Below are 57,671 nucleotides of genomic sequence, written 5' to 3' on the forward strand. Positions count from 1 at the left end.
GGGCGCCTGGTGGCGCGCCCAGGTCGAAGAGGGAATCACCGCTGACGGCGAATATGGGCCCCAGACGCGAGACGCTCTCGCCTGGCACGTCGGCTCGACCACCGGATCAGGTCAGCCTCTGTTCCTGCTGAGGCGCAGAGTCAGGCTCAGCCGAGGGCCGAAGCCTTCTGCACTGCCTCGTCCCAGGCCTTGTCGGCGTCCTGCGACTTCGTGACGTCGACACGGTTGAGCGCGTTGGTGACCTCGTCACGGATGGCGAAGTAGTTCCCACCCTTGAAGGGGGCGCTGTCGATCGTCTGGGCACGGGTGGAGAAGATCTCGCCCACCGGTGCGTCGTTGAAGAACGGGTTGGTGGCGGACTGGACGGCCTCCGAGTCCTGCGCCTCGAGCTGCGACGGGAAGGTGCCCGCCGACTCGAAGAACCTGGTCTGCTGCTCAGGAGCGGTGAGCCATGCGGCCAGCTCCTTCGCCGCCTCGGTGTTCGCGCCCGAGGCGGGGACGGTCAGGAACGAGCCGCCCCAGTTGCCGCCGCCACCGGGGAAGACGTTGGCGACGTCCCAGCCCTCGACACCGCCGGCGCGCTCCTCGATCGCACCGGTCATCCAGCCGGGGCAGATCATCGTGGCGAAGGCGTTCTTCTGGAATCCTGCGTCCCAGTCACCCTCCCACTGCACGAGACCGGCCGACAGCCCGTCCTCGACGGTGCCCGTGATCTCGTCGTAGATGTCCTTGACCTCGGTGTTGTCCGCCAGGTCCTTGGGCTCGCCCGTCTCCGGGTCCTCGAAGGCGGCCGGGAGCTGGTTGACCATGCCCTGGAAGGTGCCGCCCACGCTGTCGTACCAGGCCGCGTCGGACTTCTTCACGAACTCGCGGCCCGCGGCGAAGTAGTCCTCCCACGTCGCGTCCTCGCCACCGAGCAGCTCGGCGACCTCTTCGCGGTCGGTCGGCAGGCCGGCCTTCTCGAACAGGTCGGAGCGGTAGCAGATGGCCTCGGGGCCGATGTCGGTGCCGTAGCCGATGACCTTGCCCTCGGGCGTCGTGGCCTGCTGGACCTTCCAGTCCACCCAGCGGCCGTCGAGCTCAGGGTCCGCGAGGTCCGTGAACAGGTCGGGGTACTGCGTGAGCTCCGGAAGCCAGTCGACCTCGATGGCCTCGATGTCCGCCAGCCCTTCGCCACCGGCGGCGAGCTTGGTGGTCAGGTTGTTGCGAGCGTCGTCGCTCGTGGCCGCCGTGACGTGCTCGACGGTGACGTTCGGGTGCTCCTTCGTGTACTCGGCGAGCACCTCGTCGGTGTAGCCGAAGTCGTTGAAGGTCGCGACCTTGAGCGTGACGGGGCCGTCGTCGGCGGATCCGCCTTCGGGCTCCTCGGACCCACCGCAGGCGGTGAGGGCGAGGGCGACGACGGCGGCACCGGCGGTCGCCTGGAGGGTGCGCGCGGCGGCGCGCCGGGTGGGTCGGGTACTGCTCAGCACTGGGGACTCCCTTGTCGTGCGGTCTGGGGCTTGCGGTAGTGCTCGTTGCGGTCGCGTGACGTGCGGGCACGTCTGCGTACCGGCGCTGGAAGCGCTCCCACAAGTAGGTGTGGTAGCGCTCCCACGGGCACTGATCGTCGCGCCGTCCACCGGGCCGTGTCAAGACTGGTAGCGGGCGAAGACTGTCTGTCTCACTCCTGGACCCGGAAGTCCCCGACGGTCTGCACTGCCTGGTTCCAGGCGATCTCCGGACCGCTGCTACCGGTATCGACCGCGGTCAGAGCGTTGTTCACCTCGTCGCGGATCGCGAAGTAGTACGGGCCCTTGTACGGGGCATCGTCGATGGACTGCGCCCGGGCCGTGAAGATCTTGCCCACCGGGGCGTTGTTGAAGAACTTGTTGGTGTAGCCCTGGACGGTCTCGGAACCCTGCGCCTCGATCTGCGACGGGAACGCACCGGCGGCCGTGAAGGCCTGCGTCTGCTGCTCGGGCGCGGTGAGCCATGCGGCGAGCTCCTTCGCCTCCTTGGTGTACGCGCCCGCGGACGGCACCGCCAGGAACGAGCCGCCCCAGTTGCCGCCGCCGCCGGGGAAGACGTTGGCGACGTCCCAGCCCTGCACACCTGCGGAGTAGGACTCGATCGGGCCCATCATCCAGCCAGGGCACAGCATGGTCGCGAAGGTGTTCTGCTGGAAGCCCGCCGCCCACTCGGGTGACCACTGCACGAGGCCGGCCGATAGTCCGTCGTCGATCGCCGCGGTGATCTGGTCGTAGACCGAGCGGACCTCGTTGTTGGTCGAGAGGTCGGTGGGCAGCTGCGTCGCCGGGTCCTCGAACGCGGCGGGAAGCTGGTTGACCATGCCCTGGAACGTGCCGGTGGCGCCGTCGAACCAGGCGACGTCGGACTGCCCGGCGAACTGGCGGCCGACCTCGAAGTAGCGCTCCCAGGTAGCGTCCTTGCCGCCGAGCAGGTTGGCGACCTCTTCGCGGTCTGTCGGCAGGCCGGCCTCCTCGAACAGGTCCGCGCGATAGCAGATGGCCTCGGGGCCGATGTCGGTCCCGTAGCCGAGGAGCTTGCCGTCCGGCGTGGTGGCCTGGGCCACCTTCCAGTCCACCCAGCGCTTGGTGACGGCGGGGTCGGTCAGGTCCTCGAAGAGCTCGGAGTGCTGCATCAGCTCCGGCATCCAGTCGACCTCGGCAGCCACGATGTCCGCGAGCTCGGCGCCGTCACCAGTGGTGAACGCCTTGAGCATCTGCAGACGTGCCTCGTCCGACGTGGGGGCCACGATGTGCTCGACCGTGACGTTCGGGTGCTCCTTCGTGTACTGCGCGAGCAGCTCGTCGGTGTACCCGAAGTTGTTGAACGTCGACACGGTGAGGGTGATCGGTGCGTCCTCGTCGCCTCCGTCGCCCGCCGGGCTCTGCCCCAGGAGCGAGCCGCAGGCGGTGAGGGGCAGGACGAAGGCCGTGAGCGCGGCGAGGGCCACACGTCGGGGGGCGACGGTCCGGCTTCGGACCGGTCCGTTTTTGCTGGGCACTGGGACTCCTCGTGATCGTGACTCGTGTGTGTCGGGGCTTGAAAGCGATATCAGAGCACAAAGCTGCCCACATCCGACACGAATGTTCGCTCAGGTTCTAGCACTCGCCGCCCGAAAAGGGCAGGGGTTGAAGCCATACTGCAGCATTGGGGTGTTCGCGATGGCGGGCTGCGCCACGACCGGATGCGGCTTGGCAAGGGGAGCGGGACGGCTCAGGCCGGGCCCGTGCGCTTGCCGGCGAGCCAGTCACGGCCGGCCTCCGCCTCGGTCTCGAGGGTCGTGCGCACTGCGCTGACCGCGGCCTCCTCGATCACCGAGCCGAAGAGCGGCACCGTCGCCCGCACGTCGCCCGCATAGACGAGACGTGTCCCGCCGTCGGGCAGCGCGGTGAGGGTCGCCGTCGCGGTGACCCGAACCGGCGCGCCCATGATCTCGACGGCCACGGTGCCGGTGCGCCGGCCCTCGGAAGCCGCCTCCCAGGCCTCGGCCTGACGGATCTCGAGGTGGGCGCCCACGAACGGGCGTGCCTGCACGGGGATGATGTCGGTCGGCAGGGTGCGACGTACCACCACGGTGAAGCCGGTTTCCGCCGTGCCCGTGACGTCGGCCTGCTCGACCACACCGTTCACGGATCCGGTGGAACGCTGGGCACGCCATCGCACGAACGACTCGTCGGCGAGCATCGTGGAGACGTCGTCGATGTCCGCGGGGAACGTCAGGTCCACTGTCAGGTGCACGGGCTTTTCCTCCTCGCGACGACGGGGCATGCCGGTGGTGGAACTCTAACCCGACACGTTGCGTGTGTTCGATACGCACCGGTGACCCCGCGGCCGGAGGTGCGCACGACGCCCGCAACGGGCTGCGCACGACGCCCGCAACGGGCTGCGCACGGTTCCGGCATAGGCTGGGCGCGTGTCCGCGATGAGTGACCTGATCCTTGAGCATGCCGATCTCGAGCCCGCCGACGTCGAGTGGCTGCATCTGCTGGTCGGCGACTGGCAGGTGGTCTCGGACCTGGCGTTCGCGGACCTGGTGCTGTGGCTGCCTACCGACGACGGGCGGTTCGTCGCGATCGCACAGTGCCGTCCTTCGACGGGCGCGACCGTGCACTATGACGACATCGTCGGCTCGTTCGCGCCGGAGGGGCAGCGACCGCAGCTCGCGAAGGCGATGGCCGAGGCCAAGGCGCAGCGGGCCAGGGAGCCGCGCTGGTTCGGCGCGTACGCGGTGCGCGAGGAGGCGGTCCCCGTAGTCCACAAGGACACGGCGATCGCGGTGATCGCTCGGCAGACCAACCTGGGCTCGGGCCGCACGCCGTCGCGCCTCGAGCTGAACTACGTCGAGGCCGCCGACGACCTCGTGGCGATGATCCCGCGGGGCGAGTTCCCGCTGCCGAACGCGGCGACCGGGTCGCGGCGCGGTGCGCCCCGCGTCGGTGACGGCCTGATCCGCCTCAACTCCGAGGGCGAGGTGCTGTACGCGAGCCCGAACGCCCTGTCGTGCTTCCACCGGCTCGGTGTCATCGGCCCGCTCGTGGGGCAGTCGCTCGTCGAGGTCACCGCCGACATGGTCGAGCAGCTGAAGCCCGTCGACGAGTCGCTGCCGCTCGTCGTGATGGGCCGCGCGCCGTGGCGCACGGACATCGAGGCGCACGGGGTGTCGCTGTCGCTGCGCGCGATGCCGCTGACGGACCGTGGCCAGCGCATCGGCGCCGTGCTGCTGTGCCGTGACGTGTCCGAGCTGCGGCGGCGCGAGCGGGAGCTCATCACCAAGGACGCGACGATCCGAGAGATCCACCACCGGGTCAAGAACAACCTGCAGACGGTGTCGGCGCTGCTCCGGCTCCAGGCCCGGCGGATGGACGTGCCGGCCGCGAAGGAGGCGCTCGAGGAGGCCATGCGGCGCGTCTCGACCATCGCCCTGGTGCACGAGAGCCTCTCGCAGACCCTGGACGAGCAGGTCGAGCTCGACGACATGGTGGGCCGGGCGCTGCGGCTCACCGCCGACGTCGCCTCGGCCGGGACCTCGGTCCGTACGGTGCGTACCGGTTCGTTCGGCATGGTGCCCGCGCAGGACGCGACGCCACTCGCGCTGGTGCTCACGGAGCTGGTCACCAACGCGGTGGAGCACGGGTTCGTCGGCCGCACGGTGGGCACCATCAACATCGGCGTGGAGCGAGAGAACTCGGCCCTGCGGGTCGTCGTGGCCGACGACGGCGTCGGGCTGCCGCAGAACGGCGGCGAGGGCGGGCGAGGCCCTGGCAGCGGCCTGGGCACCCAGATCGTGCGCACGCTGGTCACCAACGAGCTCGGGGGCACCATCGAATGGTCGACCCGCGAGGGCGGCGGCACACAGGTGGAACTGCAGCTCGTACTGCGCGTGGCCGATTCGTCGCGGTCGTGAGCCGGGCGTCCTGAGCGCCGGACCGTGGCATCCGGGTGGCGGCATCCGGACGCGCGCCATTCGAACGTGCGGCATTTTGGGCATGCGACATTCGGCGCGCAGTTCAGCGCACCTTGGTACAGCTGAAAAGAAATGACGCGAGCCGCGCCCGAGCGAAGGGGGAGTGCTCAGGCGCGGCTCGCGGAGAAGCGTGGTGCGGAGGTCAGCCCGCGCGACGAGCGCGTGCGGTGCGACGCTTGAGCGCGCGGCGCTCGTCCTCGCTCATACCGCCCCAGACGCCGGCGTCCTGGCCGGACTCGATAGCCCACTTGAGGCAGGTATCGACGACGTCGCAGCGGCGGCACACGGCCTTGGCCTCCTCGATCTGCAGCAGGGCGGGGCCCGTGTTACCGATCGGGAAAAACAGTTCGGGGTCCTCTTCGAGGCATGCTGCGCGGTGGCGCCAGTCCATGGTCACGTACTCCTTGGAAGGAACTACCCGCCGTCCGGCTCGCCAAGTGGGAGCATCGTCGTCGTGCGTCTGGGGCGCACAGGTCTGGTTGTGGATCGGATTCCGATCCCTGTGCGCCAGGCGACAACCGACGGGGGTTTGTTCGGGGTGTGGTGGCTTGCTGCGTCTAGGTTCACACGCTCGTGAACGCTCGCACAAGGGGTTACGGCGAAGTTTCTTCGTCGTGAACCCTGAGGTATCCGTCACACTATTGTGAATAAGCCGCTCACCAGTATCCTAGTCCGTCATGCCAGTACTGAAAGCCTTTTTCGCGCGTCGTGTCCCGGTGTTTCTTCGTGCCCTCGTGATCGGCGTCCTCATCGAGGTGATCGGCCTCGTTGCTTTCGCCGTGGTGTTACTTGGTGAACTCCTTACTGGCGGTTCCTCCTCACTAGGGGTGAGCCTCTTTCTGGTTTTCTTCCTCCTGGGTGTTGCCTGGGTTCTCGTTGTGTCCTGCCGGGCCCTTCTTGCGGGACGTCGTTCAGGCCGTGGACCCGTCGTGACCTGGCAGCTCTTTCAGATCGTCGGATCGGTCGCGGCGATCGGCAGCGGCACCGGGGTCTCGGTCCCGGGTGGATGGGCGGCCCTCACGATTGCCGTGGTAGTAGGCGGTCTGCTCATGACGCCCTCCGTCGTGGAAGCGACGTCGGCGACCGGCTCCGAGGACTGATCCGGGGCTCCAGCACCTGGCAGAGCACGGGTTCGCCCCGGCCGCACCAGGCCGCGCGGCCCGGTGGGCCACCCGATCCGGCGAGCGCCACGGGTGCCCCGAGCACCACGTCGGCCGCGCGGTCCGTGCCGAGCAGCACCAGCCGCGGCCCTACCCGCGCCGCGAGACCGCCCACCGACGGCCCGTCGGTGGCGAGCGCGAACGCCACCGTTGACCGCATCGCCGCTGGTGGCAGGGTGCCGCGCACGTCCTCTGCCGCGTCGACGAGCACCAGCGTGCGGTGCGGACCGGTGTGGGCGTCCGCGCCGGCGAGTGCTGCGTCGGCGAGCACGCCGGCGACAGCCGCTGCGTCGTCCGGGCGGACGGTCCCTCCGTAACCGGGGAAGTGCTCGAGGGCCGCGAGCGAGCGGGGGTCGCGTGCGATCCCTCGTACTGCCCAGCCCTGCCGCAGCGCGGCGATCGCGAGGGCGACCAGCGCCGTGGTTCGTCCGGAGCGTGCCCGTCCGACGACCGCCAGATGGCCGTCGCCGGGGTCCCACGTGACCGTCGTACGACGTTGCCGGTCCGGGTCGTCGCCGAGGGCGAGGACCAGCCCCGTCCGGTCGCGCCGGGTCGCCGGTGGCAGGTCCGAGGCGGTGGCCCGGCGGGGGAGCTGCGGCAGCCACGGCGGGGCGCCCGGGACGTGGCCCAGCTCGTCCGCGGCGCGGCGGGCCGCGTCGACCACGAGCGCTGCGGGATCCGGCCGCGCGGTGTCCAGCCGCGCGGTGTCCGGCATACCGCTCGGGGGCGTGTCCGGTGTGTCGCCGGGAGCCGCTGGCCAGGTCGGGGCGCGGCGGACCAGGGGGAGCTCCGCATCGGGTGGTGCGGTGACGTGTGCGCACTGCAGGGTCACGGGTGGTGCGGATCCCAGGCGCAGCACCGCCCGGCCCGGTGCCGCGACCGGGATGTGCGCCGCGGCGGGATCGTCGACCACGTCCCGTGACTCGAGGGGATCGGTGACGCGGAGGGCGATCCGTGCACTGACGTTGGCACGGAGGTCCGGCCCGACGGCCCCACCCGGTCGCTGCGTCGCGAGCACCAGGTGCACACCGAGCGACCGCCCCTGTGCCGCGACGCGCAGCAGGCCCGGCAGGAACGCGGGCAGGTCGTCGGCCAGTGCGCGGAACTCGTCGATCACCACGACCAGACGGAGCAGCACGCCGGGCGGCAGGGCGGCGACGTCCGGCACCCCGTGGGCCGCGAGGACGCGCTCACGGCGGCGCAGCTCCGCCCGCAGCCCGGAGAGTGCCCGCGCCGCGAGCCCTGGCTCGAGGTCGGTGACCTGACCGACGACGTGCGGCAGTCCCGAGCATGCGCCGAGGCTCGCTCCGCCCTTGAAGTCGACCAGCACGAGGGCCAGGTCGGCAGGCGAGCGGGTCAGGGCGAGCCCGAGCACGAGTGTCTGGAGCAGCTCCGACTTGCCCGAACCGGTAGTGCCGGCGACGAGCAGGTGCGGCCCGTCACGGACCAGGTCGAGGCGGACGGGGGCGCCGTCGGTGCCTGTGCCGAGTGGCACTGCCCAGCCGTCCGCACTGCCCCAGAGCGCTACGAGGGCCCGTGGTCCGGGCACCTCGGCAAGGCCGTGGGCCTTGGTCAGGGGCACGACGGCGGGCAGCCGGGCGTCTTCCGGGTGTCCGGCGGGCGCCGTGCGGCCGAGCCGGGCGGCGCCGGCGAGGAGGCGGGCCAGGTCGTCGGCCCACTCGGTGGTGACGCCGACGAGCGGCACGGTGCGGGCTGTTCCGTCGGGTCCGGTGATCCGGACGCGGCGGGCGTCGAGCACGTGTGCCACGGCACGGCAGCCGGGCGGTACGGCTCCGACGGACACCACGAGACGGTCGCCGGGGCCGACAACAGGGCCGACAACGGGGCCGGGGGTCGGCGCGGTAGCGCCGTCGTCGTCCAGGACGAGGACGAGCGGCCCGCCCTGGGGGAGCCAGCGGGCCCAGGACCAGCCACGAGTGCCGGGGCCGACCCGTACCTCGGCTCCCCGTGCGGCACGGTCGGCGACGAGCGCGCGGGCGACGGAGCGGGCCAGCTCGCGGGGTCCGAGCACGGCGACGGCGCCGTCGTGCAGCAGCCCCTCCCAGGGGTCGTCGGGCGGCGGGGGCAGGAGGCGTACGGGCGTTGCGGGGGAAGGGCCCGGGACGCCCGGCGCGCGTGCCGTGGCGTGGGCGGCCAGAGCGGCAGCCCAGGCGCCCGGCGACACGTGGTGCGCGGCGTGCGCGAAGGCCAGGAGGCGGGCCGGCCCAGGCAGCTCCTGCGACCGGTCTCGCGGCACGCCGTCGGTCATCGCCCGCTGCCGGGAGGCGCGGAGCTGCGGGAGCCCCACAACCAGGCCTACCAGCGCAAACACCGCCAGAAGCGGTTGGCGCAGCGCTATCGCGAGGCTCAGCGAAGCTGCCGCGGGGAGCAGCGTGAGCGTCCAGTGCACGCCGCTGTGCGCGGGCGTGGGTCGGGGCGCGAGCCACGCCGCCGGGCCGCGCGTCCTGCGGACCGCGAGGCGCCCGCCCCGCCGCATACGGGCCCAGGCACGAAGCGCGGCCAGGGGTCCGGTGACTCCGACCACCGTCCCGGCGTCGGGCCCGGTCACGCGGGTGACGAGCCAGGGCTGGGCCGCGGCGGACCGGAGATCGGGACCCGGTGCCGGCCCGACCCCGCGCGGGCCCGGCCGCCGCACCCCGAGGACCGCACCGGGCAGAAGGGGGCGCTCGCCGACCACCTGATCGTCGGTCAGGGGTTGGCCGTCGACGGCAAACCTCGCGTACCGCAGCTCCGGTCGCCTGACGAGCGTCGCGAGGGGCGCGCGCAGCTCGGCCAGGCGGGTGCCGGGGCGTAGGAGGAGGTCCTCGCCAGGGTGCAGGGTCACGCGCACGGCGTCGTCGGACGACGGGGGTCGGGTCATGGACCCCAGCCTCGCCGTCCACGTGTCCGGATCGGGGCGGTTGCAGGGATTCCTGTGCACGATCCCGGTTTCCACAGGTTCGCCGTAGCGCTCGCTACGGCACAACCCCTGGGTGACAGCCCTTAGCGGGGGTCGAGCGGATGTACGACCAGGGGATGACACGGTCCGGGAAGGATCAGGCCGACGCCCGATGCCCAGACCGGTCCCGGCTCCGTAGGTTCGTATCTGCCGGCCGTACCGGGGTCAGACCCGGGAAGGCCGGACCACTTCCGGGCAGCGAGCAGGGGACCTCCCCGCACACGCATCGCCCGGTGCGAGCCGCCACCGGCAGCCGTCCGCAGCACGACCCGCCCGCAGCACCAGAAGTAATGACGACTCGAGGAGAAAACTCGTGGACACCACCGTGTACGCCCCGGCGGACCAGCCGGCCCCCGCGCCGGGCAGCGCCGCCCGCGCCGTACGGGCCCGGAGCCTGACCAAGACCTATGGCAAGGGCGAGGCCACCGTGCGGGCCCTGGACGGTGTCGACGTGGACTTCGAGCAGGGCCGGTTCACGGCGATCATGGGCCCCTCGGGTTCGGGGAAGTCGACGCTGATGCACCTGCTGGCGGGTCTGGACTCCGCGACCAGTGGTCAGGCGTTCCTGGGTGACACGGAGATCACGGGCCTGAACGACAAGGCCCTGACGAGGCTGCGCCGGGACCGGGTCGGGTTCGTGTTCCAGCAGTTCAACCTGCTGCCGATGTTCACGGCGGAGCAGAACATCACGCTGCCGGTCGAGCTGGCGGGCGGGAGCGTGGACCGGGCCTGGTTCGAGACCCTGGTGGAGACCCTGGGCCTGAAGGGCCGCCTGACGCACCGCCCGGGTGAGCTCTCTGGTGGGCAGCAGCAGCGTGTCGCGATCGCGCGTGCCCTGATCGCGCAGCCGGATGTGGTGTTCGCTGACGAGCCCACCGGGAACCTGGACTCGCGTTCCGGGGCCGAGGTGCTGTCGTTCTTGCGTCGTTCGGTGCGGGAGCTGGGTCGCACGATCATCATGGTCACCCACGACCCGTCCGCGGCCGCGTATGCGGACCGGGCGGTTCTGATCGCGGACGGCCGGATCGCGGGCGATATCAGCGACCCCACGCCTGATTCCGCGATGGCGGGCCTGGACGCGCTGCGCACCCTCGAACCAGCCGTGACCACCCGTACGGGCGGCACGACCAGCGCGGCAGGTGCCTGATGGCCGGCTCCATGCCCGCAACCCGCCTCACCCTGGGGCAGATGCGTCGTAGCGCGGGCCGGCTGGCGTCGGCAGGTGTCGCCATCGCCATCGGTACCGCCTTCGTCGCCGCCACGCTGCTGGCAGGCAACATCATCACCAGCGCCACGTACGCCCAGGTCTCGGCGACCCTTGCCGACTCCGACCTCGTGGTCTTCGACGACGCCCGGTCCCTGACCGAGGCCGACGTCGAGGCCGTCCGGGGAGTCGAGGGCGTCGCCGCCGCCGACGCGCAGGAAACGTTCTACACGGAGCTCAACCACGGCGGGAAGTCGATCTTCCAGAACGTGGTCGGCGGGGCGTCCGACCCGCGGCTCACGCCGCTCGAGGTGTCCGAGGGCGAGTGGCCAACGGCCGGCGACGAGATCGCGCTGCCCGAGGACGTCGCCGAACGGCTCGGCGTCGGCCTCGGTGACGCCGTCTCGTCCTCCCGCTGGGTCGCGGACACCGAGCCCACGAAGCTCGAGGACGGTTCCGAGACCTACGAGGGTCACGAACTCGTCGACAAGCTGACGGTGGTCGGCCTCGTGGAGGACCCGTACGACGCCTACAGCGCCATGGGCGGCGCCGCCGTCGTGAGCGCACCCACGCTCACGCAGTGGCTCGACGACGAGTCGGGGCCGGCCATGCAGTCGACGGGGATGGCGTCGGCCATCGGCACGATAGTCGTCGCGCTCGACGACCCTGCCGCCGTCGAATCGGTGCGTGCCGCCCTCGCGGCCGCCGTCCCCACGGCCACGGACGTCACCACCACCGACGAGCATGCCGAGCAGCTGGTGGCCGGCATGTCCGGTGGTCAGGACCTGGTCTTCCTCGTCTTCGTCCTGACGTTCGCCGCCGTGGCGCTCGTCGTGGCCGGCCTCGTCATCGCGAACACCTTCCAGGTGCTCGTCGCACAGCGGTCCCGCACCCTGGCGCTGCTGCGCTGCGTCGGCGCCGGCACCGGTCAGCTCTACCGGAGCGTCCTCCTGGAAGCTGCGATCCTCGGCACGCTCGCCTCCCTCGTGGGCATCGTCGTGGGTACCGCGCTGGTTCAGGCCGGTCTCATGGTCGCTCCGGCCTTCGATCTCGGCGTGCCGCTCCCCGAGACGGTCGACCTCAGCGCACCAGTGTTCATCGCCCCGCTCGCGGTCGGCATCCTCGTCACGCTCGCCGCCGCCCTCGCTCCGGCGCGTGCTGCCTCGCGAGTGGCACCCCTGGCCGCACTCCGGCCCACCGACGCCCCGAGCCTGGGCAAGGGCACCGGACGGGCCCGTGCGGTGCTCGCGACGATCATGACGGTCGGCGGCTTCGCCTCGCTGGCCCTCGGGGTCGTGCTGGGCCTGCAGGGACGCATAGATGTCGGACTGCTCGCCGCCGTCGGCGGCGGGTCCGTCTCCCTGATCGGCGTGATCGTCGGCGCGGTGTTCTGGCTGCCGAAGGTCGCCGCGGGCATCGGCAGGCTCGTGGGCGCGGCGGGACCGTCGGCCCGGCTCGCGGCGGCGAACACGCTCCGCAACCCGCGCCGGACTGCGGCGACGGCCACCGCGCTGCTCATCGGCGTGACCCTCGTCGGCATGATGACGACGGGTGCCGCGAGCGCACGCACCACCCTGGACAACGAGCTCGACGCCCAGTTCCCTGTCGACGTCGACGTCGCGAGCACCATCTACGACGGCGACCAGATGGCCGCCGTGTCCGGTGCGGTCGTCGACGTGGTCGACGGCGTCGACGGGCTGCGGTCCACCGCGGCGGTCACCGAAGCGTCGGTCTCCACCGCAGGCGAGGAGCAGTGGATCCCTGCGCTCGCAGCGGCACCGGACGAGCTGCGCGACGTCGTCAACACGCCGGAGGACTTCGACGCCCTGCAGCCCGGGACGCTCCTCGTCCCGGACGGGGTGGCCAAGAACTACGGGCTCGAGGGCAAGGACGAGATCGAGCTCACCGGCCCGGGCGGGACGACGACCCTCGACATCGTCTCCGTGGACGCCCAGTACACGTACGCGTTCCTCGTACCGCAGGACCTCGCGGCAGTCCTCCCGGACCTCGAACCCAACCGGGTATGGGCGGGCATCGCCGAGGGAGAGGACCCCGCCGCCACGGTCGCCGCCGTGCAGGACGCGGTGGCCACCACCGACGAGGTGGTGGAGGTGACCGGCGCGGTGGTCCAGCGGCAGAGCTACCAGCAGGTGATCGACGTGATCCTCGGCATCGTGGTGGGGCTGCTGGCAGTGGCGGTGGTGATCGCCCTGATCGGCGTCGCCAACACCCTGTCGCTGTCCGTCATCGAGCGCACCCGGGAGAACGCAATGCTCCGGGCGATCGGGCTCTCGAAGGCACAGCTGCGGACCATGCTCGCCATCGAGGGGATGCTCATCGCCGGTGTGGGGGCAGTGCTGGGTGTCGTGCTCGGCGTCCTGTACGGCTGGGCCGGCGCCACCACCGCGCTCTCCTCCATGGGTGACGTGCCGCTCGTGATCCCGTGGGCCGACGTCGCGATGGTGCTCGGCGTGGCCCTCGTGGCCGGGCTGCTCGCCTCCGTCGTGCCGGCGCGGGCCGCCGTCCGCACCCATCCGGTGGCGGCGCTCGCGGCGGAGTAGTCCCAGCAGAGGTATCGGTCAGCACGCGGCAGCCCGAACGAAGACTCGAGGGAGAGATCTCGTGGACACCATCGTGCACGTCCCGAGGAGCCGGCAGGGCTCCGCGTGCTGACCACCGACCCCACCACGCGCCTTGCCCTGGGGCAGCTGCGCCGCGGCGTCCGCCGGCTCGCCGCGGCAGGCGTCGCCATAGTCATCAGCACCGCGTTCGTGGCCGCGACGCTGCAGGCCGGAACCATCGTCACCCGCACGACGTACGACCAGGTGGCCGCGCAGTACGCCTCCGCCGACCTCGTGGTCTTCGACCGCGACGGCACGATGACCTCCGCCGATACGGAGGCGGCACGGGACGTCGAGGGAGTGGCCGCGGCCGACGGGTTCCGCGGTGCGTACGCCGAGCTCAGCCACGGCGGCCGGACGGTCCACCAGTCGCTCGTCGCCAATCCTTCCGACCCGCGGCTGTCGCCCCTGGTCCTGGCCGACGGCGCCTGGGCCGACCGCCCCGTCCGGGCCGACCGCCCCGACCAGATAGTGCTCCCCGTGGACGCCGCGAAGCTCTTCGGCGTCTCCGTGGGCGACACCATCACGTCGACGCGCTGCCTGCGGGGCGGCGACCCCGCCGCCGACAAGAACGGCGCCGAGTGCTACGGCGGCCAGGAGGTCGCCGAGCAGCTGACGGTGTCGGGCCTCGTCGACGATCCGCTCGGCACCTACGCGGCGGGCGGCGGCGTGGCGGTCATCACCGCCGAGGCGCTGGAGAAGCGGATCGCCGACGAGGCGGGCGCCGCCGGGCCGCCCGGCATGAGGACGCTGGTCGTCGCGCTGGACCGGCCCGGCGACGCGGCAGCCCTGGAGGAGGCGGAAGACGCCCTCGCCGCGGCCGTCCCGTCCGCCACCGAGGTCACCACGCCCCAGGAGCGCGCGGAGGACGTCGTCGCGGCTATCTCCGGCGGCCAGAACATCGTCTACCTCGTGTTCGCCCTCGCCCTCGCCGCCGTCTCCCTCGTGGTCGCGGGGCTCGTCATCACGAACACGCTCCAGGTCCTCGTCGCGCGGCGGTCGCGCGACCTCGCGCTCCTGCGCTGCGTGGGCGCGAGCACCGGACAGATCTACCGTGGCGTCCTGCTCGAGGCCGCGCTCCTCGGCACGCTCGCCTCGGTCGCGGGCGTCGCCGTCGGGTCCCTGCTCGTGCAGGTGGGGCTCATGGTCGCGCCGGGCTTCGACCTCGGCGTCGCGCTGCCGACGACCATCACCCCGAGCGCTCCCGCCCTCCTGCTACCCGTCGCGGTCGGCCTGCTGGTGACCCTTGCCGCCGCGCTCGCCCCGGCCCGGGCCGCGTCCCTCGTCGCCCCTCTCGCCGCGATGCGCCCCGCCGCCGCACCCGAACCGTGCGGGCCCGCTCGTGGCAGGGCGGTGCTCGCCGTGCTCGCCACCGTCGGCGGGCTCGCGCTCCTGGCCGGGGGCGTGGCCCTCGGGATGTCCGGCAGCATCGACGTCGGACTGTTCGCGACGGTCCTCGGCGGCTCCCTGTCGCTGGTCGGCGTCATCGTCGGATCCGTCTTCTGGCTGCCCCGCGTCGCCGCCGCGTTCGGCCGGGTAGTGGGCGCCGGAGGACCGGCGGCCCGGCTGGCGTCGGCCAACACCCTGCGCAACCCCCGCCGGACGGCGGCGACGTCCACCGCGCTGCTCATCGGCGTCACCCTGGTCTCGATGATGACTACCGGTGCCGCGAGCGCCAGGGTCGCGATGGACGACGAGCTCGACACCCGCTTTCCCGTCGACCTCCAGATCACCAGCACCACGTACGACCGGACCGGTACCGCGGTGGCGGTTCCCGCGACGGTGCTCGACGCCCTGCACGGCGTCGCCGGGCTGCGTGCCGTCGCCGAGGTGACCAACGTGTGCGGCGAACGGGCGGACGGCGGCCGGCCCGTGCAGCTCGCCGCCGTCGACCCCGAGGCGCTGCGGTCCGTCGCGAACACGCCCGCGGACGCCGACCGGCTGCGGCCCGGCACCGTCGTCGTCCCGGAGAAGGCGGCCGAGCTGTACGGCCTGGAAGGCGCCGAGACCCTCGAGCTCACCGGACCGGGCGGGACGGCGACGCTCGACGTCGTGCACAGCGACTCCCAGGCGGACAGGGCCTACCTGACGCCAGCGGACCTCGCGGCCTTCGACCCGGGCCAGGCCGCCGGCGAGGTGTGGGCAAGGGTCGACGACGGCAGCGACGCCGCGGGGATCGTCACCGCCGTGCAGAAGGCGGTCTCCACCACGGGGGAGACCGTCGGCGTCGCCGGCATAGTCGTCGAGCGGTCCGCCTACCTGAAGATCATCGACACGATCCTCGCGATAGTGGTGGGGCTGCTCTCCGTCGCCGTGGTCATCGCCCTCGTCGGTGTCGCCAACACGCTGTCGCTGTCCGTCATGGACCGCACCCGCGAGAACGCCGTGCTCCGGGCCATCGGGCTCTCGAAGGCACAGCTCCGGGCCACGCTCGCCGTCGAGGGCATGGTCATCGCGGCAGTGGGTGCGGTGCTCGGGGTGGTGCTCGGCCTCCTGTACGGCTGGGCGGGCGCCACTACTGCGCTGTCCGCCCTCGGCAGGGTGCCGCTGGTCGTCCCGTGGACCGAGATCCTGGTGGTCCTCGGCGTCGCCCTGGTCGCAGGGCTGGTCGCCTCGGTGGTGCCGGCCCGGGCGGCCGTCCGCACCCACCCGCTGGCGGCGCTCGCGGCGGTGTGAGGGGCGCGTCGGATCAGGAGCCGGGGCGGACCAGGCCCGTCTCGTAGGCGGTGACCACCGCCTGTACGCGGTCGCGGGCGTCGAGCTTCGACAGGATGCGCCCCACGTGCGTCTTGACCGTCGCCTCGGCGACGAACAGGTCGGACGCGATCTCCGTGTTGGACCGCCCCCGGGCCATGAGCACGAGCACCTCGCGCTCGCGGGCCGTCAGGGCGGCCAGGGCCTCCTGCGGGCCCGCCGCCTCCTCCGGCGGCAGCGCCGTGACCAGGCGCTCCATGAGCCGCCGGGTGGACGACGGCGCGATCACCGCGTCCCCCTGGTGCACCGTCCGGATCGCCGTGAGCAGCTCCTCCGGCTGCGCGTCCTTGAGCAGGAAGCCGCTGGCCCCGGCCCGGATGGCGTCGAGCACGTACTCGTCCAGGTCGAACGTGGTCAGCACGATCACGCGGGGGTCGCCCGCCGCGGCGGCGGCGCCGTCGGCCAGGAGGAGGCGGGTGGCGGACAGGCCGTCCATCCCGGGCATGCGCACGTCCATCAGCACGACGTCGGTCGCCGTGGTCGCCAGCCGGTACAGCGCGTCGCGCCCGTCGTCGGCCTCCACGACCACCTGCAGGTCGGGCTGGGAGTCGATGACCATGCGCAGGCCCGCGCGGACCAGTGGCTGGTCGTCGACGAGCGCGACCCGCACGGGCCGGGCGGGTGGGTCGGGGGCGTAGGTCATCGTGCTCCTCGGGTGTCGTCCTGTGTGCCGTTCTGGTTCGCGCGCTCGGCACGCGGGATGGGGATGACGAACCGCACCGAGAACCCGCCGCCCCGGCGCGGTCCGGCGGAGAGCGTGCCGCCGAACATCTCGGCACGCTCGCGCATCCCGAGCAGGCCGTACCCGGCGGTGGGCGGCGGCTCGTCGGGGCCGGGGGAGCCGTCGGCAGCCAGACCGCGGCCGTCGTCGTCCACCCGCAGCTCCACCTCGTCCTCGCCCCAGCGCACCAGGACGGTGACGGCGGGTCGTGGGCCCGCGTGCTTGCGCACGTTGGTGAGCGACTCCTGGCACACCCGGAACAGGGTGAGCCCCACACCGGGCGGCAGGCGTCGCTCGATGCCCACCCGGGCGAACGAGACCCGCAGGCCGTCGTCGCGAGCCTGGTCGACCAGGCCCGCGATGTCACCGGTATCGGGCTGGGGCTGCAAGGGGGCAGCGCCGCCCGACGACGGTGTCGCCGCGGGCAGGGCGCCTCCCGGCCCGCCGGGGCCGCTCCCTGTGCCCTGAGGTGCCGTGCCGGCGGGCGTGCCGGTGCCCGGCGCGCGCCCGGGAGTGTCCGTGGCCGGCGCCATGAGGCCCAGCGGTGTGGTGGCGCTGGGCTGGTCCTGCCGCAGCACCCCGAGCAGCCGCCGCATGTCGGCCAGGGCGGCTCGGCCCGTCTCGGCGATGGTGCCGAGGGAGCGCGCGGCGGCGGCAGGGTCGGCGGCCGCGGCGTACCGCCCGCCGTCGGCCTGCGCGATGATCACCGACAGGGAGTGGGCGACGATGTCGTGCATCTCGCGGGCGATGCGCGACCGCTCGGCGGCCGTGGCGATCTGGGCCTGCTGGTCCCGCTCGATCTCGAGGCGCTCGGCGCGGTCACGCATCGCGGTGATCATCGCCCGCCGCGAACGGCGCACCAGGCCGAACGCGAACGAGCAGCCGAGCAGGGCCAGGCACAGGACGATCATCGGTATGACGGACAGCGGCGAACTGGCGCCGTTGTAGAGCCACAGCGAGGCACCGACGGTGATCGACCCGACCACTGCCATCCCGCAGGCCATCCGGTACGCCCAGCGCGGTCCGTACACCGTCACGCAGTACATCGACACGAGCACCGCCAGGTCGGCCGGGAGCAGCAGCGGGGTGCCCAGGACCGTGATCTGCAGCATGCACACCACGAACACCGCTGTGCACGAGGCCACGGGCCGGGTACGGCACCAGGGGAGCGGCGCGAGCACGGCGGCCGAGAGGAGCGCGGCCTGGCCGCCCCCGAGGCTGAACGTGCTGGGGGACGCCGCGGCGAGCGTCAGTGCGAGCAGCGCAGCCAGCAGCGTCCAGGAGAGGTCGACGAGGAACCGGTAACGCTCCGCCCACTCTGCCCACCGCTCGTACCAACCCATGCAGGTCAGAGTAGGTCGAACCGTTGCGGTGGCGCGTCATACCGTGGTAGCACTTGCGCCATGCCGCGCTCTGCCGAAAGGATTCGGTAGTACGGCCGTCCCGTGTGTGCCCGGGTAGCGCCAGAGCGTCGGTTATGCCCTACGATGGCGAAATGACTCACGTACTCCTAGCCGAGGACGACCCGGCCATTGCCGAGCCGTTGGCACGAGCGCTCTCCCGTGAGGGATACGACGTCGTCGTGCAAGGAACCGGCAAAGGTGCGATCGAGAGCTCGACCGGTGCGGACATCGTAGTTCTGGACCTGGGCCTTCCGGACATGGACGGGCTCGATGTCGCGCGCGAGATCAGGGCCAATGGCCTCACCGTGCCCGTGCTGGTGCTCACCGCCCGTGCCGACGAGGTAGACCTCGTCGTGGGCCTTGACGCCGGTGCCGACGACTACGTCACCAAGCCCTTCCGGCTTGCCGAGCTGCTGGCGCGGGTGCGGGCTCTCCTGCGCCGCTCGCACGGCGAGACCGGCGAGGAGGAAGAGCTGCACGCGCAGGACGTCCGCGTCGACGTCTCCGCGCACCGTGCCTTCCAGGGTGACCGCGAGCTGCACCTGACCACCAAGGAGTTCGACCTGCTGCGCGTCCTCGTGCAGAACGCCGGCTCCGTGGTCGTCCGGGACACGCTCATGCGCGACGTCTGGGGCTCGGACCCGGTCGGCTCGACCAAGACACTGGACATGCACGTCTCCTGGCTGCGCCGCAAGCTCGGCGACGACGCCAACGCACCGCGCTACGTCTCGACCGTGCGCGGTCTCGGTTTCCGCTTCGAGATCGGGGCGAGCTAGCCAGATGCGCGCCCGCGTGCTGCAGGCGACGATCGCCGCGGTTGCGGTCGCCGTCCTGCTCCTGGGTATCCCGCTCGCGATCTTCGGTGCCCGGTACATCTACGGCCAGGAAGTTCAGCGGGTAGAGACCCGGGTGCAGGACCTCCTGTCCTCTTCTGTCAACTCCTACGAACGCAACCGTTCGGCCGCGGACACCGGCTTCGTCGACCAGTCGGTCCTCGACCGGGCCGTGCAGCCGCAGGACACGGACATCGTCGCCTACGTGACGGTGAACCAGCCCGACGGGAAGCAGCTGGTCGCGGGCGAACCCGTCGCCGGTGCCACCATCGAGCTGGGTTCCATCTCCGATGCGCAACCGGTGATGGGTGTGCTGGTCTCCGTCTCGGCCTGGCCGGCGTACATCAAGGCGATCAACGTCGTGGTGCTCGTCGTGTTCGGCAGCGTGGGTGCGTTCGCCGCGGGCGCCGTCACGGCCGCCTGGCAGGCGAACCGGCTCGCGCAACCCTTCGTGTACCTGGCGGCCTCGGCCGAACAGCTCGGCGCGGGACAGGTGCGGCCACGGCTGGACCCGTCCGGCGTGGAGGAGATCGACCTGGTCGCGGCCGAGCTGGCGCGAAGCTCCGACCGCCTCGCGGCGCGGCTCGCCGTGGAGAGACAGTTCACGTCGGACGCCTCCCACCAGCTTCGCACGCCGCTCACGGCGCTCACCATGCGCCTGGAGGAGATCACGTTCACCTCCACCGAGCCGGACGTGCAGGAGGAAGCCCGGATCTCGCTCGAGCAGGTGGAGCGGCTGGTCGGTGTGGTCGACGATCTCCTCTCCCGCTCGCGGCGCGCCCAGGGTGGCACCACGGAGTCCGTCGACGTCCGCGTCGTCTTCCTCCAGCAGGAGGAGGAGTGGCGCGAGTCGTTCGAACGGGCCGGCCGGCACCTGAACGTCGAGGACTCCGGCGGCGCCCGCGTCCTGGCCACCCCCGGTGCGCTCGCCCAGGTGCTGTCCACGCTGCTGGAGAACTCGCTCAAGCACGGCGACGGCACCACCACCCTGCGGATCCGTGAGGGTCAGCGGGGCGCCATGGCGATCGAGGTCACGGACGAGGGCGCCGGCGTGCCCGAGGACATGCAGGGCAAGATCTTCGAGCGCGGTGTCACGCTGGGCGCCGGGACGGGCCTCGGGCTCGCGCTGGCCAAGGACCTGGTCGCCGCCGACGGCGGAAATCTTCAGCTCACCCAGCGCACCCCGCCGGTGTTCTCGGTGTTCCTGTCGGGGGTGCCCAAGACGCTCGACCCGCACCAGGTGCTGCCGGTGGGGTCGAAGATCTCCAGCTTCGGCCAGAAGAAGGGCCGCGGCCGCCGGTAGGCTTCACTCACGTGAGCGCAACACTCGATTCCCTCCCTGCCGACCGGCCCTCATCCTCTGGTGAGCCGTCCGGCGCCGCCCCGTCCCCCGCAGGACCACCAGTCGTAGCGGTGGTCGGGGGCGGGCAGCTGGCCCGGATGATGGCGCCGGCCGCCGGCGAGCTGGGCATCCACCTGCGGGTCCTGGTGGAGGAGCCCGGGTCGTCCGCGGCGCAGGTCGTGACGGACACACCGGTGGGCGCGGCCTCGGACGAGGCGGCGATCCGTTCGCTCATCGCGCCGGCCGACGGCGCGGCGGCGTCGGTGCTGACGTTCGAGCACGAGCACGTGCCGAATGACCTGCTCACCGACCTCATCGAGCACGGGACGCCCGTGCGCCCCGGCCCGCATGCGCTGGTGCAGGCGCAGGACAAGATAGTGATGCGGCAACGGCTCACGGAGCTCGGCGTGCCGTGCCCGCGGTGGGCCCCGCTCCCGGCGTCGTCGCCCGAAGAGGGGCGGGCAGCCCTTGCCGCCTTCCTGACGGAGGTGCGCGGCCAGGCAGTCGTCAAGACCTCTCGCGGCGGTTACGACGGCAAGGGGGTCCGCGTGGTCTCGTCCCCGGACGACGTCGCCGACTGGTTCGCCGCGGTGGCCGACGGCGGCCCGCCCCTGCTGGTCGAGGAGAAGGTCCCGTTCGTGCGCGAGCTGGCCGCGCTGGTGGCCCGGCGGCCGTCCGGCGAGGTGCGGGCGTGGCCCGTCGTCGAGTCCGTGCAGCGCGACGGCGTGTGCTCCGAGGTGATCGCCCCGGCGCCCGGCCTGTCCGCGGAGCTCGACGCCCGTGCGCGCGAGATCGCGACGACGGTCGCCGAGGGGCTTGACGTGACCGGCGTGCTGGCGGTCGAGATGTTCGAGGTCACCGGTGGGCCTGACGGAACGCCGACGGTCCTGGTCAACGAGCTCGCCATGCGCCCGCACAACAGCGGCCACTGGACCATCGACGGCGCCGTGACCAGCCAGTTCGAGCAGCACCTGCGCGCAGTCCTGGACCTGCCGCTGGGCGCGACCGAGCCGGTCGCGGCGTGGACGGTCATGGCGAACGTGCTCGGCTCGACGCTGGACGAGCTCACGGACGCGCTGCCGGAGCTGCTCGCGGCCTTCCCGGAGGCGCGCGTGAACCTGTACGGCAAGGGCATCCGGCCGGGCCGGAAGCTCGGCCACGTGAACGTGAGCGGTGACGACCTGGACGAGGTCCGGCGTCGGGCGATCGCGGCGGCCGCACTGCTGCGCGGCGACAACACCGAGGAAGAGGCGAACGCATGAGCACCACTCCGCAGATCGGCATACAGGTCGGCATAGTGATGGGGTCGGACTCCGACTGGCCGGTCATGGAGGCAGCCGCCGAGGCGCTGCGCGAGTTCGACGTGCCGGTAGAGGTCGACGTCGTCTCCGCGCACCGCATGCCCACCGAGATGATCGACTACGGGCGGCAGGCCGCGGGCCGCGGGCTGCGCGTGATCATCGCAGGCGCGGGCGGCGCCGCACACCTGCCGGGCATGCTCGCGTCGGTGACGCCGCTGCCCGTGATCGGGGTGCCGGTACCGCTGAAGTACCTGGACGGCATGGACTCGCTGCTGTCGATAGTGCAGATGCCCGCGGGCGTGCCCGTCGCGACGGTGTCGATCGGCGGGGCGCGCAACGCGGGCCTGCTCGCGGCGCGCATCCTCGCCTCGGGAACCGGCGACGCGGCGGCGGCCCTGCGGGAGCGCATGGAGGCGTTCCAGGTCGAGCTGAGCGAGGTCGCGCACGCCAAGGGCGCCAAGCTCCGCGCCCAGCTCCGCGCCCAGCTCTGACCCGATCCGCCGAGGTAGTCATGCAGCGAGGTAGTCACCCAGCGCAAACTGGATGACTACCTCGCTGTATGACTACTTCGCCAAGTGACTACTTCGGCATGCCGCCGACCTCTTGGCCTGCCTCGTATTCGCCGTCGCGGATCTTGGCCCAGAACTCGGGGGTCTGGTTCTCGTCGAGCAGCACCGCCGAGGCACCGGAGGGGGTGCGGAAGCCGATCGACGCGATCGGCGGGGTGCCGGTCACGCCGTCGTCGCCGTTCGCGCTCCGGAACGCGAGTCCCATCATGGCGATGTCGATGATGCCCGAGTCGGTGTCGGTCACGAGGGCCGAGAGCCCGGCGTCGGCGAGCCCGACCTGTGTGGCCGGGTTGAGCAGGACGGCCGGGTCCGCGACCTTCTTGCCGATCTGGGCGATGACCTGCTGCTGGCGCTGCCCACGGCCGATATCGCCCGTCGGGTCGGCGTACCGCATCCGCGAGAACGCGAGTGCCGTCTTCCCGTCCGCGACGTGGCAGCCGGCCTTCCACTTGAGCTTCGACTTCACGTCGTGCACGTCGTAGTCCAGGCAGAGCCGCACGCCACCGACGGCGTCCACGACCCCCTCGACACCGCCGAAGCCGACCTCGACATAGTGGTCCACGGTGAGCCCGCTGAGCGTCTCGACCGCCTTGACCAGCATCGGCGCGCCGCCGTAGGAGTACGCGGCGTTGATCTTGTTGCTACCCGAGCCGTCGGGCATCACCGCGTAGGTGTCGCGCGGGATCGAGATGAGCGCGACCGGCCCCGACGAGGGCTTGTGCAGCAGCATGATCGTGTCGGTGCGCGCACCCGAGGTGGAGTCGTTGATGCCCCCGCTGCCGCGGGCGTCGGAGCCGGCGAGCAGGTACGTCGTCCCCGGGGTGTTCGACGCCCCGGAGAGGGCCTCGACGTGCTGGATCTTGCCGTTGGCCCAGATCAGGAGCCCGACCGGCCAGGCGATGATCGCGAGCAGCACCACCACCGCGATGACGCCGGCCACGCGGCCCTTGCGGATGCGGATGTTGCTGCCACCGCGCCCGCCACGTCCGCCGGAGGCGAGAGTGCCGCCGGGGTAGCCACTACCACCACGACCGCCGCCGGCCGGGGGACGCGGCGCGCTGCGCACCGGCGTCGGACGCACGGGGCCCGCGCTCGCCCGGACCGGGCGGCCCGGCGGGATCGCCTGCGGTGGCTGGCCACCGGCGCGCGGCGCCGAACGCGGCGGGATGGAGCGTGGCGCCCCGCCCGACTCGTTGCGCGCCGGCATCCCCGACCTCCGTGGTGGGACGGGCGGGGGATTGTTGCGTGGGCCGGACACCGGTACCTCCCGAGAAGACTGTCTGCGTATGCGTGGTTCGCTGCGGGCCCCGTCGGAGGAGCCTTCCGGCCGTCCGATACGGTGCGCGCCGCCGACGCCGGGAACCCCGACACCTGGCGTCTCCGCATTAGCGAGCCCGCCCTGCTCAGGGCTCGACGCCACGCCCGGAAGAGTACGCGGTCTCTCACCGGTGTCACCCACCGGGATGGCATCGTCGGCACCCGGCCGCCCGCTCACGCCCTGCGGCGTGAAGCTGGGTGGTATCCGGACGCGCGTCACGTCGTCGTCGGCACCCGGGGCCGATCGGTTCGACGTTCTGGGATCTGACATGGCTAGCCGCAGACCTTGGTGGTGTCGGCGCCGGTGAAAGCTTCCTCACCGGCCTGCTTGATCTCTGGCGAATCGGGAGAGGGCGAGTCGGAAGTGGGCCCGGAAGTACCTTCTGCGCCGTCCTTGGTCCCGGCCTTCGTCCCCGCGTGCCCCGTCCCGGACTCCGCGCTCTCACCGTCGCCCGAGGCGGACGGCGACGCGTCGGCCGACGGTGCGTCCGGGTCGAAGTCGAGAGGCCTGTCGTGCTTGACGTTGTCCCACAGCTGTACGGCCTCGTCGGTCCAGATCACGTTCGCCGTCTGCACCGGGTCGTACTCGTTGGGGACAGTCATGAAGGTGATCGTGTCAGGCCGTACGTTGCGCATGGAGTAAGCCAACCCGGCGAGTCCGTCGATGCTGGCGAGCTCCTCGTTCATGGTGAGCGATTGGGTCACCGCCTTGAGGAAATTGAGCGACTTGGCGGGGTTCGTCAGGACCTCCTGGCTCAGCACCTTCCGGGAGAGCGAGGCCATGACCTCCTGCTGCCTGCCGATACGGCCCAGGTCGGTGCCGTCGCCCAGCCCGTCGCCCTTGCGGGCCCGGGCGTAGTCGAGGGCCTTGACGCCCTTGAGGGTGTGCGCACCCGCATCGAGCGACAGGTGGTTCGCGTCCTCGGAGTAGATCGGCTCCTCGACGCAGACCTCGACACCGCCGACGGCGTCGACCATGGACGAGAACCCGGCGAAGTCGACGACGATGAAGCCGTCCATGAAGACGCCGGTGAGCTTCTCGACGGTCTTGACCGTGCACAGGGCGCCGTCGGCGACGGTCCCGCCGGCCTGCACACCCTGGGAGAACGCGGCGTTGAACTTGGTGCCGAAGAGCTCGGGCGTCGTCGTGCCGTCCTCCGTGGTGCAGCTCGGGACGTCCACTGTCGAGTCGCGGGGGATCGAGATCATCTCGATCCGCGACCGGTCGCCCGAGATGTGCATGACCACAGTGGTGTCCGACCGGGCGCCGGCGTCCTCACCGCCTGCCAGGTCGCGGTTGTCCCCGCCGCGTGAGTCGCTGCCCATGATCACTATGTTCATCGGGGTACCCGCATTCGGATCCTTCGGCAGCACTATCTTGGGCCGGTCAGGTCCGAGGACCGTCATCTGGGCGGTCTCGATGTTCCCCGTCAGCTGGGTCACTGCCGCCACCCCGCCCACCGTCGCGAGCGATACCGCTGCGACGAGCACCATCGCCACCGTCCGGGCCGCGCTGCTCATCCCGCTCAGCGTGCGCGCATGCGCCGGCCCAGTGGCTGGACTCGTCGCATCTGCGGCGCTGAAGTCAGGGAACGTCACGGCCTCAGATCCTAGGGGCTGCCTGTTGGACGGCGGCGCGCCCCCCGGGGTCGGACCGTAGAGGGTTCGTGGAGAAGACCGAAGACGTTGTGCGACAACGTCCGAAACGGCCTGCGACCGGGCATTTCGACGCCCGGAACGGGCCTGGACCGCGCGTCCGTCGGCCGTTTCCGGCGCCGAATCGCCGGGGTGCTTACGCCTGCGCCCGCTGCGCCTGCTCCGTGCTCAGCAGCCGTGTCAGGCGTGCCTCGTCCTGCTCGAGCTCCGCGGCGGTCGCCGGCGAGGTGAGGACTACCGAGCCGCCGCCCGCCCAGACGCCCAGCAGGCCGCGCAGCACGTCCGCCAGGGGCCCACGCCCGTCCACCAGGACACGTGCACCCTCGCCGGGCTCCGGTATCAGCCCCTTGTGCCCGACGGCGCCCGCAGCGGTCACCAGGGCCTCCTGGTCCGGGTCCACCTCGGGCACCCAGCCGATGGCGTCGCCGTAGGTCATCACAGCGGAGGCAGCGTCGATCGCGCCGGAGGGCAGGTCGCCGTCGTACCGACGGGCGAGCGCGGGCAGCGAGACGACGACAAGGTCCGCGCTGTCGCCGGCCCAGCGGTCCGGGCTGTCGGTGACCACCACGTCCGGGTACGCCCCCTCGGTGCCGGGCAGCACGACCGTCACGCCCGCGCGCCAGGCCGCAAGCGTCCACACCGCGGTCCGCCAGTGCACGGGCAGGTCGACGACGATCCGCGTGCCGGGGGCGGCGTCGAACTCCTCGACGAGCAGGTTGACGGTCTTGCTCGCCCAGTTGGCGAGGACCGCTCCGGAGAGCTCTACCCGCTCGCCGTCGTCCCCGTACCAGGTGAGGCGGGGCTGGCCGCCGTCGGCGGCGAGACGGGCGAGGAGGGTGGCGACGTCGGGCACGGGGCCGCCGCTGCGGGGCGCGATCTGCATACCGCCAGCCTAAGACGTCGGGCAGCGCTGCCTCGGGCTCCGGCAGGTACAACTCGGACCTTCGGCGTGGCGACTCGCCGGGTGTCCCGACATATGAAAAACGGGGCAGTGGGTGAGACGTACGCCACGACCTGCGGAAGGACTGGTGAATTACCCGTGGAATCCGTGGGCGTTAGCACATTTCCGCTTGACGACTCCAGGCGACACGCGTGTAATTCCATGTATGCAGTTTTCGTAGCGCATATGCAACGGGGCCTCGAAGCTGCACGTCTGGCCAGGCACGATGGATCGGCACGTGAGATCGGCAAGTGAGATCGGCAGATGTATCGGCATGGTCGGCCGGCAAGGCCCGGAGCACGGACACGGCATGGAGGGGCACGTCATGTGGAACATTCTGGAATCGGACGTGGAGTTCCCGACTGACGCCGAGAACACGGCGGCACCGGTCGCACGGGTCCTGCCGCTTTTCGGTGAGCTGTACGAGCTCACCGAACCGGACGACTCCTTGCTCGGCTGGCAGGAGCGCGCCCTGTGCGCGCAGACCGACCCGGAGGCCTTCTTCCCGGAGAAGGGCGGGTCCACCCGCGAGGCCAAGAAGGTCTGTTCCGGCTGCGAGGTCAGGGCCGAGTGCCTGGACTACGCGCTGGAGAACGACGAGCGGTTCGGTATCTGGGGCGGTCTCTCCGAGCGTGAGCGGCGCAAGCTGAAGCGCCGCGCCGTCTGACGGCAGAGTCTGAGACTTGTCTTCGATGTCCGATTGACCGTCAGACCGAACGGCAGAGTCTGACCGTTCGACCGGCGCGTCTGCGGCGTGTCGGCGCAGACGCGCCGCATCATGTGAAGCGAGATGAGCGCTCCACGCACCGACAGCCTGTCGGCTCCCAGCCCGGACCGTGGTCCCCACGAGGACACGGTCGGTCCCATCTGGGCCAAGGTCCCGGCCCAGACCGCTACCGCCGCGCCGGTGGCCGTCACAGTCACGGCCGTCGTCGTGACGCGCGGCAGCAGTCCCTACCTCGCCGCGACGCTCGCGGCGCTACGGACGCAGTCCCGCACCCCTGACGCCGTCGTGGTCGTCGACGTCGACACCGCACCCGCGACGTCCGGCCACCAGGACCTGCAGCTCGGCGGCGCCCGCTTCGTGGCCGGTGCGGGCGCCCGCACCTTCGGCGACGCGGTGGAGGCGGCGCTCGCCGCGGTCGGCACCCCGGAGCAGGGCTGGCTCTGGTTCCTGCACGACGACTCCGCCCCCGCCCCGGGCGCCCTGGCGGCCCTGACCCGGTCGGTGGAGCACTCGAACGCGGTGGCCGTCGCGGGCTGCAAGCAGCGGCGCTGGGAGACGGGCCCGGACGGCGTGCCCCTCGACCCCGACCTGTCCGACCGGGGAGTGCTCGTCGAGGTGGGGCACACCGTCTCACCGCTTGGCCGGCGCATGACCGGCATCGACGACACGGAGATCGACCAGGGGCAGCACGACGCGCGCGAGGACGTGCTCGCCGTCGGCCTCGCGGGGGCGCTGGTGCGGGCGTCGGTCTGGCGCGAGGTCGGCGGCACCGACCCGGCCTACGGCCAGCTCGGCGACTCGACCGACTTCTGCCTGCGGGTGCGGCTCGCCGGCCACCGGGTGGTCGTCGTGCCCGACGCCGTGGTGCGGCACGCGCAGGTCGCGCTGCATGCTTCCGGCTCGTCAGGGGCCCGGCGCCGCAGCCAGCTCTACCTGCGGCTGACGTCGGTGGCGCCGTGGATCCTGCCGTTCGCGATGTTCGCGATGGTGCTGTGGGCGCCGTTCGCCGCGGGCTACCGGCTCGCGATGAAGCAGCCCGACCAGGCACGTGACGAGCTGTTCGCACCGCTGTGGGCGGTGTTCCGGCTGGGGCCGCTGCTGCGCGCCCGACGCCGGATCGCGCGCACCTCGACAGTGCCCCGCAGCGTGCTGCGGCCGCTGCTGGGCACGTGGCGCGAGGTGACCGCCGAGCGACGCGACAAGCGGCTCGCCCGCGGCGAGGCACACCGGGTGGACGCCGCCCCGTCCGAGCTGGAGCAGGCGGAGCTGCAGGCGCTCGCCGTCCGGCGCCGGGCCGCGCTGGGCGCCGTGATGCTCTCCGCCGTGGGCCTGACGGCGGCGCTGTTCGGGCCCGCCCTCGGCGCCCTCGCGGCCGGCGGACGCCTGGTCGGCGGAGCGCTGCTCCCGGCGGGCGGCACGACCGCGACCGCCTGGTCGGCGGCGACGTCCGGCTGGGTGCGTGACGGACTCGGCACCGCCGCCCCGGCGGACCCGCTGCTGTTCGTGCTGACCGGCCTCTCCGCGCTGGTCGGGGGATCGCTGCAGCATGCGGTGGACGCCGTGCTCCTGCTCGCGCTGCCCGTCGCCGCCGTCGGGGCGTGGGCAGCGGCCGGCACGGTGACCCGCTCAGTGTTGCTGCGTGCGCTCGCGGCGTTCGCCTGGACCGTCGCCCCGGCATTCCTCGGAGCGCTGGACGGTGGCCTGCTCGGCGGTGTGCTGGCGCATGCGCTGCTGCCCTGGACTGCCGTCGCGCTGGTCCGTGCCGTGGGTGGGCAGGCGGTCGACAGGCTCGGGCCGCCCGACGGCGCCGCCGAGGGTTCGGCAGGTGCCACCGCGCGCGCGTCCCGGACGAGCTCCGGCTCGCTGGGCGCTGCGGGCGCGAGCGGTCTGCTGCTCGCGTGCGTGGTGGCCGGAGCGCCCGCGCTGCTCCCGGCGGCGGTACTGGTGCTGCTCGGGGCGCTGCTCGTCGCCCCGCGCCGCCGCATCTACCTCGCGCTCGCGGTCGTACCGGCGTTCGTGGTCGGCGCTCCGCTCTGGTGGACGGCGCTGCGCCACGGCAACAGCAGGCTCCTGACTGCCGAGCCGCTGGCCGGGTCCGGCGTCCCCGCGCCGGGTACCGCCTCGGGTCTCGAGCTGCTGCTGGGCCTGCCCGCTGTCCCCGCCCCCTGGTTCGACGTGCCCGGCGACGGCCTCGTGCGGTCAGTCGTCCGCGCCGTGGTGGCGGCGGGCCCCTGGGCGCTCGGCGCTCTGGTGCTCGTGCTGGCGGCTGTGGGTCTGGGCGCGGCACTCGTGGGTATCGGCCGCAAGCGGGTCGCGGAGTCGGTACAGCACGTCGCCGCGACGTCGCTGGTGGGCTGGCTGGTCGCCGCGGCGGGTCTCGCCGTCGCGGTCCTGGCCCAGGGCGACGGCAGGTGGTCCGGCCCCGGGCTGTCGCTGGTCCTGCTCGGCCTGAGCGCCGCCGCCCTCGCGGGTGTCCGTGCGCTCGCCGACAGCGGGGCGTCGCTCAAGGGTTTCCTCGGTTCGGCGCGCAAGGTCGCGGTGGTCGGGCTGGTGGTGGTCGCGCTCCTGCTTCCCGCTGCACAGGCGGCTGCTTGGCTGACCGGCTCGGGCAGCATCGCGGGCTCCGGGCGGAACGGCATGCTGCACGTGACGACCGACCCGGTGGTGCCCGCCGTCGGGCAGCAGATGCAGGCACCGCCTCGGCAGGCACGCGTGCTGGAGGTGGGCTTCGCCGGCGACACGGGTAGCACCGGTGCCACGGACGACACGGTGCAGTACGCCCTCCTGCGGGCCGACGGCTCGCAGCTCGCCGACGTCTCGGCGACGGCCAGGGCGACGGCGGACGATCGTGCCGGGGCGGGCGACGAACCGGTGAGCACGCTGGACACCGCGGTCGCGGCCCTGGTCTCCGGAGCCACCGAAGGGGTGCCGGAACAGCTGGCCGACCTCGGGATCGGTGCGGTCCAGGTCCGGTCGGACGGCGGCCTGGGCGCGACGCCCGGGACGGATCCAGCGCGCGCCGTCGGCGAGCTCGTGGCGACGCTCGACATGGTGCCGGGCATGAGCCGGGTCACCGAGGGGCAGGCGATCTCCGTGTGGCGGGTCGCCCCGGTGGGCGAACCCGCGCCGGGCTGGGCCCGTATCGAGGAGGCGGGCGCCACGGAGCAGGTGCTGGCGTCCGGGGGTACCGCCGTCCGCGCCGACGTGACCGCGGGCGGCGCGGACCGCACCGTCGTGCTCGCGGAGGCGGCCGGACCGGGCTGGCACGCCACCCTCGACGGGCGCCGGCTGGAGCCGGTGGCCGTCGACGAGTCGGCGGGCCTGCAGGCGTTCGCGCTCGGGCCCGACGCCGGGCACCTCGTGGTGCGCTACGAGGCGTCCCACCGCACGGCATGGCTGGTGCTCACGACGTTCACGCTGGTTGTCTTCGCCCTGCTGGCGCTGCCGGTGGGACGCAGGAGGGTTCGATGAAGCGCAAGAAGCTGGTGGTCCCGCCGGTCGCTCGGCGGGCGACCGCCGCGGTGGGTGGCCTGCTCTGCGCGATGGCGGTCGCCGCCCTCGCCACCACGGGCGGCGGCGAGCGGGTCGCGCCACCGGCGGAGGCCGTGCGCGCCGTCCCCGTGGCCGCCGCCGAGACCGGGCTGGTCTGCCCGATGCCTGCTGAGCTGCAGCAGCCGGACGTCGGCGACGACGAGTTCAGCGCGGTCCGGGGAGAGACCACCACGTCGCTCACCGCCGCGGTGCTGGACGGCGCGGAGGGCACGGAGTCCTCGGTCACCGCCCTGGACGGGTCCGCTGCGCCGGACCTCGCCGGCCCGCTCGTGACGGGCGGCGTCGCCGCGGTGCGCGAGGGCGCGGTCACCGGGGCGCGCGCGGTGCGCGTGACGCCGAGCGGCGCCACCTACGCGGCGGGGACCGTCGCGTCGGTGATCACCGACGGCGACCTGCGCGGCATGGTCGCGGGGCCGTGCGCGGTGCCGTCCGTCGAGCACTGGCTGGTCGGTGGCAGCACCTCGGTGGGTTCGAGCGGCCGCCTGGTGCTGCAGAACCCCGGCCGGACGCCGGCCACCGTATCGCTCGAGGCCTGGGGCGCTTCCGGTCCAGTGGTGCTGGGGAGCCGGTCGCTCGTCGTCGTGCCGCCGGGCGAGCAGGTGGTCACCATGCTCGAGGCCGTCGCACCCGACCAGAGCAGGCTCGCGCTGCACGTCACCGCCGAGGGCGGTCGCGTGGGCGCCTACGTGCAGCACCACCGCATCGAGGGCCTGGTGCCCGCGGGCGCCGACCTCGTCGTGGGAGGCGCCGCGCCGTCCCGCACGACCGCGGTGTCGGGCGTGGTCAGCACCGGCGAGCCGGTGGACGACCCGCACGCGCCACGTCTCGACCTGCTGACTCCCGGGACCGCGGCCGGCACGGCGAACCTCGCGGTGCTCGGGCCCGACGGTCCGGTCCGGCTGCGTGGCGGCGAGGAGCTGCCTCTCGAACCGGGCAGGGTCACCACCCTGCCTTTGGGCGGGCTGCCCGCCGGCTCCTACACGGTGGTCGTGGACGCCGACGTGCCGGTCGTCGCGGGCGCCGCCCTGGACAGGAAGGGCTCCGTCGCCGAGGAAGCGGTGGTCGACGGCGACCCGTACGACCGGGCCTGGCTGGCCGGGCAGGCGGTGCCATCGGCGGGGGCCGTGGCCGACGGGGCCGTCGCCGTCCCGGTCGACGCCGCCTACGGGGTGACGCTGAGCGGCGTGCCTGACGAGCGCGACCCGGACCGGATAGACGACGTGGACGACAGCACAGCGGTGGCGCTGCGCGGCGTCGGGCCGGACGGCGAGGAGGCCTGGACCCGCACGGTGGAGGTGCCGACCGGCGAGACCGTCGAGCTGGAGTGGGCGGAGCTGAAGGAGCTCGGCCCCACCGTCGCGGTGGTCGCGGAGCAGCCCTCGGGGCAGCCGGGCGTCGTCTGGTCGGTGGGCATCGCCGAGGCCGGCGACACGACCCTGTTCTCGGTGCTCTCGCCGACGGCGCCGCTCGCCGCGGGCGGGGACGTGCACGTGCGCCGGGTCGACGCGGCCGGCTGAGCGGCCGGCCAGCCAGCCGGCCGCCGATCAGGCGGCCGCCGATCAGGCGGCGAGCGTCAGGACCGGTCGCCGAAGTTCGGGTCGATCTCCTCCGGGGTGCGGGCCAGCATGTGCGCCACCTGCTCCACCACGACGTCGCGCACCAGGTCGGCGAGGTCCTCCCGGTCGAGGGCGCGCACCTCGACGGGCCGGCGGTAGACCACCACGCGCCCGGGCTGGCCGGCCTCCGCCGGGAAGAACCGGCCGAGCAGCACACCGCCGTCCTCCCACGGCGCGGGGTCCGACGGCGGTACGTCCTCGACGGCGAACTCCGTGCCGCGCAGCTGTGCGGCCCAGGTCCGGTCGAGGTCCTCGACGACGTCGAGCACGAAGTCGTCGAACCGCTGCGCCCGCGTGCGGTGCGCGGGAGTCCCGGGCGGGAACATCGGGCCCCGCAGACCGCGGCCGCGTCGGTCCCGGCGCCGGGGACGTACCGCCTCGCCGGAGGTGTCGCCCGGCTGCCCCACGGCGCCGGAGCGGATCGCCGCGAGCCGGAGCAGGTCCGCCTGGGAGGCCTTGGGGATACCGGCCTGGCTGCCGGCCTGGCTGCCGGTCGAGCCGGCGGCGCTGCTGGAGCTGCCGGACGAGCTGCCGGCCGGGCCGGGACCGCGGTCCGACCGCCGGTTCCGGCCGCGTGGAGAGAACGGAGGCACCTACCGACGATACGTCCGATCGGGGTCCCGGTTCGCCACCGCCACGGTCCGTCATTCCCCGGTGACGAGGCGCGTGAGGCCGGCACGTTGCTGTGACGCCTGCACGCGGTCGGCACCTGGCATCGAGATCGGTCCAGTGCTGGACCGATCTCGATGCGGACTGCCGACCTGGTGCGAAGCCACCGGCTTCAAGTGTTCACCAGCACGGTGCTCACCAGCACGGGAGACAACGGCTGAGCACCCCTATCCTGTTTCCGTGCGCGACGATCCCGCCGAGGCGGCGTACCGCCGGGCGCTGGCCCTGATCACTGCTCTCGTCGCGTTGACGGGTGTCCTCTGGGCGGTGCTCACCCCGGCGTTCCGTGCTCCCGACGAACCACAGCACGTCAACAGCGTGCTGCGCCTCGCGTACGGAGGCGGCTGGCCGGCCGCCGGTGAGGCGCTCGTCGGGCCGGCGGTCGACGAGGCGCGCGACCAGGCCGCCCTGGCGACGGACGTGCCCGGCCGGCACCTCGACCGGCTCGACCTGCACCCGTACGTCACCGTGCCGCCGATCCGGGACGCCGAGCGCAGCACGGTCACCGGCGCGAACGCTCTGGCCGACCCGGTGCCCGCAGGCACCGACACCCGGGGCCTGGACCCCGAGGCCGTGGACCAGATGACGCAGCACCCGCCCCTGTACTACGCGCTGGCGGCCGGCGTGCTGCACGCGACGGGCACGGCCGAGGCCCGGTGGGACGTGCAGCTGCTGGTGCTGCGGCTGTTCGACGTCGCGCTGCTGCTCCCCCTGCCGCTGCTGACCGCCGCGACCGTGCGGCGGCTCTCGCGTTCCCGCCCGGCGGCCCTGGTGGCGGCGTCGTTCACGCTGTTCGTGCCGCAGGCCGGGCACATCCTTGGCAGCGTCACCAATGACGCGCTCGTCACGCTCTGCGGCGCGGGCACCGCCTACCTGTGCGCTCGGGTGCTGACCGGCGACCTGCGCCGACGCACGGCGGTCGGGCTCGGCGGGGTGGTCGGCGTCGGGCTGCTCACCAAGGTCATGGCGGTGTTCGCGCTGCCCGTGGTCATGGCGGCCTACCTGCTGACCTCCGGCCCGCGTGGCCGGCGCGTGGTCGGCACGCTCATCGCGGGCGGTGCTGCCTACGTCGTCGGCGGCTGGTGGTGGCTGCGCAACCTGCTGGTGCTGGGAACGGTGCAGCCGGTCGGCATCCCGGACCGGTTCGTCCCCGAGGACGAGCCGCAGGGCCTCTGGTACTTCCTGCGGGTGGTCGTGACGAGCCTTACCCGGTCGTTCTTCGGCAACTTCGGCTGGCTGGAGATCCGGGTGCCCGACGCCGTCTTCTGGACCGCGGCGATCGTGGTCGCGACCCTGTGCGCGTGCGCAGTGGTGCGCGGTCCCGCGCGGCGGGCCATCGCGGTGCTCCTGCTGCAGCCGGTGGCGCTCTGGTGCGGGGTCCTGGTCAATGCCTGGCCCGACTACGCGGCCCACGGCTGGATCTCCGCCGTGCAGGGCCGGTACCTGTTCGCCGGGCTCCTGGCACTCGGCTGCGGGACGGCACTGGGCCTGCTCGCCCTGCTGGGTCCGCGCCTGCGCGGCGCGGTGCCCTGGGTGACCGGCCTGGCGGGCGCAGTCGCGGCGAGCGGCCTGGCCTACGGGTTCTGGGGCTTCTACCAGGGGCCCGGCCAGTCGGTGGCCGACGCCGCCGCCCGCTGGGCCGGGTGGAGCCCGCTGACCGGCCTTCAGCTCGTGCTGGTCGGATCCATGGCGCTGGTCGTGGGGGTCGCCGCGGTGGTGGCCGCCGTCAGGTTCTCGCGGGTCGCGTCGATCTCCCGGACCGCGCGCAGCGCGAGCACCGCCGAACCCACGACGGCCACCGCGGCCACCACGCCGACCACTGCCGCGGGCAGTGGCAGCTCGGGGTAGTAGCCCAGTCCCGGGGGTGTGACCAGCTCGACCGTCAGCCAGACCGCCAGGTCGAGCACGGTCAGCGCGGTCCAGGCGGGAAGGAGCAGCCGGGGACGTACCGCCAGGCCCGCCGCGATCGCGAGGCACAGGGGCAGCGCGACCACCAGCAGGTAGCGCGGGTAGACGCCGCCGCTGCTGGAGGCGTACCCGACCTGCACGGACACCGCGACGACCACCGCGACGACCGGCAGGGCGCCGGCCAGCGACGCCTCGACCAGCGGCGTGCGGCGTCGGACCGCCGTGACCAGCGCGATCACCAGGGGCGTCCAGACGAGCAGCGCCGCGGTGACCACGAGCGTGGTGACCGTGAGCGGCGTGCTCGGCGGCAGGCGCCCGGCCCACCAGAACAGGTCGGGCAGGCGGGCCCAGGTCACCGGGTCGGCCAGCACCGCCCACACCGGGCGTTCTGTCCGGTTCTGGTTCGCCAGTGCCCAGTCGAAGTGCGAACCGGTGATGTTGCCGGTCAGCGCGAGGTTGCGCAGGTAGAACCAGCCGCTGGTGGCCAGCACGGCCCCCGGAGCAGCCAGCGCGAGGGCGACCACGTGCCCCCACCCGCCCCGGCCCTGCGCGGCCCGGCTCGCCGCCGCGGCCAGGGCGACGCCCGCCACCACTGCGGCGATCAGGGCGGCGGACAGCCGGGTGAGCGCGCACGCGGCGGCGACCAGAGAGATCAGGGCGACCAGCCGCGCGTCGAGCCCGCGCCGGACCGCGGTGCCTGCCAGCCCGAACAGGACGGTGACCAGGACGGCGGCCAGCAGGTCGTTGTACGCGTTGCCGCCAACGTGCGCGGCGGCGGGCATGGCGCCCGCGAGGAAGGCGACGAGCGGGGGCAGCACGCTGCCCGGCCGGGTCACACGCCGGGCGCTCCACCAGGCCGTGAGCACAAAGACCCCGCTGAGCAGCACGTTCACGCCGCGCGCGGCATAGACGGCGGCGACCGTGTGCCCGGCGTCAGCCAGGGGGCCTGCCAGCGGGGCGACCAGCAGGTAGTACAGCGGCGGGTGCTGGGCGGTCCACTGCACGGGGGCGCTCCAGGCGAGCACCGGGGCCTCGGGCGGCAGCTCCAGGCCCTCCTCGAAGACGGGCAGCTCGCCGTGCCAGACCTGGTAGGCATAGTCGACATGCGGGGCCTCGTCGCCGGTCGCGTAGGGCGGGTCGGCGAGCGCCACCATCAGGGCGAGGAGCATCCCGGTGAGCACCGCGCAGCCGAGCGCCAGGCGTTCGGCGCGGCCCTCGGCCGGCGGCCGGACCGGCGGCCGGACCTGGTCGGCGACCCGGCCCGCGGCCCGGCTGAGTGTGCGGATCATGCGGCCTGCAGGGGTTCGGGGGCGGCACCCGCGGCGCGCTCGGGGCGCGGCTCGCCGACGGCGGTCCGGGTGAGCGAGACCGCGACGGCGACGCCGAGCGCGACGCCCGCGACGAGCACGACGACCAGCACGGCGCTCGGGAACGCGTACCAGTGGCCGACGGCCGCGAGGGCAGCGGCGAACGCGCCCGGCCCGGCGTCGTGCGGCATCCAGTACAGGTGCCAGACGTCGTACTGGTACGCCAGGTGCATGCCGCCGGCGAGCACCAGCAGCGCCGCCGGCACCGTCCGGCGCCACGCGGGACGCAGCACCGCCGCCCCGGCGAGCGCGACGACCATCAGCCCCACGAGGCCGGTGTACAGGTACCGCCCCTGCTGGGCGGCGCCGAGCTCGTGGAACGCCGCGAACTGTTCCCACGAGCCGCGGGCGACGATCCCCGCGAGGGCGGGTATCGGGAACAGCAGCACCAGCGTGTCGAGCCGGGGTACCGGCCTGCGCACCAGGGCCGTGACGAGACCGGCGAGGATCACCACCAGCGCGACGCGTGCCATCCACCACGAGGCGTCCTGGTCGCGGGTGGCCGCGTGGTCCTGCACGAAGAACAGCGTGATCATGCGTTCGGTGAACCGCCCGAGCCACGTGAGGCCGCCGTCGGCCCAGCCGTAGACCGGGGTGAGGTCGGGCGGGGTGACGTGCGTGCCGTGCGGCTGGAGCATGCCGTGCACCAGTACGTTGCGCACCCACCAGGCGACGCCCGGAAGGGTCGTGACGGCGACTACCAGCAGTGACGTCGCGGCGGTCCGGAGGCGTGCGCGGTACCGGTACCCGGCGACAAGGTAGGCGAGCAGGATCCACAGGGGGAGCATCAGCGCGAAGCCCTTGGTCAGCAGGGCGAGCATCGTGACGAGCCCGAGCAGGACGGCGGTGCGGCGGCTCAGGTCACCGGTGAGGACCCGGATCACCAGCAGCGTGGCGCACGCCCCGAGGATCATCAGGAGGTTGTCGTTGTTGACCGCCGACTCCAGGTGCGTCAGCTCGGGTACCGCGAGCGGGACCAGGGCGGCGGCCACCGGTAGCGGTTCGGGCAGCCGCAGGCGCCGCGCGGCGGCGAACAGCAGCAGCGGCAGCGGCAGCGCGAGCAGCGCGTTCCACCAGCGCAGGAGCAGCCACACCTGGTCCAGCGGCAGGTCCTGCCAGCCGGGTACCAGGCCTACGACGCCCGCCCCGAGCAGGTAGTACAGCGGCGGGTGCTGGACGAGCTGGTTGAACACCGGTGCGACGACGCCGTCGGGTGCCTCGGCGGTCAGCGGGGCCGTGCCGCCGGCGTCCACGTACGAGGGCCGTTCGCCGCGTGGCGGCACGTCCTGGCGGTCTGCCAGGTGCAGCGGCCCGTCGAGGCTGTCGGCATCGACGAAGCCGCCCGCCGTCACGCCCTGCGTGACGTAGGCGGTGCCTGGGCCGGGCCATGGCCAGGCGTCGCCCTGCCGCACCTGGAGGATCAGGTCCACGTGCTGGCGCTCGTCGGGCGAACGGACATTGGGGAAGACGGCGGTCTGGCCGAGCATCACCGCCAGGTGCAGGAGCACGACCAGCCACACGACGACCGGAACCGCGCGAGGTCGGGTCACGCGAGCAGGGTAACCGCGCCGGTCCGGGCACTTCGGTCACGGCCCGATAACAGTAATTACATGGCACTCAATGTTCATGTGGTGGCCATGTCTCGTGCTTACGGTGACGACCTCGCTCCTTGCCGCAACTGCTTAACGCTACTGCTTACCGAAAGCCCGCTACCGAAAGCACAGGGCCATGAAGCTGTTCGTGCAGATTCCCTGCTTGAACGAGGAAGAAACCCTTCCTCAGGTGCTTGCCACGATTCCCCGCAGCATTCCCGGGATCGACGAGATCGAGATCCTGGTCGTCGACGACGGGTCGACGGACGGCACCGTCGAGGTGGCCCGCCGCCTCGGTGTGCGGCACTTCGTCCACCACACCCGCAACATGGGGCTGGCCAGGTCGTTCCGAGACGGCGTCGACTACGCGCTCCGGCACGGCGCGGACATCGTGGTGAACACCGACGGCGACAACCAGTACCCGCAGGAGCGGATAGGCGACCTGGTGATGCCCGTGGTGCTCGGCGATGCCGACATCGTGATCGCAGACCGGCAGACCGGGACGATAGAGCACTTTTCGCCGCTGAAGAAGGCGCTGCAGAAGATAGGCAGCAATGTCGTCAACTTCGCCGCCGGAACGGATCTGCCCGACGCCGCCAGCGGCTTTCGCGCGTATTCACGCGGGGCGCTGATGCGGCTCAACGTCGTCACGCAGTTCAGCTACTGCATGGAGACGATCATCCAGGCCGGGAACAAGCGCCTCCGGATCCAGAGCCTGCCGATCACCACCAATGCGAAGACCCGCGAGTCGCGGCTCTTCACGAGCATGTGGCAGCACATCGTCAAGTCGGGGCAGGCGATCAGTCGGTCCTACGTGATGTACAAGCCGCACGCGGTGTTCCTCACGCTCGGGCTCGTCTTCGCGGTCGGTGCGGCGGTGCCGTTCGGCCGCTACGCGGTGCTCCTCGCGACCGGCACCCCCGGGCAGCACCTCCAGTCGATAGTGCTCGGGGCGACCTCGATGGTGGGGGTGCTGCTCAGCTTCGCCCTGCTCGTGCTGGCGGACCTCCAGCGCACCAACCGCGTACTGCTCGAGGAGACGCTGGAACGCCTCAAGGACGTGCAGTACGGCACGACGGCGGCTCCGGTCGGATCGGCGGCCGCGGAGAGCCGGAGGCCGTCCGGCGGCAACGAGCCGGGCCCGGTCGACCGGACCGGACCGCTGGACCGCGCCCAGCCGACGGGGCCCGCCGACCTCTCGGCAGCCGTCCAGTGATCGCTTTCGGCACGTACGACGCCGCGCGCCACCCCCGCATCGCCGTCCTGATCGCAGGGCTGCGCGCCCACGGCAGCAAGGTCACCGAGCTCAACCGGCCGCTCGGGTTCTCCACCGCCGAGCGGGTGCGCATGCTCCAGCAGCCGTGGCGGCTGCCCGCCCTCGCGATCCGGCTGCTGCTGTGCTGGGCGGGCCTGGTGCGCGACACCGTACGGCAGCGGCGGGCGGAGGGCCTGCCCGGTGCCGTGCTCGTCGGCTACCTCGGGCACTTCGACGTCGTCCTCGCACGGCTGCTCCACCCGCGCTCGGTGATAGTGCTCGACCACCTGGTCTTCGCCGGGGATACCGCCACCGACCGCGGCGCCGCGGGCCTGCGGGTGCGGCTGCTGACCGGGCTGGACCGGCTGGCCGTCGCGTGCGCCGACGTCGTCGTCACGGACACCGAGGAGCACCGGCAGATGCTCCCGGACCCGGACAAGGGCGTCGTCGTGCTGGTCGGCGCGCCGGACGCCTGGCGGACGGCGGCCTCCCCGCCGGCCGCCCCGGCCGACGAAGAGCTGTCCGTCGTGTTCTTCGGGCTGTACACGCCGCTGCAGGGCGCACCAGTCATCGCCGAGGCGGTGCGCGACGCCGTCGCAGCGGGTGCCGCGCTGCGCGTGACGATGGTCGGCGCGGGCCAGGACCTGCCCCTGGCGTGCCAGATCCTCGCGGGCACGCCGGGCGTGACCTGGCACGACTGGGTGGAGGCCGACGAGCTGCCCGGCCTCGTCGCCCGGCACCAGGTCTGCCTGGGCATCTTCAGCGACACCCCGAAGGGCGTGCGAGTAGTGCCGAACAAGGTGTACCAGGGCCTCGCGGCAGGCTGCGTGGTGGTCACCTCGGACACCCCGCCCCAGCGCAGGGCAGTGGGGGAGAACGTCGAGCTGGTCCCGGCGGCCGACCCCCGGGCGCTCGCGGCCGCGCTCGTCGACCTCTGCGACCCCGCGGCGCTGGCCGCTGCCCGGGAACGTGCTGCGCGCGGCCGGGACCTGATCCGCCCGCAGGTCGTCACCGAACCGCTGGTCGCCGAGCTGCGGCGCAGGGGGGTGCTGTGACGCTCGTCCGTGGCGCGCTGGCCGCCCTGCGGTCGCGGTGGGTGCGATGGGGTTTCCTGGCCGCCGCGATCGGGCTGGCCATCTGGTACGTGCTGGGCAACCGGGAGGCCCTGGCTCGCGCCGCGACGGACCTGTCCGGGGCCGAGGTGGTCCTGGTCGTCGTCCTCGGCGCCCTGTACGTGTGGTGCACGCTGCTCGCCTGGCGCGCGGTCCTGGCGGACCTCGGCTCGCCCCTGTCGTTGCGGAGCGCCGTCGCCGTGTTCGGCGTCAGCCAGCTCGGCAAGTACGTGCCCGGCGGCGTGTGGAACGTCGTGGCCGCCGCAGAGGTCGGGGCGGGCCACGGCGTGCCCCGCAGCAGGTCAGCCGCGTCGATGCTGGTCGCCGTCGCCGTGTCGGTGGCATCGGGCGCCGCCGTGGGCGCGGTGGCGCTGCCGTTCGTGTCCGCCGGAGCGCTGGGCGCGTGGTCCTGGGTGGTGTGGGCGGCGCCCGTCGTCGTGCTGGTGCTCGCGCCGCCGGTGCTCAACCGCCTGATCGGGTCGGCCGTCCGTCTCACGGGGCGCGCCGCGCTGGAGCACCCGATGACGTGGGGCGGTCTGGCACGCGCCACGGCCTGGTCGGTGGCCGGGTGGCTCGTCGCGGGACTGCAGCTCTGGGTGCTCTGCGCGGGGCTCGGCCTGCCCCTCACCGTCCGGACCTTCGCCCTGGCGGCCGGTGGCTGGGCGCTCGCATGGACCGCCGGATTCCTGTTCGTGGTCGCGCCGGCCGGCGCGGGCGTGCGCGAGCTGGTGCTGGCCGCGGTCCTCGCGGGGGCGCTGCCCGCCCCTGCCGCGGCCCTCGCGGTGCTCGTCAGCAGGGTGGTCCTGACTCTTGTCGACCTAGCCTTCGCGGGCGTGGGGCTCCTGCTGGCCCGCCGCGGAAGCAGACAGCGAGAATGACCATGCACCTGCTGCCACGCCGGGCGTGATCCTGGCAGCAACTGCATTGTCATTCCGCCGGTGGCCGCCCACCCCAACTCGAGCTCGGGCGTTACGCCCGTGATCGTCCGGCGTGTTCGGCACGTTGTGCCCGGTCAGGGCGTAGTCTCGGCGCGTGAGATCGGTGAGACAGTGTTCGCGCTCGGCCTGTACAAACGCGGCCGTAGCGACGCTCACATACGTGTATGCGGACTCGACGGCGGTACTTGGTCCGCTTGCGCACCTGGCCGAGCCCCACAGCTACGACCTGTGTGCTGAGCACGCCGAGCGGCTGACGGCACCGCGCGGGTGGGAGGTGCTCCGCCTGATGCCGGAGTTCGAGGACGCCGGGCCCAGTCCGGACGACCTGTCCGCCCTCGCCGACGCCGTGCGTGAGGCCGGCAAGGTGCGCCGCCCGGCGGAGCCGCCGACGGTCACGGAGACGGCCCGCCGCGGCCACCTCCGAGTCCTGCGCGCGGATGACGACAACTCAGCCTGACGCCCTGACGCCCGCTGAGTGCTGGGTATTTGTCCCCTCGAAACGGTTCGAATGGGCAAATACCCAGCACTCAACGAACTGGGGAAGCTACGGGACCCAGGCGCAGACCGCGTGGCCCGCGCCCGAGAGCGTCAGGTTCCCCGCGTCGTGCGGCACGAAGACCGACTCGCCCTGCGCCAGGCGCTGCGGCCCGTCCTCCGAGCGGTCGGCGTCGAGCTTCAGCTCGCCGGCCAGGCACAGCAGGATCCGCGGGCCGGTGCCGGGCAGCGTGACCGGCTCGGCGGGGTCGACGTCGGCGGTCGTGAGCGCGAACTCCGTGACCGGCACCCGGTAGGTGTGCACCTGTCCGCGGCTGCCGGACGTCGTCATCTCAGGGATGGACGGCTGCTGCGGGGAGAACACGGTGCAGGCAACGAGGTTCTCCTCGTCGACGAGCTTCGTGGTGAGCCCGGCGCGCAGCACGTTGTCCGAGCTGGCCATGATCTCGATGCCGAGCCCCGACAGGTAGGCGTGCACGACGCCGGCGGGCGTGAACGCCGCCTCACCCGGCTCGAGCGAGAACCGGTTGAGCATGAGGGACGCGATCGCACCAGGGTCGCCCGGGTGCTGCTCGGCGAGGTCGACGACCGTGCGGTCGGCGCGCTCGAACGGGGAGCCGGCCGCGAGCCGGGCCCGGACGGAGTCGAGCGTGACCTGGATGTCGGCGGTGCAGGCTTCGTCCGCACGCGCGGACAGGAGGTGGTTGAACGCCTCGCGCATGCCGTCGTGGCTGCGGTCGCGCAGGAGCGCGGTGCGGACGCCGTCGACCAGGCTGCCCGCCAGACCGTCCAGCACGTCCAGGATGATGCGGGGCGTGCGGAAACCCGCGAGCCCCTCGAACTGCGACAGCGCGACGATCATCTCGGGCTTGTGCTGGTCGTCCTTGAAGGACCGCTTCGACGACGACAGCGGCAGACCCGCCTTGTTCTCGCGCGCGAAGCCCTCCCGGGCCTGCCGCGGCGAGGGGTGCACCTGCAGCGAGAGCGCCTTGCCCGCGGCCAGGATCTTCAGCAGATAGGGGAGGCGGGGGCCGAACTGCTCCGCCACGCGGTGGCCGAGCGTCTGCACCGGCGCCTCGCGGACCAGGCGGTCGAGCGCGACGTCCTCGTCCTCGATCACGCTGACGGACGGCGCGCTGGGGTGTGCGCCGAGCCACAGCTCGGCCTGTGGACCGCCGTCGGGCTGGGCGCCGAGCAGGGTCGGGATCGCTTCGACGGACCCCCAGTCGTACCGCTGGATCGTGTTGGTCAGCGGAAGCGGGGCGTGAAATTGGGCGACTGCGAGCACCGCGCAAGGATAGCCCTACGAAACGGCCCGTTTCTGGAGGTTGTGTGCCGGGAGCGGGATGTACGGGTGGGCACCGGTAGGTCCGGGGTTTTCTCAGGGTGCGACCAGGGGTGTGCTTGATCGCATCTGGCCGCTCGGCTCCGTAGGCTGTCGGCGTGGCCATCGACCTGAGTTCCATCGTCAAGGCGTACGACGTACGCGGTGTTGTTCCCGACCAGTTCTCGCCGCAGGTGGCGGAGGCCCTGGGGGTCGCGTTCGCGCGGGTCGTGGTGATCCCCGACGCCACGGGCTCCGCGCGTCCCGGCGTCGTGATCGGCCGGGACATGCGGGACTCGGGTCCCGAGCTCGTCGACGCGTTCGCGCGGGGCCTGACGTCGGAGGGGGTGGACGTGACACTGATCGGCCTGTGCTCGACCGACGGCCTCTACTACGCGTCGGGGCAGCTGTCCCTTCCGGGCGCGATGTTCACCGCCAGCCACAACCCGGCGCGGTACAACGGGATCAAGCTGTGCCGGTCCGGCGCCCGGCCCGTGGGGCAGGAGACGGGACTGGCGGAGATCCGGGAGCTGGCGCAGGGGATCCTCGACGGGGTCACTACAGGCTCGACCAGCGCGGGTTCGACCAGCGGCGCGGGCTCGGTGACCCAGCGGGACCTGCTCGCGGACTACGCCGGGTTCCTGCGGTCGCTCGTGGACCTGGCAGACGCCCGGCCGCTCAAGGTGGTCGTCGACGCGGGCAACGGCATGGCGGGCCTCACGGTGCCCGCGGTCCTCGGTGACGCCGCGGGTCTCGCCGGGTTGCCGCTGGACCTGGTGCCGCTCTACTTCGAGCTCGACGGCTCGTTCCCGAACCACGAGGCCAACCCGCTGGATCCGGCCAACCTGATCGACCTGCAGGCGGCGGTCGTGGCGAACGAGGCGGACCTGGGCCTCGCGTTCGACGGCGACGCCGACCGGTGCTTCGTGGTCGACGAACGCGGCGGCGCCGTCTCGCCGTCGGCGATCACCGCCCTGGTGGGGCTGGCCGAGGTCACCAAGGAGCTGGCCGAGGGCCGCACGCCCACGGTGATCCACAACCTCATCACCTCCCGCGCGGTCCCGGACCTGCTGTCGGCGGCCGGCGCGACGACGGTGCGCACCCGGGTGGGCCACTCGTTCATCAAGGCGCAGATGGCCGAGCACGGCGCGGTGTTCGGTGGGGAGCACAGCGCGCACTACTACTTCCGGGACTTCTGGTTCGCGGACACCGGCATGCTGGCGGCCCTGCACGTCCTGGCCGCGCTGAGCACCCAGGACCACACGATGTCCGAGCTCGCCGAGATGTTCGAGCCGTACTACGGCTCGGGGGAGATCAACTCGACGGTGTCCGACGCCGCCGCCGCGACCGACCGGGTGCTCGACGCCTACCGGGCCGCCTACCCGGGGGTCGTCGTCGACACGCTCGACGGCGTCACCGTCTCCCACTGGGAGGCCCACCCGCAGTGGTGGTTCAACCTGCGCGCCTCCAACACCGAGCCGCTGCTGCGGCTCAACGTCGAGGCCGCCGACGAGGACATCATGGAGAAGGTGCGCGACGACGTCCTGTCGCTCGTGCGTGAGACCGCCGGCTCGGCCGAGGGAGAAGAGGCACTGTGAGCACGAACAAGATCGACGGGCTGGAGCCCTGGGTACGCGAGATCCTGCGCTGCCCCGTGACCGGCGCGACGCTGGTCGACGCCGTCGGGCCCGACGGCGAGCCGGAACTGCACTCGACCGACCCCGAGCGGCCGCTCGCCTACCCCGTGCGCAACGGTGTCCCGGTGCTGCTGGAGTCGGACGCCCGCCCGCTCTGAGGCCGACGACGGCGTCGCGCCGCAGGCCGACGGCGTCGCCGCCGTCGGCCGGGACGGCTCAGGCCGTGCGGGTCCCGCGACGAGGTGTCAGCGCGTGCTGACGCGCTTGATCCACGACGACGGCAAGCCACCCTCGGAGTGCGGGCTCACCGCGGCGCGGAGCTGGTCGGCCGACTTCGTGAGCGTGCCGGTCTGCCCGTTCGACGACCGCGCCCGCAGCGTCCGTACCTGGCCGCTCTCGTACCGCGAGACCACCCACACCGCCGTGACGTCCGGCAGGTCGAACAGGGCGCGCGCATGGGCCTGCGTCAGGACCCGTACCCAGCTCGCGTACCGGTTGCCCGGAGCCGCCGCGGAGTACGGATCGGCCACCGACCGTTCGTGGGACAGCGCCGAAGACCACACGTCCTCGGAGTTGGCGGTGCGGCCGCCGCTGGACGAGTAGTAGTGCGCCTGGACCGGTCGGCCGCTGGACGTCAGCACCACCGCCCGGGTGGGGGAGAGCTGCGTCGAGCTGACGGCGCCGATCCAGGCGCTGCGGTAGGCGGCGGCGGCGTCCTGCCAGCCCACGAAGTTCTGGTCCCGCACGTCGTCGACGACGTGGCAGCCGCACGCCGACTTCCACCTGTCCCTCTTGAGCAGCGCGTACGACCGCGCCACGACTGCCTGCGCGCGCAGGGCCTCCTTGCCGCCACTGGTGCCCCAGGAGCTCGGCATCTCCGCCAGCCCCCACAGGTACTCGGAGTTCAGCCGCAGCTGGTTGACGACGTTCACGCCCCCCTGCGACTCCGACAGCACCATCTGGCCGTGCCGGTAGATCCCCTGGGCGCCGACGACGTCGACGACAGCCGGCGCGACGTACGGCCGGTGGTAGCGGGTGCCGGACCAGCGCAGGATCAGGTTCTCGCGCTGGTACCGCTTGCCCTCCGCCCAGACGACTGCGTCGCCGTCCTGCGCGGAGACGTGCATCGTCCCGCCCCACCCGGACGCCAGGAGCCTGCTGCCCGCGAGCAGCAGCCACTGCCCCTTGCGGACCGTGATGTCGGTCTTCGCCGGGTCGTCGTGACCCGAGTACCCGTAGGGGTCGGGGCCGAAGACCTGGACGTTGATGAGAGTGGGGGTGGCCCGTGCCTCCACCGCCGTGCCGCTGTAGAAGTGCCGCAGGATCCGGCTCGCGCCGTGCCCCCGGCGCGCCATCTCGTAGGCCCCGTACTGGGGCATCCCCACGCCGTGGCCGTACCCGGAACCATGGAGCAGGAACTCGTCCGGGAGGGCGGCGGCAGCCGTGATCCCGGGAGCCGTGCACAGCAGCGCCAGGGTCACCGCCGCGGCGGCGAGACGAGCCCGCAGGCCTGCAGATCGAGCCGTCATGTCGAACACCCCCGGTGCCACCATGCATCACCGGTGCGGTGTCGGCACCCGGGGCGTGTGACCAACTTGGCGGGTGATTTATCTGTCTGCCGGATCAACTTTGCGGGCGAGTCCAGTTCCGGCGACCTACCCTCACGGAGGGAGCTGCTGAAGCGCTCCCGCGATTCGAGGGGTAGCCGTTCTTTGTCCAGTATCTTGCTCGATGTTCCTCAGGGACCGACCGTTGACGACCGTCGGACCCGCCGTGCGAGCACCCAGCGGAAGTTCCTTCCCGAGGTCCAGGCCCTGCGGGCGCTCGCCGTAGCGCTGGTGATCGTGTACCACCTCGAGCCCCGGCTGGTGCCTGGTGGCTTCATCGGCGTCGACGTGTTCTTCGTGATCTCCGGCTTCCTGATCTCCGGGCACATGCTGCGCGAGGTCCGGGAGACGGGCCGGCTGTCCCTCGCGCGGTTCTGGGCGAACCGTGCCCGCCGCATCCTGCCGGCGGGCCTGCTGGTCATCGGCCTCACCTCCGCCGTCTCCACCTGGGTGATCGCGTCGTCCGAGTGGCTGAACCTCCAGCGCCAGGCCCTCGCCAGCATCTTCTACGTGCAGAACTGGCTGCTCGCCAGGGACTCCGTCGACTACCTCGCCGCGGACAACGCACCCACGCCGTTCCAGCACTTCTGGTCGCTCGCGGTCGAGGAGCAGTTCTACCTGCTGTGGCCGCTCGTGGTCGTCGTGATGGCCGCACTGGCAGTGCGGACCGCCCGTGCCGGCCGGCGGCCCCGCGTGGGCCGCTGGGTCTTCGCGGGATTCGGCGTCCTCGTCGCCGCCTCGTTCGTCTGGAGCGTGCTCGAGGTACAGGCGCAGGACCCGTCGGCCTACTTCGTCACCACCACCCGCCTGTGGGAGCTGGGCGCGGGCGGCATGCTCGCCGTCGTGCTCCGGCACACCGAGCGGTTCGCCCTCGCCAGGGCGTTCCTGGCGCTCGCGGGCCTCGGGACCATCGCGGCGGGCGCGTTCCTGATGTCCTCGGAGACGCCGTTCCCCGGTGTCGCGGCCCTCGTACCCGTCCTCGGCACGGTCGCGGTGATTGCCGCGGGCCGGACGTACGGCGTCGGCTCGCTCACGTGGCTCGTGGACCGGAGCTGGGTGCAGTGGCTGGGCAACGTCTCCTACTCGGCCTACCTCTGGCACTTCCCGGTGATCGTGTTCTTCGTCGCGTGGGCGGACCGCGACCCCCGGCCCTTCGAGTCGGTGGGACTGCTCGCGCTGTCGCTCGTGGCGGCACAGGCCAGCTACACCCTGGTGGAGCAGCCGCTCCGCACCGCCCGCTGGGTGCGGCGCGGCAACACCAGGGTCCTGGTCGCCGCCGCGGCGGCGATGGCGGTCACCAGCGTGGTGGCACTCGTCCCCGGCTATCGCGCGGCGGAGCAGGAGCAGGAGTGGGTGGAACGAGCGGACGTCGTCGCGATCGCCCCCGGCTCCGGCTTCGGCGCGGAGGCGGTGCACGACGGCATCTTCCCCGCGTACGTCACGGACGAGCGGGTGCTCGTGCCGAACGTCGCCGACCTGGGCAAGGAGCTCGCGCCCATGTTCGGCAACGGCTGCACGTCGGGCGAGGCGGACGGCGTCACCAAGGGCTGCACGTTCGGCAACAAGACGGGCGAGCACACGATCGCGCTGGTCGGCGACTCGCACATGCGGATGCTCGGTACCCCGCTCGTCAAGATCGCCGAGGAGAACGGGTGGCGGGTGCGGACCTATCTGCACAACTCCTGCCCGTTCGCGCTCGAGCCGCGCACCCTGCCAGGTGGCCCGGCCTGCGTCGAGGCCAACCGGGGGACGCTCGATGCCCTGCTGGCGGACCCGCCGGACGTCGTCGTGACCACCTTCTACTCGGGCTCGGAGTTCCGCCCGTCCGGTTCGGGACGCCCGCCGGGCGTCGAAGGCCTGCGGCAGGTCTGGGACGAGCTGGAGGACGCCGGCTCGCGCGTCATAGTCATCGCGGACGCACCCCGGCCACAGGGTGACGTGACCGAGTGCGTGGCGGACCACCAGGCGGATCCGGGGCGATGCGACATCTCCCGGACCGAGGCGCTCGACCGGCCGGGCGCGTACACGCTCCGGCAAGCGGTCGAGGCGTCCGGCAGGGTCGAGCTCGTGGACCTCACCGACTACTACTGCGACAGCGAGCGCTGCCCGGCGGTGGTCGGGAACGTGCTGATCTACCGCGACAGCAACCACGTCACGGACACGTACGCCCGCTCCATGCAGCCGTACCTCGCCGAGGCCATCGGGATCGGCGGCTGAGCCCCGCGGGCCGAGCCGGTCTCCCGGCCCGGCCCGCGGACGGCGTCAGCCCCGGACCTTGCGCGCGAGCTTCTTGCGCAGCGGGGAGCCCTGCGTCTGCTGGTCCACCCAGCCGAGCGCCGGGTGCCGGAGGACCGCCCGTGCGGCGTCGGTGGCCGCCTCGACCACCGCGCTCTTGCGCGGCGCGCCCGGCAGGCGCAGGGCGCCGGCCCGGGAGTCGCTGATGTAGCGACGGCGTTCGCCCTCGGGGAGCCCGGCAAGGAACTCGATGGTGCTGTCGCGGTGCGCCTCGTGCGCCCTCGGCTGCATGCAGTACGCGACGGCACCGACCAGCTCCTGCAGCCGCGCCGGATCCGTGTACGGGGTGTCCTTGCGGTGCAGGGCGTCGATGATCGTCACCGGCATGCGGTTGCTGTTCTCGTACGGCGTGAGCAGCTTCAGGATCCTGCCCGTGTCGACCGCCACGGACGGCACACCGAACACGGTGCGCGCCGTCACGAGCGCGGTGGAGAAGCAGCCCACCATGGCGACGTAGGGACGACCGGCGAGGAGCACCTCCGCCGGCAGCGGGTCGTCGATGATCTCGAACGTGACGCCGGCCGCCGTGGCGGCGTCGGCGAGCGGGGTCGCGAGCGACGGCGGCGCCGACGGGTGCGGCTTGAACCTGACGTGCTTGGCGCCGGACTTGGCGGCCGCACTGATCATGCGCTCGTGCAGGCGCGTCTCGTCGGCCCGGGTCATCAGGCCGAGCGCGGCGAGGTACTGGCCGACGACCAGCGCCGTCGGCGGCTGCTCCTCCTCGGGCGCGGGGTGCGACTTGGCGGCGATCTCCTCGATGATCCCGCGGAAGGACTCGTTGGGGATGATCGTCGGGTCGATGCCGTACTCGGAGAGCAGCACCGGCCGCAGGCCCGGCACGAGGTCCAGGTGCAGGAGGCCCTCGAGCCGCTGCCGGATCTCGAGCGGCAGAGCGCTGCGCGTCGGGCCGTAGCTCATCAGGCCGTCGGCGTACACGGTGACGGGGCTCGAGTGGAAGATGCGGGCCAGAGCCTGCGCCGGGTTGACCCAGACCGACTCCGCCACGATGTCGACGGGCCCGTCGCCGAGACCCCAGTACTTGCGGAGCAGCCGCTCCATCGCCGGACGCTCCCGCTGACCAGGGCTCCAGCCGGAGGGGTGGGTGGGTGCGATGAGGTCGGTCAGGTGGACCGTCCGGTCGAACCTGCGCAGCACCGGGTCCGCGCCCTCGATCTCGTCGAGGGCCGGGGTGAGCTCCGGTGCCGGGGCGTTGTTCACGATCAGCAGCACGCGCTCGCCGTCCGGCGTGCCGAGCAGGCCGGCGTCGACGGCAGCGGCGGCGGTCGCGGCGCCGAAGAGGGTGGATGCGACGACAAGCTGGGTCATCGTGTTGCCTCCTCGGCAGGCTCGAACGAGACGTCCTTGGACAGGTGGGGGAGCAGGCCGTGCAGCAGCCGCTCGCGCTCGCGCTTCAGGTACCGGACCTCGTGGGCGAGGACGTTGGCGGGGATCGCCGCGAACAGGTCCCTGGCGCCGGCCTTCAGGTCGCGCCGGACGTCCGGCGTCATCTTCCGGCTGCGGGACATGTGGTGCGCCACCAGGGCGAACGTGGTCCGCGTCAGCTTGGGCAGGAACCGCTCGGCCTCCTTGTCGGCAAGGATCAGGTCGAGCGTGGTGCGCAGCGCCGGGATGATGTCGAGCTGGCGGCGGTCGTACGTCGAGGTGAGCGAACCCGACACGGAGCGCCGGTAGCAGAGCGTCGGTGCGTCGACCACCGCATAGGAACGCGACTTCAGGAACAGCTGCCAGATCCAGGGCCGGTCCTCCGCGGTGTGCAGGCCCTTGGGGAAGGTCAGCAGCCCGTCCTGCTCGATCGTGCGGTCGAACATGCCGGCCCACGCGTAGGGGTAGTCCACCATCGTGGAGTCCGTGGCCGGGAGGATCGAGTCACGCGGGTTCAGGACGACGCCACGACGGGCCTGCGGGGCGCGCGCGATGTTGCGCTTGCGGCCGTCGACGGTCGTGTGGTCCGAGCGCACGAAGTCGACACGGAAGGCCTCCATGGCATCGGCGAGGACCTCGAGCCTGCGGGGCGCGAGCCAGTCGTCCGAGTCGAGGTAGACGACGTACCGTCCGGTGCTCTCCGCCAGACCCTGGTTCCGGGCGTTCGCCAGGCCGGAGGGTTTGGCGTTGGTCAGGACCTTCAGGTTCGGCAGCCGGGACGAGTAGCTCTCGGCGATGTCGCCGGTCGAGTCCTTGGACCCGTCGTTGACGACGATGACCTCGAGGTCGTGCGGGTCGGGCATCTGCCGGGTGAGACTCGTCAGCGTGTCGGCGATGTAGTTCTCGGCGTCTTTTCCGGGAACGATCACCGATACGCGGGGACGCGCGGGTGAACTCATGTGGTGTGCAGTCCTGTCAGTGGCTTCGGCGGCTGTTGTCGCGTCGCCCGGTCGAGAGGCCGCAGACCGGGCCGGTCACGTCGGTATTCAACCATAGGGCCTTGAAACGGCTCGGGTGCTGTCGAGGCTGTGGCCCCTGTGTGCACTAGTCTTGGCGCCGGTCCCGTGAGCCCATCCTCTCTACGATCACGACCCGCGCGGGGCCAGCGAGGTCGCGGCGAACGAGGTACCCAACACGATGTCCTTACCGATCGACAACGGTCCGGAGACGCCCAGCGGGCGACCGGGAATCGTCATCATCCCCGCGCGCGGGGGCTCACAGGGCGTCCCGCTCAAGAACCTGGCCCGCGTCGACGGGATCACCCTCGTCGGCCGAGCGGTCCAGGCGGCGCTCGCCGCGCCGTCGGTGGCCCAGGTCATCGTCTCGACGGACCACGACGAGATCGCCGCGGAGGCGCGGCTGCACGGTGCGCGCGTCGTCGCGCGCCCCGCCGAGATCGCCGGCGGCACCGCGTCGTCCGAGTCCGCGCTGCTGCACGTGCTCGACCGGGTCGAGGCGGGCGACGGCGGCCTGCCGCCCCAGGAGATCCCGCCGGTGACCGTCCTGGTGCAGTGCACCTCGCCGTTCATCGACCCGGAGGACCTCGACACCGCCATCCGCCGTGTGGCCACCGGTGAGAAGGACGTGGTGGTGGCCGTCTCCGAGACGCACGACTTCCAGTGGCGGCTCGACGACGGTGTGGCGAGTCCTGTGGGACACACCACTGAATACCGGCCGCGCCGCCAGGAGCGGGCGCCGCACTACCGGGAGACCGGAGCCTTCTATGTGATGAGGACCGCCGGGTTCCGTGGAGGCAGCACGCGGTTCTTCGGTGACGTCGGCATCCAGCCGGTCGCCTCCGAGTGGGCCATCGAGATCGACGAGCCGCGCGACCTCTGGCTCGCCCGTCAGCTCGTGGACCAGGTGGACGACGCCGTCCCCGTCCCGCTCGACGTCGACGCGCTGGTCACGGACTTCGACGGTGTGCACACCGACGACCACGCCTTCGTCGACCAGGACGGCACCGAGCAGGTGCGCGTGAGCCGTGGTGACGGCATGGGCGTGTCCCGCCTGCGCCGGACCGGCCTGCCGATCCTCATCCTGTCGACGGAGACCAACAAGGTGGTCGCGTCCCGTGCCGACAAGCTGAAGGTGCAGGTCATGCACGGTGTCGACGACAAGGCGTCGGCCCTGCGGGCCTGGATCACCGAGCACGACCTCGACCCGGCACGCGTCGCCTATGTCGGGAACGATGTGAACGACCTGGGTGCCATGGCCGTCGTCGGCTGGCCCGTCGCCGTCGCCGACGCACGCCCTGAGGTGAAGGCGCAAGCCAGGCTCGTGCTCTCCCGGGAGGGCGGGAACGGTGCGGTTCGCGAGATCTGTGACCGTATACTCGCTGGGCGTCAGGGTGAAGCTGCCCCTAGTTCGGCAGCCGTCCAGACCCCCGTCGTCACCGGTTAGTCCCGACGACATGCAACAGCACTACCCTGTGCTCGACCCTTTCGGAAGGACCTTCTTATGAGCGCGACGAACGCGCAGCCCGCGCCGGTCACCATCGGCGACCTGCAGGTGGGCGCCGACCAGCCCGTGTACGTGATCGGTGAGATCGGCATCAACCACAACGGTGACGTCGAGATCGCCAAGAAGCTGATCGACGTCGCGGTCGAGGCCGGATGCCAGGCCGTGAAGTTCCAGAAGCGCACTCCGGAGATCAGTACTCCGAAGGACCAGCGCGACAAGATCCGTCAGACGCCCTGGGGCGAGATGACGTACCTCGAGTACAAGTACAAGGTTGAGTTCGAGGAGCCCGAGTACACGGAGATCGACGCGTACGCCAAGGACAAGGGCGTGCAGTGGTTCGCCTCCCCGTGGGACGCGCCGTCGGTGGACTTCCTCGAGAAGATGAACGTGCCGACCCACAAGGTCGCCTCCGCCTCGGTCACGGACCACGAGATGCTTCGTGCCCTGGCCGCGACCGGCAAGCCGATCATCCTGTCGACCGGAATGTCGACGCTGGAGCAGATCGACGCCGCCGTGGAGATCCTCGACACGAGCAAGCTCGTGATCCTGCACTCCACCTCGACCTACCCGCTTCCCCCCGAGGAGGCGAACCTGCGCACCATCACGACGCTGCAGGAGCGCTACGGCGTGCCCGTCGGCTACTCGGGCCACGAGACCGGTCTGCAGATCTCGATCGCGGCAGTGGCGCTCGGCGCCGTCGCCGTCGAGCGGCACATCACGCTCGACCGTTCCATGTGGGGTTCGGACCACGCCTCCTCGCTCGAGCCCAAGGGCCTCGAGAACCTGGTGCGCGACATCCGCATCCTCGAGAAGGCGCTCGGCGACGGCCAGAAGCGCGTCATGCCCGGCGAGTTCTCGCCGATGTCGCGGCTCCGTCGCGTCGACGCCTGAGCCGAAGCTGAACTGAAGGCTCTGGCGGTCAGGCACAGCCTGACGCGAAGCCAGTAGGCTCAGGCGCGTCAGACGCGCCTGAGCCGAGCGCACGACGTGGGCTCGGACATCCTCAGCAGGATCCGAGCCCGCGAACTGTTCATTCGTCGGAGGCGGGCGCCGCACGCGCGGTGCCCGCCTCTGATGTACCCAGGACCGGGAAACTCCCGGGCCGGCGCGGTCCGGCATCGTGTCCACGAGAGGGGGCCTCGTGCCCGAGCGGGTAGAGGCGGCCAGCATGCCGTTGGTGACGGTGGTCGCCGTCGTACGTGACGAGGAGCCGTACCTCGAGGCGATGGTGCGGTCGATCCTGGAACAGGACTACCCGCACCCGCTGCACATGGTGCTCGCGGTGGGTCCCTCGAAGGACCGCACGCACGAGATCGCCGAGAAGCTTAGCGCCGAGACCGGCCGTGTCACCGTCGTGGACAACCCGACGGGTTCCAAGCCGCTCGGCCTCAACGCGGGCCTGGCACGAATGCCCGAGGGCCACTCGATCTTCGTGCGGGTGGACGGCCACACGGTCGCGGAACCCACGTACGTGCGGCGCGCGGTGGAGGCCCTCCAGGCCGCGGGGGCCGACGGCGTGGGCGGGCGCATGCTGCCCGTCGGCGACACCCCGGTGCAGAAGGCCGTGGCGCGCGCGATGAGCCACCCCGCAGGCCTCGGCGCCGCCTCCTTCCACACGGGCGGCAGCGCGGGTCCGGCCGAGACCGTCTACCTGGGCACGTTCCGCCGTGCGGCGCTCGAACGCGTGGGCGGGTACTCGCCGCTGTACGTGCGCGCGCAGGACTGGGAGCTGTGCCTGCGGCTCCGGAACAGCGGCAGCCTGCTCTGGTTCGACCCGTCGCTCGTCGTCGAGTACAAGCCGCGCCGGACCTTCGGCGCCGTCGCCACCCAGTTCTGGCGCACCGGCATGTGGCGCCGCGAGGTCGTCCGGCGGAACCCGGGCACGGCCAGCCTGCGCTATCTCGCGCCGCCCACCGCGGTGCTGGTGCTCGGCGTCTCGGTGCTGGCCGCGGTGGCCGGCGCGGTCACGGGTCTGGTCCCGCTGCTCGTCGCGGGACTGGTGCCGCCGGTGACCTACCTCGCAGGGGTGGTCGGGGCCTCCGTGCACGCGGCGACCCGGCGCCCGCGGCTCGACCTGAGCTCCGCGCTGCGGCTGCCCGCCACGATGGTCATCATGCACATGGCGTGGGGTGCGGGCTTCCTGCGCGGCCTGACGGAGCGGGTCCGGGTCGACGACGGCGTCTGACCCGGACCCTCACCGACCCGGCTCGCCGGTCAGGCCTTCTTGTCGAGGAAGAGCAGCCGGACGGGCCGGGTCGACAGCCGGACCACGTCGTAGAGGAACTTCGGCAGGTACATCTGCAGCGCCATCCGGATGTACCGCGACCGCTGCCACGGCTTGACGTCCCGCAGCTCCGTCAGGTTGCCGGCGGCGCGCCGTCCGGCCAGCCGGCGGACGCTCGCCGGCAGCTCCGACTCACCACCGTGCAGGTAGTTCTCGTCGAGCCACGTCGGGTCGGGGTCTGGACCACCCGCGCGGAACGCCTCGGCGGCGTCGGCCACGGACATGACGCACCCGCTGCCTGCGAACGGCTCGTTCAGGAGCTCCGGGGTCACCCCGAAGTCGTCGATGATCGCGGTGGACAGGCCGAGGGCCAGCGACTCCATGGCCGCCGTCGAGCTGACGGTCATGAGCGCGGTGCCCGGCTGCAGCCACTCGGCCATGGGGCCGTCCACGAAGTGCAGCGCGGCACGGTCGTGACCGAGCCGTGCGTGCTCCGCCTCCCAGAGGTCGTCGTACGGGAACGCCTCGTTGTGCGTCTGCCGCTCGCCCTTGCGCGCACGCAGCTTGACGATCACCTCGAAGCCGTCCTCCGAGAGCCGGGCGAGGCGGTCCAGGAGGGTGACCCGGTCGGGCTGGTTGTCGGGCACCTTGGCCTGCGCCGCGAACGCGACACGCTTGACGGCCTCGGTGCCGAGGTTCTGCGACGTGTGCTCGAGGAACGGCAGCTGCGCCAGCGGGACGTCCGGCGTGACGCCCTGCACGGCGAAGGCCTCGCGGTACGCCTCGATCTCGCGGCGGCTGTGCACCACGAACGCGTCGCACCAGCGGCGCCTGGCGGTGCCCTCACGCGTCGCCGGGAGCGCCATGCCGGGCAGCCCGGTGACGAGCGCGGGGCGCCGGTCACCCGTCGCCCGCACGATGACGCGCGCCAGGACTTCCGCGACCGGCCCGGTAGCGGCGATCAGCACGACGTCGGGCACGTCCTCGCGGATGCGTCTGCCCAGCTCACGGAGGGAGAGCACGGAGGGACGCACCACCGACGAGCCCGCGACCGCCGCCGCGATCTGTCCGGTGGTGGGCGCGATCGGAGTCTTGACGATCATCGCCGAGCGGCTCAGGCCGGCGTCGTCCGCGGGGCCGAGGCGGTCGAGCGTCGCGCAGGCCCATTTGAGATAGGAGTCGCTGTCCGCGACCGCGAGCACACGGATGGACGCGGGGACGGCGTGCTCGTCGCTGTTCAGGAGAACCACGCCGCGAAGTCTCTCATGTCTGGAGCGCCCAGGAACCCGGGCCCCGTCATGTCGTCTCCCGTGCGGCGCGGGCGAGCTCGAGCACGCTGCGCAGGTGGGCCCGCAGCTCGGCCGAGGCGTTCGGCGACCACCACGAGTCGGGCACGTCGTGCGGCGTCACGTCCACACCGCGCGGGCCGAGGACGGTGGTGAGCAGCACCGCGGAGGTGGATGGCAGGCTCACGACGCGCTGGCCGGCGGACAGCCCGCGCAGGCGCAGCTCCACGGGGGCGCCCGGCGCGTCGACGACCACACCGGGGAGCTGCCGCAGCCGCGCGAGCACCGGCTCGGTCTGCCGGCGGTGCGGGTAGTAGCGCAGCGGCCCGTCCGCGGCCAGGCCGCGGATCCAGTCGAGGTAGGCGTCGGTGGCGACGAGCCCGTCCGCCGGCATCGCGGAGCCGACGACGACGGTGGGTTCCGTAGGTGCGTCCGACACCACCTGCCGGGACAGCCAGGTGAAGCCGTTGTGCCGCACGTCGAAGCCCTGCGACCGCAGGGCGTCGGACAGCTCCGCCTCGATCGGCAGCGCGGTGAAGATCACCACCCGGCCGTCGGCGGCCAGCGAGCGCAGGCGGCCGGCGGCCACGGCGCCCAGCCGCCGGCGCGCGCCGAGCGCGCGGCCGTTGAGGCGGACCAGCGGTGCCGAGCGGGCGAGCAGGCGGGCCAGCTCGAGGGTCGCCAGGCCGTCGTCGACCAGGACCACCTGCTCGGGGCGGCGCAGCGTGGCGGTGACCTGGAAGAGGCCGGAGAAGGCGTCACCGACCAGCCAGATCGGCTCACGGGCCGTGAGGGCGGTCCGCCGCCCGGCGAGGTCGAAGGTGACGCCGGACGGGAGGTCGAACGTCCGCACGGCGGCGAGCGCGTCGCCGAGCGCGGGGACGTCGTCGCGGACGTGGACGTGCAGCTGTCCGCCACCGAGCCCGGCGGCGTGCGCCTCCAGCGTGCAGAGCAGCTGCAGGGGCGACTCGACCAGGGCTCCGGCGACACGCTGAGCCGAGTTTCGCGGGGTGGTTCGCGGGGTGGGACGTGGCTGACGCACGGTGTGCAGTGTCTCATGTGACCCGTGCCGGACGGCGCCGTACCTGCGCCAGGAATCCCGACCTGTGCGATATGGTTTCTGCCCGGACCGATACGATCCTGCATCCGACTAGAATCTTGGTCAGGGCCGGTGTAACACCGGCCGTGACCCGACAGACAGGTATCTCTCGCATCGTGAGCACACCTACCACCGATGCGGCGAAGCCCCAGGCCGCTCCGGCCAGGGGCGCGAAGCCGCAGCCGCCGCCAGCGATCGTGCCGGACACGACGTCGGCGCAGCGGCAGGCGCTCGCCCAGAAGTACGGGCTGCGCCCCCTGAACGTCCGCCCGCCGCTCGGTGAGTACATCCGCGAGCTGGCGCGACGCAGGTCGTTCATCCGGGTCATGGCGACCTCTACGGCGTACGCCCGCAACCAGCGCAACTACCTGGGCCAGCTCTGGGCGATCCTGAACCCCGTCCTGAACGCGACCATGTACGTGCTGGTCTTCGGCCTCCTGCTGGGCATCAACCGTGGCCTCGAGAACACGATCGCGTTCATCGTGATCGGCACGTTCATGTTCCGGTTCTTCGAGGCCTCGGTGACCGGCGGCTCGAAGTCCATCAGCGGCAAGACGTCGCTGCTGCGCTCGCTGCACTTCCCGCGAGCGGTGCTGCCCATCTCGTCCGTGCTGTCGCAGCTCGCCACCCTGCTGCCCGCGATCGTCGTCATGTGCGGCATCGCGCTGATCAGCGGCTTCGTGCCCGACAACGAGACGATCCACGTCACGTGGTGGTGGCTCCTGATCCCGGCCGCGCTCGCGTTGATGTGGGTTTTCAACACCGGCGTCGCGTTCATCATGGCCCGGCTCGTCGCGTCGACCCCTGAC

Annotated in this window: 42 protein-coding genes (1 of these 42 running past the window's edge); 24 read left to right on the forward strand and 18 right to left on the reverse strand. The window is 72.3% G+C overall.

Annotated features, from left to right (window positions below; translation table 11 throughout):
* Positions 1-146: 146 nt before the first annotated feature.
* From AB0F70_RS14155 to AB0F70_RS14165, 3 genes are all read right to left on the reverse strand, one after another.
* Complete coding sequence (locus AB0F70_RS14155; RefSeq protein WP_357448973.1) at positions 147-1,472, reverse strand: extracellular solute-binding protein; 1,326 nt, start codon at positions 1,470-1,472, stop codon at positions 147-149.
* A gap of 191 nt (positions 1,473-1,663) precedes the next feature.
* Positions 1,664-3,010, reverse strand: a complete 1,347-nt coding sequence (locus AB0F70_RS14160) for an extracellular solute-binding protein (protein ID WP_357448975.1) — start codon at positions 3,008-3,010, stop codon at positions 1,664-1,666.
* A 212-nt stretch (positions 3,011-3,222) separates the two neighbouring features.
* Entirely contained in the window at positions 3,223-3,747 is a 525-nt protein-coding gene (locus AB0F70_RS14165; protein ID WP_357448977.1) for a DUF2505 domain-containing protein, read from the reverse strand.
* A 184-nt stretch (positions 3,748-3,931) separates the two neighbouring features.
* Here AB0F70_RS14165 and AB0F70_RS14170 point away from each other — a divergent pair, with 184 nt between their 5' ends.
* The gene (locus AB0F70_RS14170) at positions 3,932-5,413 is read left to right on the forward strand and encodes a histidine kinase N-terminal domain-containing protein (protein WP_357449208.1); all 1,482 of its coding nucleotides are present in this window, start codon (positions 3,932-3,934) and stop codon (positions 5,411-5,413) included.
* 202 nt (positions 5,414-5,615) lie between these two features.
* On the opposite strand, the gene AB0F70_RS14175 is transcribed toward AB0F70_RS14170, so the two are convergent.
* Positions 5,616-5,864 (reverse strand): WhiB family transcriptional regulator, encoded by a 249-nt coding sequence (locus AB0F70_RS14175; RefSeq protein ID WP_026365970.1) that lies wholly within the window; start codon positions 5,862-5,864, stop codon positions 5,616-5,618.
* Between the two features lie 286 nt (positions 5,865-6,150).
* Between AB0F70_RS14175 and AB0F70_RS14180 the strand changes: the two genes are divergently transcribed.
* The gene (locus AB0F70_RS14180) at positions 6,151-6,573 is read left to right on the forward strand and encodes a hypothetical protein (RefSeq protein ID WP_357448980.1); all 423 of its coding nucleotides are present in this window, start codon (positions 6,151-6,153) and stop codon (positions 6,571-6,573) included.
* Here the strand turns inward: AB0F70_RS14180 and AB0F70_RS14185 are convergent.
* Positions 6,521-9,514 carry an FtsK/SpoIIIE domain-containing protein gene (locus tag AB0F70_RS14185; RefSeq protein WP_357448982.1) on the reverse strand — a complete coding sequence of 998 codons (2,994 nt, stop codon included), beginning with the start codon at positions 9,512-9,514 and terminating at the stop codon, positions 6,521-6,523. The genes AB0F70_RS14180 and AB0F70_RS14185 overlap by 53 nt on opposite strands.
* Positions 9,515-9,905: 391 nt before the next feature.
* On the opposite strand from AB0F70_RS14185, the gene AB0F70_RS14190 reads away from it, so the two are divergent.
* The 3 genes from AB0F70_RS14190 to AB0F70_RS14200 all read left to right on the forward strand — a co-directional run bounded on the left by AB0F70_RS14190 (position 9,906) and on the right by AB0F70_RS14200 (position 16,093).
* Positions 9,906-10,739 carry an ABC transporter ATP-binding protein gene (locus AB0F70_RS14190; protein WP_357448984.1) on the forward strand — a complete coding sequence of 278 codons (834 nt, stop codon included), beginning with the start codon at positions 9,906-9,908 and terminating at the stop codon, positions 10,737-10,739.
* Positions 10,740-10,750: 11 nt separating this feature from the next.
* Positions 10,751-13,357, forward strand: a complete 2,607-nt coding sequence (locus AB0F70_RS14195) for an FtsX-like permease family protein (RefSeq protein ID WP_357448986.1) — start codon at positions 10,751-10,753, stop codon at positions 13,355-13,357.
* Positions 13,358-13,462: 105 nt separating this feature from the next.
* Positions 13,463-16,093, forward strand: a complete 2,631-nt coding sequence (locus tag AB0F70_RS14200; protein ID WP_357448988.1) for an FtsX-like permease family protein — start codon at positions 13,463-13,465, stop codon at positions 16,091-16,093.
* A gap of 13 nt (positions 16,094-16,106) precedes the next feature.
* Here AB0F70_RS14200 and AB0F70_RS14205 read toward each other — a convergent pair whose 3' ends face one another.
* Positions 16,107-16,814: a response regulator transcription factor gene (locus AB0F70_RS14205; protein WP_357448990.1), complete on the reverse strand. Its 708-nt coding sequence runs from the start codon at positions 16,812-16,814 to the stop codon at positions 16,107-16,109.
* A complete protein-coding gene (locus AB0F70_RS14210; RefSeq protein WP_357448992.1) occupies positions 16,811-18,235 on the reverse strand; it encodes a histidine kinase in 1,425 nt (474 codons plus the stop codon). Before AB0F70_RS14210 ends, AB0F70_RS14205 begins: the two co-directional genes overlap by 4 nt.
* 152 nt (positions 18,236-18,387) lie before the next feature.
* On the opposite strand from AB0F70_RS14210, the gene AB0F70_RS14215 reads away from it, so the two are divergent.
* The 4 genes from AB0F70_RS14215 to purE are packed head-to-tail and all read left to right on the forward strand — an operon-like array spanning position 18,388 to position 22,262.
* Complete coding sequence (locus AB0F70_RS14215; protein WP_026366105.1) at positions 18,388-19,071, forward strand: response regulator transcription factor; 684 nt, start codon at positions 18,388-18,390, stop codon at positions 19,069-19,071.
* A 4-nt stretch (positions 19,072-19,075) separates the two neighbouring features.
* A complete protein-coding gene (locus tag AB0F70_RS14220) occupies positions 19,076-20,431 on the forward strand; it encodes a HAMP domain-containing sensor histidine kinase (RefSeq protein WP_357448995.1) in 1,356 nt (451 codons plus the stop codon).
* A gap of 11 nt (positions 20,432-20,442) precedes the next feature.
* Complete coding sequence (locus tag AB0F70_RS14225; RefSeq protein ID WP_357448997.1) at positions 20,443-21,732, forward strand: 5-(carboxyamino)imidazole ribonucleotide synthase; 1,290 nt, start codon at positions 20,443-20,445, stop codon at positions 21,730-21,732.
* Positions 21,729-22,262, forward strand: a complete 534-nt coding sequence (gene purE / locus AB0F70_RS14230; RefSeq protein ID WP_357448999.1) for a 5-(carboxyamino)imidazole ribonucleotide mutase — start codon at positions 21,729-21,731, stop codon at positions 22,260-22,262. Before AB0F70_RS14225 ends, purE begins: the two co-directional genes overlap by 4 nt.
* Positions 22,263-22,350: 88 nt before the next feature.
* Here the strand turns inward: purE and AB0F70_RS14235 are convergent, their stop codons facing one another.
* The 3 genes from AB0F70_RS14235 to AB0F70_RS14245 all read right to left on the reverse strand — a co-directional run bounded on the left by AB0F70_RS14235 (position 22,351) and on the right by AB0F70_RS14245 (position 26,196).
* Positions 22,351-23,547 (reverse strand): LCP family protein, encoded by a 1,197-nt coding sequence (locus AB0F70_RS14235; protein ID WP_357449001.1) that lies wholly within the window; start codon positions 23,545-23,547, stop codon positions 22,351-22,353.
* A gap of 383 nt (positions 23,548-23,930) precedes the next feature.
* On the reverse strand, positions 23,931-25,178 hold the full coding sequence (locus AB0F70_RS14240; RefSeq protein ID WP_357449003.1) for an LCP family protein: 1,248 nt from the start codon (positions 25,176-25,178) through the stop codon (positions 23,931-23,933).
* A gap of 271 nt (positions 25,179-25,449) precedes the next feature.
* Positions 25,450-26,196, reverse strand: coding sequence for a TIGR03089 family protein (locus tag AB0F70_RS14245; protein WP_357449005.1), 747 nt, complete (start codon positions 26,194-26,196; stop codon positions 25,450-25,452).
* Positions 26,197-26,578: 382 nt separating this feature from the next.
* Between AB0F70_RS14245 and AB0F70_RS14250 the strand changes: the two genes are divergently transcribed.
* The 3 genes from AB0F70_RS14250 to AB0F70_RS14260 all read left to right on the forward strand — a co-directional run bounded on the left by AB0F70_RS14250 (position 26,579) and on the right by AB0F70_RS14260 (position 32,049).
* Positions 26,579-26,920 (forward strand): WhiB family transcriptional regulator, encoded by a 342-nt coding sequence (locus AB0F70_RS14250; protein WP_357449210.1) that lies wholly within the window; start codon positions 26,579-26,581, stop codon positions 26,918-26,920.
* A 123-nt stretch (positions 26,921-27,043) separates the two neighbouring features.
* Positions 27,044-30,451, forward strand: coding sequence for a glycosyltransferase (locus AB0F70_RS14255; RefSeq protein ID WP_357449007.1), 3,408 nt, complete (start codon positions 27,044-27,046; stop codon positions 30,449-30,451).
* Positions 30,448-32,049: a DUF5719 family protein gene (locus AB0F70_RS14260; protein ID WP_357449009.1), complete on the forward strand. Its 1,602-nt coding sequence runs from the start codon at positions 30,448-30,450 to the stop codon at positions 32,047-32,049. Before AB0F70_RS14255 ends, AB0F70_RS14260 begins: the two co-directional genes overlap by 4 nt.
* Before the next feature lie 56 nt (positions 32,050-32,105).
* Here the strand turns inward: AB0F70_RS14260 and AB0F70_RS14265 are convergent, their stop codons facing one another.
* Entirely contained in the window at positions 32,106-32,741 is a 636-nt protein-coding gene (locus tag AB0F70_RS14265) for a metallopeptidase family protein (protein WP_357449011.1), read from the reverse strand.
* Between the two features lie 256 nt (positions 32,742-32,997).
* Between AB0F70_RS14265 and AB0F70_RS14270 the strand changes: the two genes are divergently transcribed.
* The gene (locus tag AB0F70_RS14270) at positions 32,998-34,665 is read left to right on the forward strand and encodes a DUF2142 domain-containing protein (protein ID WP_357449013.1); all 1,668 of its coding nucleotides are present in this window, start codon (positions 32,998-33,000) and stop codon (positions 34,663-34,665) included.
* 1,345 nt (positions 34,666-36,010) lie between these two features.
* On the opposite strand, the gene AB0F70_RS14275 is transcribed toward AB0F70_RS14270, so the two are convergent.
* Positions 36,011-37,642, reverse strand: coding sequence for a glycosyltransferase family 39 protein (locus AB0F70_RS14275; protein ID WP_357449015.1), 1,632 nt, complete (start codon positions 37,640-37,642; stop codon positions 36,011-36,013).
* 178 nt (positions 37,643-37,820) lie between these two features.
* On the opposite strand from AB0F70_RS14275, the gene AB0F70_RS14280 reads away from it, so the two are divergent.
* From AB0F70_RS14280 to AB0F70_RS14295, 4 genes are all read left to right on the forward strand, one after another.
* A complete protein-coding gene (locus tag AB0F70_RS14280; RefSeq protein ID WP_357449017.1) occupies positions 37,821-38,900 on the forward strand; it encodes a glycosyltransferase family 2 protein in 1,080 nt (359 codons plus the stop codon).
* Entirely contained in the window at positions 38,897-39,994 is a 1,098-nt protein-coding gene (locus tag AB0F70_RS14285; protein WP_357449019.1) for a glycosyltransferase, read from the forward strand. Before AB0F70_RS14280 ends, AB0F70_RS14285 begins: the two co-directional genes overlap by 4 nt.
* Positions 39,991-40,929, forward strand: a complete 939-nt coding sequence (locus AB0F70_RS14290; protein ID WP_357449021.1) for a lysylphosphatidylglycerol synthase domain-containing protein — start codon at positions 39,991-39,993, stop codon at positions 40,927-40,929. The genes AB0F70_RS14285 and AB0F70_RS14290 overlap by 4 nt, the downstream gene beginning before the upstream one ends.
* 154 nt (positions 40,930-41,083) lie before the next feature.
* Positions 41,084-41,446: a DUF3499 domain-containing protein gene (locus AB0F70_RS14295; protein ID WP_357449023.1), complete on the forward strand. Its 363-nt coding sequence runs from the start codon at positions 41,084-41,086 to the stop codon at positions 41,444-41,446.
* An 87-nt stretch (positions 41,447-41,533) separates the two neighbouring features.
* Here the strand turns inward: AB0F70_RS14295 and manA are convergent, their stop codons facing one another.
* The gene (gene manA, locus AB0F70_RS14300; protein ID WP_357449025.1) at positions 41,534-42,772 is read right to left on the reverse strand and encodes a mannose-6-phosphate isomerase, class I; all 1,239 of its coding nucleotides are present in this window, start codon (positions 42,770-42,772) and stop codon (positions 41,534-41,536) included.
* 155 nt (positions 42,773-42,927) lie between these two features.
* Here manA and AB0F70_RS14305 point away from each other — a divergent pair, with 155 nt between their 5' ends.
* Entirely contained in the window at positions 42,928-44,406 is a 1,479-nt protein-coding gene (locus AB0F70_RS14305) for a phosphomannomutase/phosphoglucomutase (RefSeq protein ID WP_357449027.1), read from the forward strand.
* Positions 44,403-44,603, forward strand: a complete 201-nt coding sequence (locus AB0F70_RS14310) for a hypothetical protein (RefSeq protein WP_357449029.1) — start codon at positions 44,403-44,405, stop codon at positions 44,601-44,603. The genes AB0F70_RS14305 and AB0F70_RS14310 overlap by 4 nt, the downstream gene beginning before the upstream one ends.
* An 87-nt stretch (positions 44,604-44,690) precedes the next feature.
* Here the strand turns inward: AB0F70_RS14310 and AB0F70_RS14315 are convergent, their stop codons facing one another.
* A complete protein-coding gene (locus AB0F70_RS14315) occupies positions 44,691-45,974 on the reverse strand; it encodes a SpoIID/LytB domain-containing protein (RefSeq protein ID WP_357449031.1) in 1,284 nt (427 codons plus the stop codon).
* Positions 45,975-46,169: 195 nt separating this feature from the next.
* Here AB0F70_RS14315 and AB0F70_RS14320 point away from each other — a divergent pair, with 195 nt between their 5' ends.
* Positions 46,170-48,269, forward strand: a complete 2,100-nt coding sequence (locus AB0F70_RS14320) for an acyltransferase family protein (RefSeq protein WP_357449033.1) — start codon at positions 46,170-46,172, stop codon at positions 48,267-48,269.
* 45 nt (positions 48,270-48,314) lie between these two features.
* On the opposite strand, the gene AB0F70_RS14325 is transcribed toward AB0F70_RS14320, so the two are convergent.
* Entirely contained in the window at positions 48,315-49,673 is a 1,359-nt protein-coding gene (locus AB0F70_RS14325; RefSeq protein WP_357449035.1) for a polysialyltransferase family glycosyltransferase, read from the reverse strand.
* Positions 49,670-50,689 (reverse strand): glycosyltransferase family 2 protein, encoded by a 1,020-nt coding sequence (locus AB0F70_RS14330; RefSeq protein ID WP_357449037.1) that lies wholly within the window; start codon positions 50,687-50,689, stop codon positions 49,670-49,672. The genes AB0F70_RS14325 and AB0F70_RS14330 overlap by 4 nt, the downstream gene beginning before the upstream one ends.
* Positions 50,690-50,927: 238 nt before the next feature.
* On the opposite strand from AB0F70_RS14330, the gene AB0F70_RS14335 reads away from it, so the two are divergent.
* From AB0F70_RS14335 to AB0F70_RS14345, 3 genes are all read left to right on the forward strand, one after another.
* On the forward strand, positions 50,928-52,193 hold the full coding sequence (locus AB0F70_RS14335; protein WP_357449039.1) for an acylneuraminate cytidylyltransferase: 1,266 nt from the start codon (positions 50,928-50,930) through the stop codon (positions 52,191-52,193).
* Positions 52,194-52,250: 57 nt separating this feature from the next.
* Positions 52,251-53,144 carry an N-acetylneuraminate synthase family protein gene (locus AB0F70_RS14340; protein WP_357449041.1) on the forward strand — a complete coding sequence of 298 codons (894 nt, stop codon included), beginning with the start codon at positions 52,251-52,253 and terminating at the stop codon, positions 53,142-53,144.
* 277 nt (positions 53,145-53,421) lie between these two features.
* The gene (locus tag AB0F70_RS14345; RefSeq protein WP_357449043.1) at positions 53,422-54,438 is read left to right on the forward strand and encodes a glycosyltransferase family 2 protein; all 1,017 of its coding nucleotides are present in this window, start codon (positions 53,422-53,424) and stop codon (positions 54,436-54,438) included.
* Between the two features lie 29 nt (positions 54,439-54,467).
* Here AB0F70_RS14345 and AB0F70_RS14350 read toward each other — a convergent pair whose 3' ends face one another.
* On the reverse strand, positions 54,468-55,727 hold the full coding sequence (locus AB0F70_RS14350; RefSeq protein WP_357449045.1) for a DUF6716 putative glycosyltransferase: 1,260 nt from the start codon (positions 55,725-55,727) through the stop codon (positions 54,468-54,470).
* A gap of 46 nt (positions 55,728-55,773) precedes the next feature.
* Complete coding sequence (locus tag AB0F70_RS14355) at positions 55,774-56,805, reverse strand: hypothetical protein (RefSeq protein WP_357449048.1); 1,032 nt, start codon at positions 56,803-56,805, stop codon at positions 55,774-55,776.
* 173 nt (positions 56,806-56,978) lie between these two features.
* Between AB0F70_RS14355 and AB0F70_RS14360 the strand changes: the two genes are divergently transcribed.
* Positions 56,979-57,671, forward strand: the 5' portion of a protein-coding gene (locus tag AB0F70_RS14360; protein ID WP_357449050.1) for an ABC transporter permease. The gene runs 306 nt beyond the window's last position; only the first 693 of its 999 coding nucleotides appear in the window; the start codon lies at positions 56,979-56,981; its stop codon lies beyond the right edge, outside the window.

The sequence above is a fragment of the Promicromonospora sp. NPDC023805 genome (assembly GCF_040639635.1).
Classification (GTDB): Bacteria; Actinomycetota; Actinomycetes; order Actinomycetales; family Cellulomonadaceae; genus Promicromonospora.

Coding starts and splice junctions, on each gene's coding strand:
- purE (WP_357448999.1), top strand. CDS start 21,729: ATGAGCACCACTCCGCAGATCGGCATACAGGTCGGCATAGTGATGGGG.
- AB0F70_RS14315 (WP_357449031.1), bottom strand. CDS start 45,974: ATGACGGCTCGATCTGCAGGCCTGCGGGCTCGTCTCGCCGCCGCGGCG.
- AB0F70_RS14345 (WP_357449043.1), top strand. CDS start 53,422: ATGCCGTTGGTGACGGTGGTCGCCGTCGTACGTGACGAGGAGCCGTAC.
- AB0F70_RS14195 (WP_357448986.1), top strand. CDS start 10,751: ATGCCCGCAACCCGCCTCACCCTGGGGCAGATGCGTCGTAGCGCGGGC.
- AB0F70_RS14260 (WP_357449009.1), top strand. CDS start 30,448: ATGAAGCGCAAGAAGCTGGTGGTCCCGCCGGTCGCTCGGCGGGCGACC.
- AB0F70_RS14325 (WP_357449035.1), bottom strand. CDS start 49,673: ATGACCCAGCTTGTCGTCGCATCCACCCTCTTCGGCGCCGCGACCGCC.
- AB0F70_RS14185 (WP_357448982.1), bottom strand. CDS start 9,514: ATGACCCGACCCCCGTCGTCCGACGACGCCGTGCGCGTGACCCTGCAC.
- AB0F70_RS14330 (WP_357449037.1), bottom strand. CDS start 50,689: ATGAGTTCACCCGCGCGTCCCCGCGTATCGGTGATCGTTCCCGGAAAA.
- AB0F70_RS14245 (WP_357449005.1), bottom strand. CDS start 26,196: ATGCAGATCGCGCCCCGCAGCGGCGGCCCCGTGCCCGACGTCGCCACC.
- AB0F70_RS14255 (WP_357449007.1), top strand. CDS start 27,044: ATGAGCGCTCCACGCACCGACAGCCTGTCGGCTCCCAGCCCGGACCGT.
- AB0F70_RS14335 (WP_357449039.1), top strand. CDS start 50,928: ATGTCCTTACCGATCGACAACGGTCCGGAGACGCCCAGCGGGCGACCG.
- AB0F70_RS14340 (WP_357449041.1), top strand. CDS start 52,251: ATGAGCGCGACGAACGCGCAGCCCGCGCCGGTCACCATCGGCGACCTG.
- AB0F70_RS14175 (WP_026365970.1), bottom strand. CDS start 5,864: ATGGACTGGCGCCACCGCGCAGCATGCCTCGAAGAGGACCCCGAACTG.
- AB0F70_RS14180 (WP_357448980.1), top strand. CDS start 6,151: ATGCCAGTACTGAAAGCCTTTTTCGCGCGTCGTGTCCCGGTGTTTCTT.
- AB0F70_RS14210 (WP_357448992.1), bottom strand. CDS start 18,235: ATGGGTTGGTACGAGCGGTGGGCAGAGTGGGCGGAGCGTTACCGGTTC.
- AB0F70_RS14215 (WP_026366105.1), top strand. CDS start 18,388: ATGACTCACGTACTCCTAGCCGAGGACGACCCGGCCATTGCCGAGCCG.
- AB0F70_RS14280 (WP_357449017.1), top strand. CDS start 37,821: ATGAAGCTGTTCGTGCAGATTCCCTGCTTGAACGAGGAAGAAACCCTT.
- AB0F70_RS14250 (WP_357449210.1), top strand. CDS start 26,579: ATGTGGAACATTCTGGAATCGGACGTGGAGTTCCCGACTGACGCCGAG.
- AB0F70_RS14235 (WP_357449001.1), bottom strand. CDS start 23,547: ATGCCGGCGCGCAACGAGTCGGGCGGGGCGCCACGCTCCATCCCGCCG.
- AB0F70_RS14205 (WP_357448990.1), bottom strand. CDS start 16,814: ATGACCTACGCCCCCGACCCACCCGCCCGGCCCGTGCGGGTCGCGCTC.
- AB0F70_RS14220 (WP_357448995.1), top strand. CDS start 19,076: ATGCGCGCCCGCGTGCTGCAGGCGACGATCGCCGCGGTTGCGGTCGCC.
- AB0F70_RS14170 (WP_357449208.1), top strand. CDS start 3,932: ATGAGTGACCTGATCCTTGAGCATGCCGATCTCGAGCCCGCCGACGTC.
- AB0F70_RS14240 (WP_357449003.1), bottom strand. CDS start 25,178: ATGAGCAGCGCGGCCCGGACGGTGGCGATGGTGCTCGTCGCAGCGGTA.